General features: G+C 61.9%; 43 protein-coding genes and 1 other RNA gene. 15 read left to right on the top strand and 29 right to left on the bottom strand.

Going from position 1 to position 50,589, the window contains the following annotated elements; all coding sequences use genetic code 11:
* Positions 1-54 precede the first annotated feature (54 nt).
* From infB to rimP, 4 genes are all read right to left on the bottom strand, one after another.
* Positions 55-2,808, bottom strand: a complete 2,754-nt coding sequence (infB, locus tag HX899_RS26395) for a translation initiation factor IF-2 (protein WP_138332085.1) — start codon at positions 2,806-2,808, stop codon at positions 55-57.
* 101 nt (positions 2,809-2,909) lie between these two features.
* Positions 2,910-3,602, bottom strand: a complete 693-nt coding sequence (locus HX899_RS26390) for an RNA-binding protein (protein WP_181293767.1) — start codon at positions 3,600-3,602, stop codon at positions 2,910-2,912.
* Positions 3,599-5,200 carry a transcription termination factor NusA gene (gene nusA / locus HX899_RS26385; protein ID WP_138332086.1) on the bottom strand — a complete coding sequence of 534 codons (1,602 nt, stop codon included), beginning with the start codon at positions 5,198-5,200 and terminating at the stop codon, positions 3,599-3,601. The genes HX899_RS26390 and nusA overlap by 4 nt, the downstream gene beginning before the upstream one ends.
* A gap of 59 nt (positions 5,201-5,259) precedes the next feature.
* Positions 5,260-5,865, bottom strand: a complete 606-nt coding sequence (gene rimP, locus HX899_RS26380) for a ribosome maturation factor RimP (RefSeq protein ID WP_003544329.1) — start codon at positions 5,863-5,865, stop codon at positions 5,260-5,262.
* Between the two features lie 197 nt (positions 5,866-6,062).
* On the opposite strand from rimP, the gene HX899_RS26375 reads away from it, so the two are divergent.
* Both HX899_RS26375 and HX899_RS26370 read left to right on the top strand, forming a co-directional pair.
* Positions 6,063-7,742 carry an MFS transporter gene (locus tag HX899_RS26375; RefSeq protein WP_181293766.1) on the top strand — a complete coding sequence of 560 codons (1,680 nt, stop codon included), beginning with the start codon at positions 6,063-6,065 and terminating at the stop codon, positions 7,740-7,742.
* Positions 7,743-7,765: 23 nt separating this feature from the next.
* Positions 7,766-8,221 carry a GNAT family N-acetyltransferase gene (locus HX899_RS26370; RefSeq protein WP_181293765.1) on the top strand — a complete coding sequence of 152 codons (456 nt, stop codon included), beginning with the start codon at positions 7,766-7,768 and terminating at the stop codon, positions 8,219-8,221.
* A 107-nt stretch (positions 8,222-8,328) separates the two neighbouring features.
* Here the strand turns inward: HX899_RS26370 and HX899_RS26365 are convergent, their stop codons facing one another.
* Positions 8,329-9,600, bottom strand: coding sequence for a lytic murein transglycosylase (locus HX899_RS26365; protein ID WP_181293764.1), 1,272 nt, complete (start codon positions 9,598-9,600; stop codon positions 8,329-8,331).
* Between the two features lie 173 nt (positions 9,601-9,773).
* Positions 9,774-10,379, bottom strand: coding sequence for a recombination mediator RecR (gene recR, locus HX899_RS26360; protein WP_003555792.1), 606 nt, complete (start codon positions 10,377-10,379; stop codon positions 9,774-9,776).
* 57 nt (positions 10,380-10,436) lie between these two features.
* Between recR and HX899_RS26355 the strand changes: the two genes are divergently transcribed.
* Complete coding sequence (locus tag HX899_RS26355) at positions 10,437-11,066, top strand: MOSC domain-containing protein (protein WP_181293763.1); 630 nt, start codon at positions 10,437-10,439, stop codon at positions 11,064-11,066.
* Between the two features lie 30 nt (positions 11,067-11,096).
* On the opposite strand, the gene HX899_RS26350 is transcribed toward HX899_RS26355, so the two are convergent.
* The 3 genes from HX899_RS26350 to ffs all read right to left on the bottom strand — a co-directional run bounded on the left by HX899_RS26350 (position 11,097) and on the right by ffs (position 13,462).
* Positions 11,097-11,420, bottom strand: coding sequence for a YbaB/EbfC family nucleoid-associated protein (locus tag HX899_RS26350; RefSeq protein ID WP_003555794.1), 324 nt, complete (start codon positions 11,418-11,420; stop codon positions 11,097-11,099).
* Between the two features lie 22 nt (positions 11,421-11,442).
* A complete protein-coding gene (locus HX899_RS26345) occupies positions 11,443-13,320 on the bottom strand; it encodes a DNA polymerase III subunit gamma/tau (protein WP_181293762.1) in 1,878 nt (625 codons plus the stop codon).
* A gap of 45 nt (positions 13,321-13,365) precedes the next feature.
* Positions 13,366-13,462: signal recognition particle sRNA small type (ffs, locus tag HX899_RS26340), an RNA gene on the bottom strand.
* Positions 13,463-13,551: 89 nt separating this feature from the next.
* Between ffs and HX899_RS26335 the strand changes: the two genes are divergently transcribed.
* The 5 genes from HX899_RS26335 to HX899_RS26315 all read left to right on the top strand — a co-directional run bounded on the left by HX899_RS26335 (position 13,552) and on the right by HX899_RS26315 (position 16,514).
* Positions 13,552-13,962: an HIT domain-containing protein gene (locus tag HX899_RS26335; RefSeq protein WP_012759659.1), complete on the top strand. Its 411-nt coding sequence runs from the start codon at positions 13,552-13,554 to the stop codon at positions 13,960-13,962.
* Positions 13,959-14,918: an NAD(+) diphosphatase gene (nudC, locus tag HX899_RS26330; protein ID WP_181293761.1), complete on the top strand. Its 960-nt coding sequence runs from the start codon at positions 13,959-13,961 to the stop codon at positions 14,916-14,918. The genes HX899_RS26335 and nudC overlap by 4 nt, the downstream gene beginning before the upstream one ends.
* A 4-nt stretch (positions 14,919-14,922) precedes the next feature.
* Positions 14,923-15,618 (top strand): YafY family protein, encoded by a 696-nt coding sequence (locus HX899_RS26325; protein WP_138332093.1) that lies wholly within the window; start codon positions 14,923-14,925, stop codon positions 15,616-15,618.
* Between the two features lie 71 nt (positions 15,619-15,689).
* The gene (locus HX899_RS26320) at positions 15,690-15,950 is read left to right on the top strand and encodes a hypothetical protein (RefSeq protein WP_138332094.1); all 261 of its coding nucleotides are present in this window, start codon (positions 15,690-15,692) and stop codon (positions 15,948-15,950) included.
* A gap of 195 nt (positions 15,951-16,145) precedes the next feature.
* Positions 16,146-16,514 carry a VOC family protein gene (locus HX899_RS26315; RefSeq protein ID WP_003555800.1) on the top strand — a complete coding sequence of 123 codons (369 nt, stop codon included), beginning with the start codon at positions 16,146-16,148 and terminating at the stop codon, positions 16,512-16,514.
* Positions 16,515-16,538: 24 nt separating this feature from the next.
* Here the strand turns inward: HX899_RS26315 and HX899_RS26310 are convergent, their stop codons facing one another.
* Both HX899_RS26310 and HX899_RS26305 read right to left on the bottom strand, forming a co-directional pair.
* Positions 16,539-17,393 (bottom strand): prephenate dehydratase, encoded by an 855-nt coding sequence (locus HX899_RS26310; RefSeq protein ID WP_003544355.1) that lies wholly within the window; start codon positions 17,391-17,393, stop codon positions 16,539-16,541.
* 10 nt (positions 17,394-17,403) lie between these two features.
* Positions 17,404-18,159, bottom strand: coding sequence for a 3-deoxy-manno-octulosonate cytidylyltransferase (locus tag HX899_RS26305; protein WP_138388510.1), 756 nt, complete (start codon positions 18,157-18,159; stop codon positions 17,404-17,406).
* Between the two features lie 154 nt (positions 18,160-18,313).
* On the opposite strand from HX899_RS26305, the gene HX899_RS26300 reads away from it, so the two are divergent.
* Positions 18,314-18,877 carry a cytochrome c family protein gene (locus HX899_RS26300; RefSeq protein WP_065281772.1) on the top strand — a complete coding sequence of 188 codons (564 nt, stop codon included), beginning with the start codon at positions 18,314-18,316 and terminating at the stop codon, positions 18,875-18,877.
* Between the two features lie 69 nt (positions 18,878-18,946).
* Here the strand turns inward: HX899_RS26300 and HX899_RS26295 are convergent, their stop codons facing one another.
* Positions 18,947-19,894: an AEC family transporter gene (locus tag HX899_RS26295; protein ID WP_138388509.1), complete on the bottom strand. Its 948-nt coding sequence runs from the start codon at positions 19,892-19,894 to the stop codon at positions 18,947-18,949.
* A 421-nt stretch (positions 19,895-20,315) separates the two neighbouring features.
* Here HX899_RS26295 and HX899_RS26290 point away from each other — a divergent pair, with 421 nt between their 5' ends.
* Positions 20,316-21,308 (top strand): adenosine kinase, encoded by a 993-nt coding sequence (locus HX899_RS26290; RefSeq protein ID WP_138332098.1) that lies wholly within the window; start codon positions 20,316-20,318, stop codon positions 21,306-21,308.
* Here HX899_RS26290 and HX899_RS26285 read toward each other — a convergent pair.
* Positions 21,301-21,840 carry an SH3 domain-containing protein gene (locus HX899_RS26285; protein WP_011649962.1) on the bottom strand — a complete coding sequence of 180 codons (540 nt, stop codon included), beginning with the start codon at positions 21,838-21,840 and terminating at the stop codon, positions 21,301-21,303. The genes HX899_RS26290 and HX899_RS26285 overlap by 8 nt on opposite strands.
* Before the next feature lie 185 nt (positions 21,841-22,025).
* Here HX899_RS26285 and HX899_RS26280 point away from each other — a divergent pair, with 185 nt between their 5' ends.
* Entirely contained in the window at positions 22,026-23,027 is a 1,002-nt protein-coding gene (locus tag HX899_RS26280; protein WP_011649963.1) for a D-glycerate dehydrogenase, read from the top strand.
* A 134-nt stretch (positions 23,028-23,161) separates the two neighbouring features.
* Here HX899_RS26280 and HX899_RS26275 read toward each other — a convergent pair whose 3' ends face one another.
* The 3 genes from HX899_RS26275 to recF are packed head-to-tail and all read right to left on the bottom strand — an operon-like array spanning position 23,162 to position 25,577.
* On the bottom strand, positions 23,162-23,635 hold the full coding sequence (locus HX899_RS26275; protein WP_138388508.1) for a GNAT family N-acetyltransferase: 474 nt from the start codon (positions 23,633-23,635) through the stop codon (positions 23,162-23,164).
* Positions 23,632-24,456 carry a molybdopterin-synthase adenylyltransferase MoeB gene (locus tag HX899_RS26270; RefSeq protein ID WP_138332100.1) on the bottom strand — a complete coding sequence of 275 codons (825 nt, stop codon included), beginning with the start codon at positions 24,454-24,456 and terminating at the stop codon, positions 23,632-23,634. The genes HX899_RS26275 and HX899_RS26270 overlap by 4 nt, the downstream gene beginning before the upstream one ends.
* Positions 24,453-25,577 (bottom strand): DNA replication/repair protein RecF, encoded by a 1,125-nt coding sequence (gene recF, locus HX899_RS26265; protein WP_181293760.1) that lies wholly within the window; start codon positions 25,575-25,577, stop codon positions 24,453-24,455. Before recF ends, HX899_RS26270 begins: the two co-directional genes overlap by 4 nt.
* Before the next feature lie 449 nt (positions 25,578-26,026).
* Here recF and HX899_RS26260 point away from each other — a divergent pair, with 449 nt between their 5' ends.
* Positions 26,027-26,392 carry a helix-turn-helix domain-containing protein gene (locus tag HX899_RS26260; RefSeq protein ID WP_017962753.1) on the top strand — a complete coding sequence of 122 codons (366 nt, stop codon included), beginning with the start codon at positions 26,027-26,029 and terminating at the stop codon, positions 26,390-26,392.
* A 159-nt stretch (positions 26,393-26,551) separates the two neighbouring features.
* Here HX899_RS26260 and HX899_RS26255 read toward each other — a convergent pair whose 3' ends face one another.
* The 7 genes from HX899_RS26255 to HX899_RS26225 all read right to left on the bottom strand — a co-directional run bounded on the left by HX899_RS26255 (position 26,552) and on the right by HX899_RS26225 (position 36,335).
* Positions 26,552-26,752 carry a hypothetical protein gene (locus HX899_RS26255; RefSeq protein ID WP_003544370.1) on the bottom strand — a complete coding sequence of 67 codons (201 nt, stop codon included), beginning with the start codon at positions 26,750-26,752 and terminating at the stop codon, positions 26,552-26,554.
* 311 nt (positions 26,753-27,063) lie between these two features.
* A complete protein-coding gene (dnaJ, locus tag HX899_RS26250; protein WP_017995672.1) occupies positions 27,064-28,191 on the bottom strand; it encodes a molecular chaperone DnaJ in 1,128 nt (375 codons plus the stop codon).
* An 86-nt stretch (positions 28,192-28,277) separates the two neighbouring features.
* Positions 28,278-30,194: a molecular chaperone DnaK gene (dnaK, locus tag HX899_RS26245; RefSeq protein WP_062944862.1), complete on the bottom strand. Its 1,917-nt coding sequence runs from the start codon at positions 30,192-30,194 to the stop codon at positions 28,278-28,280.
* Between the two features lie 384 nt (positions 30,195-30,578).
* A complete protein-coding gene (locus HX899_RS26240) occupies positions 30,579-32,915 on the bottom strand; it encodes a transglycosylase domain-containing protein (protein WP_181293759.1) in 2,337 nt (778 codons plus the stop codon).
* A gap of 211 nt (positions 32,916-33,126) precedes the next feature.
* Positions 33,127-33,348 (bottom strand): hypothetical protein, encoded by a 222-nt coding sequence (locus tag HX899_RS26235; RefSeq protein ID WP_138332104.1) that lies wholly within the window; start codon positions 33,346-33,348, stop codon positions 33,127-33,129.
* Between the two features lie 533 nt (positions 33,349-33,881).
* Positions 33,882-34,550 carry an SH3 domain-containing protein gene (locus tag HX899_RS26230; RefSeq protein WP_181293758.1) on the bottom strand — a complete coding sequence of 223 codons (669 nt, stop codon included), beginning with the start codon at positions 34,548-34,550 and terminating at the stop codon, positions 33,882-33,884.
* Positions 34,551-34,946: 396 nt separating this feature from the next.
* On the bottom strand, positions 34,947-36,335 hold the full coding sequence (locus tag HX899_RS26225) for a dipeptidase (protein ID WP_181293757.1): 1,389 nt from the start codon (positions 36,333-36,335) through the stop codon (positions 34,947-34,949).
* 215 nt (positions 36,336-36,550) lie between these two features.
* On the opposite strand from HX899_RS26225, the gene HX899_RS26220 reads away from it, so the two are divergent.
* The gene (locus HX899_RS26220) at positions 36,551-38,935 is read left to right on the top strand and encodes an EAL domain-containing protein (protein WP_181293756.1); all 2,385 of its coding nucleotides are present in this window, start codon (positions 36,551-36,553) and stop codon (positions 38,933-38,935) included.
* A 73-nt stretch (positions 38,936-39,008) separates the two neighbouring features.
* Here the strand turns inward: HX899_RS26220 and HX899_RS26215 are convergent, their stop codons facing one another.
* Complete coding sequence (locus HX899_RS26215; protein WP_003583451.1) at positions 39,009-39,425, bottom strand: MarR family winged helix-turn-helix transcriptional regulator; 417 nt, start codon at positions 39,423-39,425, stop codon at positions 39,009-39,011.
* Positions 39,426-39,969: 544 nt separating this feature from the next.
* Here HX899_RS26215 and polA point away from each other — a divergent pair.
* Together polA and HX899_RS26205 are read left to right on the top strand one after the other, a co-directional pair.
* The gene (gene polA, locus HX899_RS26210) at positions 39,970-42,969 is read left to right on the top strand and encodes a DNA polymerase I (RefSeq protein ID WP_181293755.1); all 3,000 of its coding nucleotides are present in this window, start codon (positions 39,970-39,972) and stop codon (positions 42,967-42,969) included.
* Between the two features lie 275 nt (positions 42,970-43,244).
* Positions 43,245-45,590, top strand: a complete 2,346-nt coding sequence (locus tag HX899_RS26205; RefSeq protein WP_181293754.1) for a DNA translocase FtsK — start codon at positions 43,245-43,247, stop codon at positions 45,588-45,590.
* Between the two features lie 111 nt (positions 45,591-45,701).
* Here the strand turns inward: HX899_RS26205 and phnN are convergent, their stop codons facing one another.
* The 5 genes from phnN to phnE (HX899_RS26180) all read right to left on the bottom strand — a co-directional run bounded on the left by phnN (position 45,702) and on the right by phnE (HX899_RS26180) (position 50,570).
* Positions 45,702-46,298 carry a phosphonate metabolism protein/1,5-bisphosphokinase (PRPP-forming) PhnN gene (phnN, locus tag HX899_RS26200; RefSeq protein WP_138332111.1) on the bottom strand — a complete coding sequence of 199 codons (597 nt, stop codon included), beginning with the start codon at positions 46,296-46,298 and terminating at the stop codon, positions 45,702-45,704.
* The gene (locus tag HX899_RS26195) at positions 46,295-47,434 is read right to left on the bottom strand and encodes an alpha-D-ribose 1-methylphosphonate 5-triphosphate diphosphatase (protein ID WP_138388500.1); all 1,140 of its coding nucleotides are present in this window, start codon (positions 47,432-47,434) and stop codon (positions 46,295-46,297) included. The genes phnN and HX899_RS26195 overlap by 4 nt, the downstream gene beginning before the upstream one ends.
* A gap of 13 nt (positions 47,435-47,447) precedes the next feature.
* A complete protein-coding gene (locus HX899_RS26190; protein WP_181293753.1) occupies positions 47,448-48,143 on the bottom strand; it encodes a DUF1045 domain-containing protein in 696 nt (231 codons plus the stop codon).
* A 121-nt stretch (positions 48,144-48,264) separates the two neighbouring features.
* Positions 48,265-49,617 (bottom strand): phosphonate ABC transporter, permease protein PhnE, encoded by a 1,353-nt coding sequence (gene phnE / locus HX899_RS26185; RefSeq protein ID WP_181293752.1) that lies wholly within the window; start codon positions 49,615-49,617, stop codon positions 48,265-48,267.
* The gene (gene phnE / locus HX899_RS26180; protein ID WP_181293784.1) at positions 49,617-50,570 is read right to left on the bottom strand and encodes a phosphonate ABC transporter, permease protein PhnE; all 954 of its coding nucleotides are present in this window, start codon (positions 50,568-50,570) and stop codon (positions 49,617-49,619) included. Before phnE (HX899_RS26180) ends, phnE (HX899_RS26185) begins: the two co-directional genes overlap by 1 nt.
* Positions 50,571-50,589: the final 19 nt, after the last annotated feature.

The raw sequence follows: 50,589 nt of genomic DNA, 5'->3' as shown, positions 1-50,589 counted from the left end.
GAAAGCCATCCGCCGGCTGGCGGATGGCTTTCGGAAAAGTTCAGGCGCAGCAGCTTAGAGCGTGCGCGTGATATGTTCGACGCGGAAGCACTCGATGACGTCGCCGGCGCGCATGTCCTCGTAGTTTTCGAAGGCCATGCCGCATTCCTGACCCATCGGCACTTCGGACACTTCGTCCTTGAAGCGCTTGAGCGTCTTGAGCTTGCCTTCGTGAACGACGACGTCGTTGCGGATGAGGCGGACGCCGGCACCACGTTCGACCTTGCCTTCGACGACACGGCAGCCTGCGACCTTGCCGACCTTGGTGATGTTGAACACCTCGAGGATCTCGGCATTGCCGATGAAGGTTTCACGCCGCTCTGGAGACAAGAGGCCCGACATCGCTGCCTTCACATCATCCACGAGGTCGTAGATGATGTTGTAGTATCGGATTTCGATGCCTTCGCGCTCGGCGAACTGGCGTGCCTGCGTATTCGCACGGACGTTGAAGCCGATGATGGCCGCGTTCGAGGCTTCGGCGAGCGAGATATCCGACTCGGTGATACCGCCGGCGCCCGAATGGACGATGCGGGCGCGGACTTCGTCGGTGCCCAGCTTCTCCAGCGCACCGGCAATCGCTTCGATCGAGCCCTGCACGTCACCCTTGATGACCAGCGGGAACTCCTTGATGCCGACGCTCTGGCGCTGCATCATCATCTGTTCCAGCGAACCGCGCTGTCCCGACTGGCGGGCAGCCGCCTTGTCGCGGGCCAGACGCTGACGATACTCCGAGATTTCGCGGGCGCGGCTTTCGCTTTCGACGACGGCGAACTTGTCGCCGGCCTGCGGCGTGCCGGAAAGACCGAGAACCTCGACCGGCGTTGCCGGGCCTGCTTCCTTCACATGGTCGCCCTTGTCGGTGACGAGAGCGCGCACGCGGCCCCAGACGTCGCCGGCGACGATGATCTGGCCGGGACGCAGCGTGCCCTTCTGGACGAGCACGGTCGCGACCGAACCACGGCCACGATCGAGCTGGGCTTCGATGACAGTGCCTTCGGCGGTCCGGTTCGCATTGGCCTTGAGATCGAGAATTTCCGCCTGCAGCAGGATCGCCTCAAGCAGCTTGTCGAGGTTCTTGCCGGTCTTGGCCGAAACCTCGACGTCAAGTACTTCGCCGCCCATGGATTCCACGAAGACTTCGTGCTGCAGCAGCTGGTTGCGGACCTTCTGCGGATCAGCCTCGTGCTTGTCGACCTTGTTGATCGCCACGATGATCGGAACACCAGCCGCCTTGGCGTGGTTGATCGATTCGATCGTCTGCGGCATCACGCTGTCGTCGGCTGCGACGACCAGGATCGCGATGTCGGTCGCCTGCGCACCGCGGGCACGCATTGCCGTGAAGGCGGCGTGGCCGGGCGTATCGATGAAGGTGATCTTCTGACCGTTCTGCTCCACCTGATAGGCGCCGATATGCTGGGTGATGCCACCGGCTTCGCCGGAGACCACGTTGGCATGACGGATGGCGTCGAGCAGCGAGGTCTTGCCGTGGTCGACATGGCCCATGATGGTAACGACGGGCGGGCGCGAAACCAGTTCGCCATCGTCGTCGGACACGTTGAAGATGCCGAGTTCGACGTCGGATTCCGACACGCGCCTGACCGTATGGCCGAATTCGCCGGCGATGATTTCGGCAAGGTCGGCGTCGATGACGTCGCCCGGCTTCATCATCTGGCCTTCCTTCATCAGGTATTTGATAACGTCGACGGCGCGTTCGGACATGCGCTGCGACAGTTCCTGAATGGTGATGGTCTCGGGCAGAACCACCTCGCGGGAGATCTTCTCGCGGGTTTCCTGCATCTGACCGCGGCGGAACTTCTCCTGCCGGCGACGCATCGCCGAGAGCGAACGACCGCGGGCATTGTCCTCGCCGTCCACGTTGGCAGTGGTGATCGTCAACTTGCCGCGACGGCGCTCTTCATCCGTCTTCGGACGAGTCGTGACCGGCTTTGCGGGTTCCGGGCGAACGACGCGGCCACGGACCGGACCGCCGCGCGCTGCGCCACGATCGTCTTCTTCCTTTTCGTCGCGGCGGCCGCGAACGGCCCCAGGGACGGCAGCGCCGGCTGCCGGACGGGCAGCAGGTGCTCCAGCCGCATCGGGCCGGCGTGCGGCCGGTGCCGACGATGCGGGCTGCTGCGGCCGTGCGGCGTCGGTGCGTGCTTCGGCCGGAGCCGGTTCTGCGGCTGCCGGTTCAGCAACAGCGGGTGCCTCAGCCTGCCGGACGGCCTCTTCAGCGGCCCGGCGGGCAGCTTCTTCCGCTTCGGCTGCCTTGCGGATAACCTCTTCGGCGGCACGGAGCTTTTCTTCCTCGGCACGGCGGATCGCATCCTGGGCGTCACGCGCCTGGGAGTCGGCAAGCGCGCGGCGGCGGGCGTCCATCTCTTCCGGCGACAGATGGTTCAACACCACCGGGCGCGGACGATCGTTCTGGCGCGGCGGCTGGTGAGACTGCTGCGGCGGACGCTGGTTCGTCTGGTTGTTGTTGCCCTGCTGAACCCGCGGTGCCGGCGTCGGCTGCTGCGGACGCGCCTGCACGGGTGCGGGCGCCGGTTCGGCTGCGCGCACGGGGGCCGGCGGAGCGACGGGTGTGATCGGCTTTTCGTCTTCCGGGCGCATCGGGCGCCGCTTACGGGTCTCGACGACGACCGCCTTGGTGCGACCTCGACCCATATCCTGGCGAACGGTGCCCTGGCTCATCCCAGATGGTTTCAGGGTGAGTGTCTTTTTGCCCGCTACGCTGATTGTCTTGTCGTCGTTACTATCGGTCATTCGTTCCCGTTCCTTCGGACAGGGAGCGATGACTAGATCAGACCCTGTCGTTCAATACTGTCGATCAATGAGGATGGGACCGGCCGATGCCGGTGACCGCCTCATTGTTTTTGCCGGCCAGCGCCGCCCGCTGCCCGGGACTGACCGCCAATACGGTACTGTTCGAGCATCTTTGCGCGCTTCACTACACCTTCACCCGCCTGCCCTGCAAGCACTGCGGCATGGATAAAAGCATTCTGGCCCATCAGGCCTTCCATTTCGCTCTCCGAGAAGAGACGGAAGGAAGGTATCTCCTCCTCGGTCTCCATTCCGAGGTGCCAGGCCTTGCGGGCCTGGTCGATTTTCCGGACGCCGTCGTCCGCTGCGCCAGTCGCGTGGAACACCGCAAGGGCTGCTCCGCTTCTGACCGCGGCATCCACTTTCGAGGAGCCGCTGACGAACTGGCCGGCTTTCCGCGCCATGTTCATCATCTGCATCAATTGCGCCGCGAGCAGCCGATCGACACTCGCGCCGAGATCGGCCGCCGCCTTTACATCCGTCTTCAGCGCGCGGGCGAAGAGCTTCTTCGCCACTGCCCTGTCGACCAGCGACCGGTCGATCTTCACCCAGCATCCGCGTCCCGGAAGCTCGCGCTTCAGGTCGGCGACAACTGTTCCATCGGGAGCGGCGACGAAGCGGATCAGCTCTTCCGGCGATCCGCTTTCGCGCGTCACGATGCACATGCGTCCGTTCACGTCATAACCTGCAAGATCGTCGTCCTCGAGAGGAGCGTCCGGTTCATGCGCGGTCATCATGCTTCTTGTTCGGCTTCGGTGACCTCTTCTTCGGTCCCCTTCGCCAGGTCCTCTTGCGTGATCCAGCCAGCCGAAAGGCGGGCCTGGACGATCATCTGTTCTGCCTCGACGCGCGAGACGTCGAACTTCGAGAACAGGCCCTCGAACTTCTTCGTTTCGCCGTTCTTGCGTTCCGACCAGCCGACGAGATCGTCGGCAGCGCAGCCGGCAAAGTCCTCGATCGACTTGATGCCGTCTTCGCCGAGCGCCACCATCATCTGGGCGGTCATGCCGTTGATTTCACGCAGTTCGTCCTGAACACCGAGCGCCTTGCGCTTCTCGTCCATCTCGGCTTCGAGACGCTCGAGGAATTCGCGGGCGCGCTGCTGGATTTCCTGTGCCGTCTCCTCGTCGAAACCGTCGATCGAAGAGATTTCGTCGAGATCGACATAAGCCAGTTCTTCGACCGCGGCAAAACCTTCCGAAGCCAGAACCTGGCCGACCATCTCGTCGACATCGAGCGAATCCATGAACAGGTTGGTACGCTCGTTGAATTCCTTCTGGCGGCGTTCCGATTCCTCGGCCTCCGTCATGATGTCGATATCCCAGCCGGTCAACTGCGAAGCGAGGCGGACGTTCTGGCCGCGACGGCCGATGGCAAGCGACAGCTGCTCGTCGGGAACGACGACTTCGATACGCTCAGCATCCTCGTCGAGAACGACCTTGGCGACCTCAGCCGGCTGCAGGGCGTTGACGACGAAGGTCGCCGGGTCTTGGCTCCACGGAATGATGTCGATCTTCTCGCCCTGAAGCTCGCCGACGACGGCCTGAACGCGTGAGCCGCGCATACCGACGCAGGCGCCGACCGGATCGATCGAACTGTCGTTCGAGATCACCGCGATCTTGGCACGTGAACCCGGGTCGCGGGCGACCGACTTCACCTGGATGATGCCGTCGTAGATCTCCGGCACTTCCATGGTGAAAAGCTTCACCATGAATTGCGGATGCGTGCGCGACAGGAAGATCTGCGGGCCGCGCTGCTCGCGACGGACATCATAGACGTAGGCACGGACGCGATCGCCATAGCGGACGTTTTCGCGCGGGATCATTTCGTCGCGGCGGATGATGCCTTCGCCACGGCCGAGATCGACGATGACGTTGCCGTATTCGACGCGCTTGACGGTGCCGTTGACGATTTCGCCGGTGCGATCCTTGAATTCGTCGAACTGGCGGTCGCGCTCGGCTTCACGCACCTTCTGCACGATCACCTGCTTGGCCGACTGTGCGGCGATGCGGCCGAAATCCATCGGCGGCAGCGGATCGGCGATGAAATCGCCGAGTGCGGCGTCCGGGTTGCGGTCGCGGGCCAGCTCCAGCGGGATCTGGGTCGAATAATCCTCGGCCTTCTCGACGACTTCGAGCAGGCGCTGCAGGCGGATTTCGCCGGTCTTCGGATTGATGTCGGCCCGGATGTTGGACTCGGTGCCGTAACGGGAGCGTGCCGCCTTCTGGATGGCATCGGCCATTGCGGCCAGCACGATCTCGCGGTCGATGACTTTTTCGCGCGCCACTGCATCTGCGATCTGCAGAAGTTCGAGCCGGTTCGCACTGACTGCCATTGTCTTGTTTCTCCGTCTTTACTCCAGGGGTCCCGTCCCTGGAGCGGTCTGTTGATCGGTTATTCTTCGTCGTCCGCTTCGTTCTGGTTGGCGGCCTGGGCTTTCGCCAGCTTGTCGGCGCGCAACGCGTCGCGGATCAGGTCGTCGGTCAGAATGAGCTTCGCATCGCTAAGCGCCGTGAAGGGAATGGTGACCTTCTGCTCTTCCCCATAGGCGATCTGGTCACGCTCGAGCGTGAAACCATCTGTGCCTGCTTCGACGATCTTGCCGCGGAAGCGCTTGCGATTGTCGATCAAGATCGACGTCTCGCATTTCACAAGGTGGCCCTGCCAGCGGACGAAATCGGATTTCCGCACCATCGGACGGTCGATGCCGGGCGAAGACACTTCCAGATGATACTCTTTATCGACCGGATCTTCCACATCGAGGACGGGAGAAATCGCCATCGAGACTTCTTCGCAATCCTGAACCGTCATCGTGCCGTCGTTGCGTTCGGCCATGACCTGCATCGTCGCACCGTTCTGGTTCATCATGCGGACGCGAATGAGGCGGAAGCCCAGGTCGACGAGAACGGGTTCGATGATATCGGCAAGACGCTGGTCGAGCCCGGTTTCGGTTATCAGCCGCGGCTCACGTTCATTGTCTGCGTTTGTCAGATCCGACAAGCGGTGCGCTCCTCGCAATTTCATGCTTTTTCGGCGATCGCGCTAATAAAAAAGAGCGGGTCCTTGCGGCCCACTCTTCATCAAGCGATCAAGAATTTGAGAGGCATATAGTCGGGTTTTTCCGAAATTGCAAGGTCCGCGACCGATTCGGCCAATTCGCTTGCCGCGCGTGAACAGGCCTATGGCCAGCGCCGGTCTTGCGCATATATTGCCGTTGGCGCGCAATAACAAAAGCGGGAGAAATCGTGGCCTACACTTCGTCGACATTGGCGCCTTTGCGGCACGATACCTACCGCACCATCTGGTTCGCGAGCCTTTCCTCGAATTTCGGCGGCCTGATCCAGGCGGTCGGCGCCGCCTGGATGATGACGACGATCACCGCCTCGGAGGACATGGTCGCGCTGGTGCAGACCTCGACGGCGCTGCCGATCATGCTGTTTTCGCTGATATCGGGTGCGCTGGCCGACAATTATGACCGCCGCCGGGTCATGCTGACGGCGCAGTGCATGATGCTCACGGTCTCGGCGCTGCTGACGGCCTCAGCCCTGCTCGGCTGGATCACGCCCTGGCTGCTGCTCTTCTTCACCTTCCTGATCGGCTGCGGCACCGCGCTCAACAATCCCTCCTGGCAGGCATCGGTCGGCGATATGGTGCCGCGCGCCGATCTGCCGGCAGCGGTCACGCTGAACAGCATGGGTTTCAACATCACCCGCAGCGTCGGCCCGGCGATCGGCGGCGTCATCGTCGCCGCTGCCGGCGCGGCCGCGGCCTTCGCGGTGAATACGCTGAGTTACCTCGCCTTGATCTATGCCCTGCTGCGCTGGCGGCCAGCCGCGCCCGTCTCGACCCTGCCGCGGGAGGCGCTCGGCAGCGCCATCTTCGCCGGCCTGCGTTATGTCTCGATGTCGCCCAATCTCGAAAAGGTCCTCGTCAGGGGACTGCTCTTCGGCATCGGCGCCAGCTCGATCCTGGCGCTGCTGCCTGTCGTCGCCCTCGATCTCGTTGCCGGCGGGCCGCTGACCTATGGTTTCATGCTCGGCGCCTTCGGCATCGGCGCGATTGGCGGTGCGGTGCTGAATGCGAGGCTTCGCCAGGTGCTTTCCAGCGAGATGATCGTCCGCCTCTCCTTTGCCGGCTTCGCGCTGAGTGCTGTCATCGCAGCCGTGAGCCCGAGTGCCGTCCTCACCTCCGCCGGGCTGCTCGTTTCCGGCGCCTGCTGGGTCTCCGCACTTTCGCTGTTCAACACCATCGTCCAGCTTTCGACGCCGCGCTGGGTGGTCGGCCGGGCGCTGTCGCTTTATCAGACCGTCACCTTTGGCGGCATCGCCGGCGGCAGCTGGCTTTGGGGCGTCGCAGCGGATCGCTACGGTGTCGCCGACGCGCTGCTGATGTCATCTGTCGTCATGCTGCTCGGCATCGCCATCGGCCTGCGCTTTTCGATGCCGGCCTTTGCCTCGCTCAACCTCGATCCGCTGAACCGCTTCACCGAACCGGCCCTCAGTCTCGACATCACGCCGCGCAGCGGCCCGATCGTCATCCAGGTCGATTACGAGATCGCCGATGAGGACCTTGCCGAGTTCATGGAATTGATGGGCGAGCGCCGCCGTATCCGCATCCGCGACGGCGCCCGCAACTGGGCGCTGATGCGTGATCTCGAAAATCCCAGCCTTTGGACGGAAACCTACCATACGCCGACCTGGGTCGAATACATAAGGCACAACCAGCGGCGCACGCAGGCCGATGCCGAAAACACCGACAGGCTGCGTGCGCTTCACCGCGGCGAAGGTCCGCTGCATGTCCACCGCATGATCGAACGCCAGGCCATTCCGCCGGGTGACGACGTCTTCCACAAGGCGCCGATCGATCTGCATCATTGAGACCAGGTGTGCAGAGATCAAACATGTACAGATTCAGGCTCGCCCGCCAATCCGATCTTTCTGCCATCGTCCGGCTTCTGGCCGATGACGATCTTGGCGGCAGAAGGGAGATCGTTTCGGATCCTGTAGACGCGCGTTATCTCTCGGCCTTCGCCGCGATCGAGGCGGACGCCAATCAGCTTCTGGCCGTCGCCAATGACGCGACCGATCGGGTCGTCGGCTGCCTGCAGCTGAGTTTTGTTCCCGGTCTTTCGAGGACTGGCATGTGGCGGGGCCAGATCGAAAGCGTGCGTGTCGCAAGCGATCTTCGCGGATCTGGCCTCGGCGCACAATTCATCGAATGGGCGATCGCCCAATGCGCCGAGCGCGGCTGCGGCCTCGTGCAGTTGACATCGGACAAGACGCGAGGGGATGCGATCCGCTTCTACGAGAAGCTCGGTTTCGTCGCCAGCCATGAAGGTTTGAAACGCAATCTCTGAAGCAATTCCAGGAAAAGTGTGAAGCGGTTTTCCGTCCGGAATTGCGTAAAAACAAAAAGTAAGAGCGGTTCTGTGCTTGCATGAAAACTGAACCGCTCTGAAGCCGGTTACTTCAGCTTGCCCTTCATTGTCGCCTCCGGAAAGCATGTCGGCTTCATGCCGTTCTTTGCCTGCCACTGGCCGATCGAACGCCGGGTCTTGTAGCCCGGCAGACCGTCGGAACCGCCGACATCATAGCCCTGCCGTTCCAGCGCCTTCTGCATGGCGGCGACGTCCGAGCGCAGCATCTTGCCGACATCGCCCCATCTGCCCTGGAAGGCGCCGTCATTATAGGCGATCCGGTCGGCAAGATTGCCGATATAGAGCGCATAGAGATCGGAATTATTGTATTCCTTGATGATGTAGAAATTCGGCGTGACGATGAATTCCGGCCCGTCGCGGCCAGCCGGAACCAGCATCATGCCCTCAGCCTTCATCTCGCCGGAGGGAAAGCCCTTGCCGGAGATACGGTCAATGCCGAGCGAGGCCCAGTGCGACAGCGGCTTTGCCAGATCGGGTCCCTCCTGCGCGCAGGAGACCACCTCCGGTATCGACACCTCGAAGCCCCAGTCGCGGTTGCGCTGCCAGCCTTTCTTGACCAGGTAATTGGCGATCGAGGCGAGCGTATCGGGCACCGAGGTCCAGATATTGCGGTGACCGTCGCCATCGAAATCCACGGCATATTTTAGATAGCTCGTCGGCATGAATTGCGGCTGGCCGAGTGCGCCCGCCCACGAACCCTTGAAGTTGGCTGGTGTGACGTCGCCGCCGTCGAGAATATGGAGTGCGGCCACCAGCTCGGTGCGGAACATCTCCTTGCGCGTCGACATGAAGGCCTTGGTCGCCAGCACCTCGATCGCCGAATTCGGGATCTTCGCGGCGCCGAAGCCCGTCTCCCGGCCCCAGATGGCAAGCACGATCGAGCCCGGCACGCCATAGGTCTTTTCGATCCGCTTCAGCGTCGAGCCATATTGGGCGGCAAAGCCGCGTCCCGTTGCGGCAAGCTTCTTCAGCTGGTCCTCGTTGAAATAGGGAGCGGGCGAGGAAAATTCGGCCTGCGTCTGCTTCTGCTCCTTTGGCGGCGGGAAACCGGGCGGAGCGAGATCGGGCAGGTTCCAGTTCAGCGTGATGCCGGAGAAAGCGGCTTGAAAGACCTTCTCCGAAATGCCGTTCGCCTTCGCCTCCGGCCAGAGGTCGGCCTGCACCCATTTTTCGAACTGCACCTCGACATCGGCTTTTGAAGGGGCCGCGTAACAGGAGAGGGGCAGGAGAGCTGCCGCCAATGTGAGTGCGAATATCCGCAGCCGCCGTGGAACACCCCCCTCTGCCCTGCCGGGCATCTCCCCCACAGGTGGGGAGATCGGCTGGGCGCGGAGGTTTCCGCCGATAATCGACGTTTCTGCGCGGCAAACTGACAATGAAGCGGGAAACCAAAGCCACTTGTGATCCCCCCCCTTGCGGAGGAGATGCCCGGCAGGGCAGAGGGGGGTGTGGTGCAACATACGCAAGCCTCTCATATCACCGTCCGCGCCCGAAGTGCCGCCGCAAGCGTGCCCTCGTCGAGATAGTCGAGTTCGCCGCCGACGGGCACGCCATGCGCCAGCCGCGTGATCTTCACGTCGAGCCCCTGCAACTGGTCGGTGATGTAATGCGCCGTCGTCTGTCCCTCGACGGTGGCATTGACCGCGATGATCAGTTCCCGGATGCCGCCTTCGCCGACCCGGTCGATCAGGCCGCGAATGTTGAGATCATCAGGACCGACCCCGTCGAGCGGTGACAGCGTGCCGCCGAGCACGTGATAGGCGGCGTTCATCGCGCCTGCCCGCTCCAGCGCCCAGAGATCCGATACGTCCTCGACGACGATGATGACGGATTGATCGCGTTGCGTGTCGGTGCAGACAATGCAGGGATCGACCGTATCGACATTGCCGCAGCGCGAGCAGATCTTCACTTTGTCATAGGCCTCGCCCATTGCATTCGACAGCGGGCCGAGCAGCTGGTCCTTCTTCTTGATCAGATGCAGTGCCGCCCGGCGCGCCGAGCGCGGCCCGAGGCCCGGCACCTTCGCCAGAAGCTGGATGAGTTTTTCGATTTCGGGTCCGGTGACTCGTTTTGCCATGCGCCGTTCTTAACTGATATGGAACGAAAACGGAATCGCGGAAGGATCGGCCATCCCATGAAAATCCTGGCCTTGTGCACCGGCAATCCGGAAAGACTGCCGGGCAAGAGCTACAAGACCGGCATCTTCAAACACGCCGTCAACGGCGCGGTGATGATCGATGCCGAAGGTCTGGTCGGCGATGCGATCTGCAACCGCAAACACCATGGCGGCGTCGACCAGGCTGTTTATATCGAGGGATCGCTGACACTCGACTGGTGGGCGCAGGAGCTGGGCCGACCCTACGAGGCCGGTACTTTCGGCGAGAACATGGTGATATCAGATCTGGACAATCGCGACGTCGCCGTCGGCGACCGCTTCGCCGCTGGCGATCTCATCCTCGAAGTCACGGCATGCCGTATGCCCTGCGCCACCTTCGCCGCCAGGATGGCCGATCCGAAATTCGTCAAGCGTTACACTGCCGCCGCCCGTCCCGGCATCTATTGCCGCGTCATCCGGGGCGGCGTGGCCGAGCCCGGGATGCCGATGGAATACACGTCTTTTTCGGGAGACAAGATTACGATGCCCGAGCTAATGGAGACCTTCGGCCGAAGGCTTCCGGGCGCAGATCGGGCGCGATATCTCGCGGCCCCAATTCACTACAAGCTTCGGGCCATGCTGGAATCCCAAGCCGACGAAGCGCACTAGATCACTTGACACCTTGATATGAGGGCCGCCTCAAAATGGCAGCTTGAAGCCGGGCGGGATCGGCAGGCCGGCCGTCAGCGCCTTGGTCTTTTCAGCTGCGAGCGCCTCGGCCTTGTCCTTGGCGTCCTTGTGGGCGGCGACGATCAGGTCTTCGAGGATCTCGACATCGTCTTCCTTGAACAGCGACGGGTCGATCTTCAGGCTCTTCAGCTCGCCCTTGCCCGAGATGACGACGGCGACGAGACCGCCGCCCGCCTTGCCTTCGGCCGTGAGCTCGGCGATCTCCGCCTGCATCTGCTCCATCTTGGCCTGCATTTCCTTGACTTTGCCCATCATGCCCATGATGTCGCGCATCGTCTCGCTCCTTGTTGAAACTTTAGAATTCTATGTCGTCGCCCGGCAGGATGTCACCTTCCTCGGATTCGGCGGCGGCCGGCGGCGTCGCCTCGCCCTCCTCCTCCGCTTCGGGCGCCCGCACGCGCACGTCGATGATCTTAGCACCGGGAAAATGCGCAAGGATTGCCGCCACGTCAGGGTCCTGGCGTGCGTCGATCACATGCTGTTCCCGGGTCCTGGCCTCCGCTTCGACAAGCGTCGGCTGGCCTTCGTCGCGGCTGAGGCTGACAATCCAATGGATGCCGGTCCATTCCTTCAGCTTGACGGCAAGCTCGTTGAGCAGCGTCGTCGGCGCACCGGGAGCCAGGCTGACGTCGAGCCGGCCGGCTTCGATCCGGACCGGGCGCAGGAAGGTGCGCACCATCGCCTTCAGCTTCGGATCGCGTTTCTCGGTGGCGAGGTTGACGATATCGTTGACCGAATTGATCGGGACGAGCGGCTTCGGCGCTTCAGTGGGCTTGGTTTCGATCCGCCCGACAGGCGTCGTTTCCGGCTGGCTGCTCGGCACGGCGCGCAGCATCGCCACCGGCGCTGAAGGCTGTGGCTTGCTCGGTGCTGTTTCCGGCGCGCGTGCGGCGACACTGCCCTGATAGGAAACCCGTGTTCCGTTGTTGCCGCCATTGCCGGAAGGTGGGGAAGAGGGCCGCGGGCCGGCATTGTCGCCGGAAAATTCGGCAAGCCGCCGCGCCGCATCCTCGGGCGCCGGCAGATGCGCTGCATGCGCCAGCCGGATCAGCACCATTTCGGCAGCGCCCGCCGTTCGCGAGGAGCCTTCCGTTTCGGGAATACCCTTCAGCAGCATCTGCCAGATGCGCGATAGCGTCGTCACTGCAACGCCCTTGGCAAATTCCGCCGCCTTGGTGCGCTCGACCTCGCTGAGCGAAGGATCGTTTGCCGCATCCGGCACATATTTCAGCCGCGTCACCAGATGGGTGAAATCGGCGAGATCGGTCAGCACCACCACCGGATTGGCGCCGGCTTCGTACTGGTTCTGGAACTCGCCGAGGGCGGCGGCCACATCGCCTTTGACGATGTGCTGGAAGAGATCGACGATCCGGGCACGGTCGGCAAGGCCGAGCATGCCGCGCACGGCTTCCGCCTGCACGACGCCTGCGCCATGAGCGATCGCCTGATCGAGCAGCGACAGGCCGTCGCGCGCCGAGCCTTCGGCAGCACGCGCGATCATCGCCAGCGCGTCGGCTTCCGCCTCGATGCCTTCCTTGGCCGCGATTGTCGTGAACAGCCCGACGAGATCGGAGGCGCTGATGCGGCGCAGGTCGAAGCGCTGGCAGCGCGACAGCACGGTGATCGGCACCTTGCGGATCTCGGTGGTAGCGAAGATGAACTTCACATGCTCCGGCGGCTCTTCCAGCGTCTTCAACAGGCCGTTGAAGGCCTGCGTCGACAGCATGTGCACTTCGTCGATGATATAGACCTTGTAGCGCGCCGAAACCGGCCGGTAGCGCACCTGCTCGATGATCTCGCGAATGTCGTCGATACCGGTGTGCGAAGCGGCATCCATCTCGATCACGTCGACATGGCGGCCTTCCATGATCGCCTGGCAGTGTTCGCCCGGCGTGCGAAGGTCGATCGTCGGCTTGTCGATCTCCGATGTTTTGTAGTTCAGTGCCCGCGCCAGGATGCGCGCCGTCGTCGTCTTGCCGACGCCGCGCACGCCGGTCAGCATGTAGGCTTGGGCGATGCGGCCGGTCTCGAAGGCATTGGTGAGAGTGCGGACCATCGGCTCCTGGCCGACCATCAGGTCCGTGAAATCCTTGGGGCGGTATTTGCGAGCCAGCACTCGGTATCCGGTGCCCGTCGAGGCGGCATCTTTTGATTGTCGCTCGGTGTCGCTCATCGCCCTGCTTGTCGCCCGGACTGTCGGGCACTTCGTGGAGAGAAGGTGGGAGGCTGGCACGATGACCCGTGCCGGGCTCGTTAGGGCTGCTTCCTTCCGGACCTGACCCGGTTGGCGAGTGGCTCGTCCACCACCAACCTCCCGGATGCACATATCGGCAATATCGTCATCAAAAGCAAGCCAACATGCGAAAAAACTGCTAGTCGTAGGAAAAGACAGGAGGAATGCCCTTTGAAAGGTTTCGCGCTCGATCCCCGGCTGGAAAACGACAGCGTCAGCATCATGGTCACCGGTCTCTGCGATCTGAGATTGTCGAGGGACGCCCGCTGGCCCTGGCTCATTCTCGTGCCGCGCCGGGCTGACATCACCGAAATCTTCGAGCTGACGCCGCTCGACCAGGTGCTGCTTGCCTTCGAGACGGAGCTGGTCGCCAAGGCGCTGAAGGAGATCACCGGCGCGACAAAAATCAATGTCGGGGCTCTTGGCAATATCGTCCGCCAGCTTCATGTTCATGTCATTGCCCGCTTCGAAGGCGATGCCAATTGGCCGGGTCCCGTCTGGGGCTTCGGGCGCGCTGAACCCTACGAAGACGGAAAGAGAGACGAATTTATAGCGAAGCTGCGGGAAGCCCTTTCATCATGAGTCATTCGCTTTTCGATTCGGATGTGCCGCATCCGGAACCCAGCAATCTCACGGCCTTTGCCGCCAACGACCTCAACCGCGATTCCGAGCATCGCGACGAACAATCCGTCGAAAAGGCGCTGGCCAAGGAAGGCACCCATATCTTCGCCTTCGCGAGAGATAAGCTGGTGCTGAAGCATGACGGCCAGGTGCTCGACCCGCTCTTTGCCCGCTACGAGCTGCAGGAATTGCAGCCGGATTGGGACGAGACCGTGCTTCTCGGTTACCGCAAGAGCGGCGAGCCGCGCCTTGCCGTTCCCGTTGGCATCGACGTCGACGACCTCACCAGCCAGTACAAGCCTGCCGACGGTCGCACGCTGTTTCGCGAAATGCTGATCGACGAAGTGTTGCTCGGCGAATTCGCCCAGGCCGCGAGCCTCATCCGCTGGAATGGCGACAACCGCTTTTGTGGCCGCTGCGGCTCGGCGATGGAGATCCACATCGGCGGCTACAAACGTGTCTGCGCCGCCTGCGAGCACATGATCTTCCCGCGCACCGACCCCGTCGTCATCATGCTGACGGTCGACGAGCAGCGCGACCTCTGCCTGCTCGGCCGCAGTCCGCATTTCGCGCCCGGCATGTATTCCTGTCTTGCCGGCTTCCTCGAACCCGGCGAGACCATCGAGAACGCCGTGCGCCGGGAAACGCTGGAGGAATCGGGCATCCGCACCGGCCGCATCCGCTATCACGCCTCGCAGCCCTGGCCGATGCCGCATTCACTGATGATCGGCTGTTACGCCGAGGCGAAATCCACCGAAATCAGCCGCGATGAGACCGAGCTGGAAGATTGCCGCTGGTTCACCCGCGAGGAAACGATCGAGATGCTGGAACGCCCGAGCGCGACAGGCAGGGCCTCGCCGCCGAAAGGGGCGATCGCCCACCGCCTGATGCGCGACTGGGTGGAGTGGAAGCGGTAGCGCCATGCCGGTTGCCCGCTCGGAACGGCTGCTGACGCTGCTCCAGACGCTCCGGCGTTACCGGCGGCCGGTGACCGGCACAGTGCTTGCCCAGGAGACCGGCGTCAGCCTGCGCACGCTCTATCGCGATATTGCCAGCCTGCAGGCCCAGGGCGCGATGATCGAAGGCGAAGCCGGCATCGGTTATGTGCTGAAGCCCGGCTTCATGCTGCCGCCGATGATGTTTTCCGAAGAAGAGCTGGAGGCATTGGTGCTCGGCTCGCGCTGGGTGGCCCGCGCCGCCGAGCCGCGCCTTGCCGGTGCCGGTGCCGACGCCCTGGCCAAGATTGCCGCCGTGCTGCCGGCCGATATGCGCGAGATGATCGATTCGGCAGCACTTTTCGTCGGTCCCAAACGCAGGGACGAGGACAAGGCTGACGTTTCGGCCATCCGCAGGGCGATCCGCCTGGAGCGTATCCTCGAACTGCATTATGGCGACGAGCAGGGCCGTATTTCGCGCCGCCGCGTCTGGCCTTTCGGGCTCGGCTATTACGAGCATGTGCGCGTCCTCATGGCCTGGTGCGAACTGCGCCAGGATTTTCGACACTTCCGCACCGACCGCATCATCGACATGGCCTTGCACGAGGCGCGCTACCCACGCCGCCGCACGGTGCTCCTCAAGGAATGGCGCGAGACGCAGGACGTGCCGATGGAGAACTGAACGCTGCTGCCATAAACTGTCAGCAGATGGAGTTATTATCAGTGCCAATCCACCAGGAAGGAGTACTGATCATGGTAACGCCTCCAGCCATTCATTTCACCAACGACCGTTTTGCGGCCGAGTCCTTTGCCGATGTCATTTCGGCCGAGACTTTTGCCGATGTCCGCCAGTCAGCACCGTCAGGCCTGCTGCACCTGGTCATGAACATTTTCCGATTTCGCAGAGGAGACCGCACCGGCCTCGACCTTGAAGCGACACCGGATTACCTGAAGCGCGACCTCGGCTTCATCGACGGACGCGACCCGCGCTGCGAGGAGCGTTTTCCGCTCTAAAGCATATCGCGCAAAAGTGTGCAGCGGTTTTGCGACAACGACATGCGCGACCGCTTTAGGCCGCCCATCCCTATCAACATCCTGCCCGACGAGAACGGGGCGTTGCGATAGCAACGCCCTCGGTAGTCTGCTGCCATAATTTGTCAGCAGACGAGATCTCTGGCGGCGCCATTCTTAAACAACGGGAGAACCGAAATGACCAGCCCCAATCTCATAATTCTCTACGTCAAGGACCCGGGTGAAAGCGCCAGCTTCTACCGGAATCTGCTGAACCGCGAACCGGCTGTGGAAGCGCCGAATTTCGTCGCTTTTCCGCTTGAGGGCGGTTTCACGCTCGGTCTCTGGCGGCGCAGCAAGGTCGAGCCGCAGCCCTCCGCCATCGGCAATCGAGGCGAAGTGGCCTTCATGGTCGAAGGAGAAAATGCCGTCGCCAGACATTATGAAGACTGGCGCCAGCGCGGTCTGCCGATCGCCCAGGAATTGACCGAACTGGATTTCGGCCCGACCTTCGTCGTGCTCGATCCGGATGGGCATCGGCTGCGTGTCTGTGAGCCGGATAAATAATTCAGGCGACTTGCGGGGCTTGCCTTACAGCAGGCCTCGCATCGCATGCCCCTTGTAGACGCCGAGGATGCGGACTTTCTCGGAAAAGAACCGCAGTTCCTCCAACGCCCGACGCACGTTCGGATCGTTCGGATGGCCTTCGATATCGGCGTAAAACTGCGTCGCCACGAATTTTCCGCCGAGTTGGTAGCTTTCCAGCTTGGTCATGTTGATGTTGTTGGTGGCAAAACCGCCGAGCGCCTTGTAGAGCGCGGCCGGAATGTTGCGGACGTTGAAGACGAAGGTGGTGACGACCTTTTCTTCCGCCGAATTCCGCTGCGCCCATTCCTCGTCGCGGGACAGGACGACGAAACGGGTGACGTTGTTTTCCGTATCCTCGACATTTTCGGCGATGATCTCGAGCCCGTAGAGATCGGCGGCAAGGCGGGGCGCCAAGGCGGCCATCGAGCGGTCGCCGGTTTCCTGCACGAGTTTCGCCGCCCCTGCGGTATCGCCGGCGATCACCGGCTTCCAGCCATTGGCGCGAACGATCTTGCGGCACTGGCCGAGCGCGTGGATATGGCTGTGCACCGTGCGGATCTCGTCCTTGGTAACACCGGGCAGCACCATCAGCTGGAAGCGGATCGGCATGAAATATTCACCGATGATGTGCAGCCGCGACTCAGGCAGCAGATGGTGGATATCGGCGACGCGCCCGGCGATCGTGTTCTCGATCGGGATCATCCCGATATCGGCATCGCCGTTGTCGACCGCCGTGAACGCATCCTCGAAGGTCTGGCAGGGCAGCGGTTCCATGGTCGGAAACATGTCGCGGCTGGCCATGTCGGAATTGGCGCCGAATTCGCCCTGGAAGGCGATCCTGTTGGTCTTGATGTTCATGATGGTTCCGTCAGTTCGACTTTGCGGAGAGGATGCGCCGCGCTTTTTCGAGGTCGGCGGGAGTATCGACACCGAGCGGAACCGTGTCAACGATCTCGGCGTCGATGCGCATGCCGGCTTCGAGCGCCCGCAGTTGCTCCAGTGATTCGCGTTTTTCGAGCGTCGAGGGACCGAGCGAGACGAACCGTTCGAGCGCCGCGCGCCGATAGGCATAGAGGCCGATATGATGGTAGAGCGGCCCCTGGCCGTAAGGGGCGGTTGCGCGCGTGAAGTAGAGCGCGTGCAGTCGGGCGACGGAAATCGGTGAGCCGACGATCTTGACGATGTGCGGCGCGGTCTTGTCCTCCTCATTGTCGATTTCGGTTGTCAGCGTGCCGATATCGACCGCCTCGTTCTCGAGCGGGCGCAAGGCTGCACGCACCGTTTCGGGATCGATCGTCGGCAGATCGCCCTGGATGTTGACGATGATTTTCGCCTTGCCCTCCGGATCGACTTTCGTCAGCGCCTCAAAGATTCGATCGGAACCCGATTGGTGGTCCACGCGGGTCATGACGACTTCGAAGCCGGCCGCCGCCACGGCATCGAACACTCGGGTGTCGTCGACGGCGACGACGACGCGGCCGATGGCTGCCTCCCTGGCGCGTAGCGCCACCTGGACGATCATCGGCAGACCGCAAATATCGGCAAGCGGCTTGCCCGGAAGCCGGGTGGAGGCCATGCGCGCCGGGATCAATACGAGCACGCCGCCTAAATTTGAATCACTCATTGTTCGGGCCTTCTATTCCGGGCTGAAAAGTGTCAAAAAGTCTCATGCGCAAGACCATTTAGACAGTTGCAACGAACAGCCAAAAGACATAGGTTCCGCGCGATTTCAAGATGGTCCGGTTTATGATCTGCCGGCTGCAAGGGGAGCATTGCAGATGAATTCATACGTCAATACGGCCGTGGGGGCGCTGCTCGGAACGATTTTCGTTCTGATGTCGGTCTCCATCGCGTCCGAAGGAATCTTCCATTCCGAAGCACCGGAAAAGGAAGGTTTCGCGATCGTTGCCGAAGAGGCGCCCGCTGCTGGCGGCGAGGCTGCGCCTGCCGTTGCCGTTCCAATTGCGCAATTGCTCGCTTCTGCAGATGCCAAGGCCGGCGAGACGGTCTTCAAGAAGTGTCAGGCCTGTCATGACGCCACCAAAGGGGGGCCGAACAAGGTCGGTCCCAACCTCTTTGGTGTCGTAGATCGCCCGGTCGCCTCGCATGCAGGCTTCGCCTATTCCGCTCCCATGAAGGATTTCTCCAAGGGTGGCAGCGAGAAGTGGACCTTCGAATATCTCAACAAGTTCCTGCTGGCGCCGAAAAAGGACGTTCCGGGCACCGCGATGGGCTTCGCCGGTCTGGCGAAGGATCAGGAGCGCGCCAACGTCATCCTCTACCTCCACACGCTCGCCGATTCGCCGGTGCCGCTGCCGGATCCGAACGCTGCGACGCAGTGACGCGGCAGACAATCGCATGACATCGAAGCCCGGCCCGCGAGCCGGGCTTTTCTTTGTGCGGATATCAGCTCAGGCGCCGAGGAAATAGGCCCAGAGCGAGACCGTGATGGCGCCGAGCGCCGTCGTCACGGTGATCGTCGAGGCGGCGAGGCTGTGACCGACGCCGAAGCGATTGGCGATCAGCCAGGCGTTGACGCCTGTCGGGACGGAGGAGGTCAGTACGATCGCTGCCGTCCATTCGGGGCTGAGGCCGAGGAGTCGGCTCGCTGCCCACACGCAGCCGGGCAGCAGCAGCAGCTTCAGGCTCGAGGTGACGCTGGCGATGCCGAGATTGCCGGAGACGCCGTATCTCTCCAGCGCCATGCCGAGCGATATCAGCGCCGCCGGGCCGGCAATGCCGGCGATCTGCCCGACGACCGTTGCCAGCGTCGTCGGCATGGTGAGACCGGAAAGGTGCATGGCCATGCCGGCCGCAAGGCCTATCACCAGCGGGTTGCGCACGAGGTTGACTGCGATCTGGCGAAGCACGAGCACCATGCTGCGATCGCTTTTGCCGGCGATCTTGCGCTCGGCATGCTCCATCAGCACCGTGCCGGCCACCATCATCACGGGCAGATGCACGGCAAGCAGGATCGACAGCGCCACCAGCCCTTCGTCGCCGACGGTCCGCTCGACGAGCGGCAAGCCGATGAAGATATTGTTGGCGAAGGCCGAGGAAACGCCGGCCAGCACGCCGATCCGTTCGTCGCGGTTAAAGAGGCGTGTGGCGGCGATATGGCCGGCCGTCCAGGTGATGGCAACGCCGGAAAAATAGACGATCCAGAGCCGGAAGGGTGAGGCGCCATGAAAATCCGCCTCGGCGATGGTGCGGAAGAGCAGAAGCGGCACGGCGATCTTGAAGACGAATTCGCTGAGCGCTTCGCCGACATTCGACGCCATCAATCCGCTGCGAACGATCACCCAGCCGATGAGAATCAGAATGAAGACGGGAAGGACGTCGAAAATGATGGCTGACATAGGGGAGGCTGCTCTGCGCGGGGGAGTATTCGACGTCTAGCAGCAAACGGCTTGGATTGAAAAGCCAATCGCCGCCCGATCCGGCAGCCTGGGCGTCCGAAAGCAAAAAAAGCGGGCACAGCCCGCTTTTCCGCTCCGGCCTTGCCGGATATCCGGATCACGAAGCTGCCAGTTCATCCGTGGTCAGCATCGCGCCGGTAAGATCGAAGGGATCATCCCTCGTAAGCTCGGCTGCAACTGAAAGCTGCTCATGCCGGTCTTCTTGCGAGTATTTCTAGATACTGAAAATGACAGGGACATGACGAATAGGCGGCACTTTTGCGAAGAAATAGACAGGCCATCCACCATTTATCCTTCCAAACCGCGGAAATTTCGCTAAGACCAAACCCCGGCTATCACAAACTCCGGGACCCCCCATTTCATGACAAGATTCGATGTTCTGACAGTCGGCAACGCAATCGTGGATATCATTGCCCGTTGCGACGACCAGTTCCTCATTGACAACCAGATCACCAAGGCGGCGATGAACCTCATCGATGCCGAACGCGCCGAACTCTTGTATTCGCGCATGGGACCGGCGCTCGAAGCTTCTGGCGGCAGCGCCGGTAACACGGCGGCGGGCGTGGCGAGCCTCGGCGGCAAGGCTGCCTATTTCGGCAATGTCGCCCAAGATCAGCTCGGTGACATCTTCGCGCACGACATCCGCGCCCAGGGCGTCCACTACCAGACCCGGCCGAAGGGAACCTTGCCGCCGACGGCGCGTTCGATGATCTTCGTCACCGAGGACGGCGAGCGTTCGATGAACACCTATCTCGGCGCTTGCGTCGAGCTCGGCCCGGAAGACGTCGAGACCGACGTCGTGGCCGACGCCAAGGTTACCTATTTCGAAGGTTATCTCTGGGATCCGCCGCGCGCCAAGGAAGCGATCCTTGATTGTGCCCGCATCGCCCATGAAAACGGCCGCGAAATGTCGATGACGCTGTCCGACAGCTTCTGCGTCGACCGCTATCGCGGCGAATTCCTCGATCTGATGCGCTCCGGCAAGGTCGATATCGTCTTCGCCAATCGCCAGGAAGCACTGTCGCTCTACGAGACCGATGATTTCGAGGAGGCGCTGAACAGGATCGCCGCCGATTGCAAGATCGCCGCCGTGACGATGAGCGAGGATGGCGCCGTCATCCTGAAGGGCCGTGAGCGTTTTTACGTCGATGCGATCCGGATCAAGGAAGTTGTGGACACGACGGGCGCCGGCGATCTTTTCGCCTCCGGCTTCCTTTATGGCTACACGCAGGGACGTTCTCTGGAGGATTGCGGCAAGCTCGGTTGCCTGGCCGCCGGCATCGTCATCCAGCAGATCGGCCCGCGCCCGATGACCTCGCTTTCCGAGGCCGCCAAACGGGCAGGGCTTATTTGAAGGCTTCGCCGGGATAGGCGCCCCAGATCTCCGACTGAGCCACCCAGCCCGAGGCGCCGTCAGATTCGGCGCGGCACCAGTCACCATTGCATTCGCCGATCGTCAGCATTACGCCGGGTTCGAGCTTGGCGACGATCGAGGCGGAGGGCTGCGCCTCGCGGCGCAGATTGACATAGATGCCCTTGCCCTTGGTCTTCATCCACGGGGCGGCGATCGCCGCGCGCTGACCTGACAGCAGCGACTGGTTGACCCAGCCTTCGGTGCCGTCGGCATCGCGGATGCGGCGCCAATTGTCGTATTCCTGGATGATCTCTACCGGCAGGCCGGATTTCAGGTACATCCACGACACGGCGTAATCCGTTCCCGGACCGATGCGCAGGTTGACGCGCTTGGATTTCAGCGTGACGAAACGCGGCAATGGCAGTCCGCTTGGCCCCTTGGCCGCCTGCGCATGGGCGAACTCGACGCTTCCCATGGATGCAGCCAGAGCGATGGCAAGGGCGAGGCAGGACTTCAGGACTTTGCTGCGCATGGAAGTTTCCGTTTGCTCGAATTCGCGGGCAGGCCCGGCCTGCTCGCGCTCCGGGCTCTGACATTCCCCGGCTGCACCACGAGTTTTGTTTGTCTTCGCGTGCGGGTCTGGTAGAAAATGCCCGGAATGGGAAAATTATCACCCCTCTTGGTTAAAGACCTCTGAACAAGGCACCACAGGCAGCCATGACAGCGAAGAAAAAACCGAAGGTCTACATCACCCGCAAGCTGCCGGATGCCGTCGAAACCCGCATGCGCGAACTCTTCGACGCCGAGCTGAACATCGACGACGCGCCGCGCTCGGTTCCCGAGCTGATCGCTGCGGTCAAGACCGCCGATGTGCTGGTGCCGACCGTCACCGATCGCATCGACGCGGCGCTGATCGAACAGGCGGGACCGCAGATGAAGCTGATTGCGAGCTTCTCCAACGGCACCGATCACATCGACGTCGAGGCGGCGGCGCGCAAGGGCATCACCGTCACCAACACGCCGAACGTCCTGACCGAGGACACCGCCGATATGACCATGGCGCTGATTCTCGCTGTTCCGAGAAGGCTCGGCGAAGGTGCGCGCGTGCTGACCGATAAGCCGGGCGAATGGGCAGGCTGGTCTCCGACCTGGATGCTCGGCCGGCGCATTCACGGCAAGCGGATCGGCATCGTCGGCATGGGCCGCATCGGCACGGCGGTGGCCCGCCGCGCCAAGGCTTTCGGCCTGTCGATCCACTATCACAACCGCAAGCGCGTCAATCCGGCCGTCGAGGACGAGTTGGAGGCGACCTATTGGGAAAGTCTCGACCAGATGCTCGCCCGCGTCGACATCGTTTCGGTCAATTGCCCGTCGACGCCGGCGACCTTCCACCTGATCTCGGCCCGCCGTCTGGCGCTGCTGCAGCCGACGGCCTATCTCGTCAACACCGCGCGCGGCGACGTGGTCGATGAAGCTGCGCTGATCAAATGCCTGAGGGAGGGCCGGATTGCCGGCGCCGGCCTCGACGTCTTCGAGAACGAGCCTGCCGTCAACCCGAGGCTCATCAAGCTCGCCAATGAGGGCAAGGTCGTGCTGCTGCCGCATATGAGTTCGGCGACGATCGAAGGCCGCATCGACATGGGCGACAAGGTCATCATCAATATCCGCACCTTCATCGACGGTCACAGGCCGCCGAATCGGGTACTGCCCGGCCGCTAGAGCAATTCCAGGAAAAGTGCGAAGCGGTTTTCCGTCCGGAATTGCGTAAAAACAAAAGGCTAGAGCGGTCCTGCGCTTCCGTTAAAAGCTGAACCGCTCTAAGCGCATCTCAGGATCGAATCACGCGAGGCGCATCAAGACGCAAGGACCTTGCGCATCTCGATGAACGTCGTCCTGGCAAAGCCGGGATGGGCTTTTTCGGCGGTTCTGGAAAATCCCCAGGCGGCAAAGACGGCGTGGTTGTCGGTGAGTTCGATCCGCGTTTCCAGCCGCAAGGCGGGAAGACCGAGCGCCGCAGCGGTCTCCTCGGCAATTGTCAGCAGCCGTTTGCCGAGGCCCTTGCCCTGCACCTCAGGCAGAACGGCGAGCTTGCCGACATAGAGACAATCGGCCTCCGGCCGCAGGAAGAGGCAGCCGATCAGTTTTTCGCCGTCGATGGCGACATGGCCGATCTCGGTTCCGGCCTTTTCGGCCAGTGATGCCGTCGTCAGCTTGAGCGCCGAAGATGGCGGGTCGATCCTGCCATTCATGGAGGCGAAGGCGGAAAGGATCAGCGCCAGCAGTTCATCCCAGCGCGTGAAAGTTTGATCAAGCGGAACAATCCTCATCCCGCCTGTCTCTGTGTTGTACGGCGTCGTTTGTAGCGGATGGTATCAAACCGAGCCGAGAGCGCGTCATAGAGCAGCAACCGTCCGACCAGCGGTTCGCCGGTGCCGGTGACGAGCTTGATCGCCTCCATCGCCATCATCGTGCCGATGACGCCGGTCAGCGCGCCGATGATGCCGGCCTCGGCGCATGCGGGAATCAACCCGGCCGGCGGCGCTTCCGGAAACAGGTCACGATATCTAGGGTTGGGCGTCCCGTCCTCAGCCGTTTCATAGGGCTTGAGAACCGTCAGCGAGCCGTCGAACCGCCCGACGGCGCCGGTGACGAGCGGAATGCGCGCTTCATCAGCCGCATCGGCGGCGGCATAACGGGTGTCGAAATTGTCGGAGCCATCGATCAGCAGATCGAAGCCTGAGAGCTGACGGCGGGCGGCCTCCTGGGAGAAGCGTTCTTCGAAGCGGATCAGTCGGACATGCGGATTGAGCCTGGCGATGGCGAAAGCAGCGCTCTCGGTCTTCAATTCGCCGATCGTGCCGGAATCATGGATCACCTGGCGCTGCAGGTTCGACAGCGACACCCGGTCGTCGTCGACGATCCCAAGCGTGCCGACGCCGGCTGCGGCCAGATATTGCAGAACCGGCGCACCGAGACCACCGGCGCCGATCACCAGCACGCGGGCGGCTTTCAGTTTCTGCTGGCCGGCGCCGCCGATCTCGGGCAGCAGGATGTGGCGGTGATACCGCGCGATTTCTTCCGGGCTGAGCGGTTCCATGGCGCCGATGTTATCATGACGCCCGACGCCGGGAAAAGCCGCCTCCGTCATTCGAACACCCTTCCGTCGGAAACCGTGAAAAACTGCGCCCTGTCGCCGAGTGCTGAAAACATCGCGCGATCTGTTCCGGTCATGAAGGCCTGGCCGCCGAGCCCGTCGATAAGGTCGAATAGCGCAGCGCGGCGGCCCTCGTCGAGATGCGCTGCGATCTCGTCGAGCAGCAGGACCGGAGCATGGCCGGTGAGATTGCCGACGAGCCGCGCATGCGCAAGCACCAGGCCGACAAGCAGCGCTTTCTGCTCGCCGGTGGAGCAACGCTCCGCCTCCATCGCCTTTTCGCGGTGATGCACGATAAGATCGGCCCGGTGCGGTCCCTCGAGCGTGCGCCCTGCGCCGGCATCGCGGTAGCGGTTCTCCGCCAGCATCGCCGCGTAGTCGTCCTCAAGGTCGACCGAGGGGCGCGAGAACTGGCCGTCCATGAAGCCGGAGAGCTGCAGCGATGCCGAAGGGAAGGGCGAGCTTTCTCGTGTTTCCTCGATCAGCCGGGTCAGCAGGCCGAGCATCTCCTGCCGGGCAAGCGCCATGGCGATGCCGAGGCTTGCCATCTGCTCCTCGATGCCGGCAAGCCAGGAAGGATCGAAGCGGCCTTCGTCCAGCAGTTTGTTGCGGCTGCGCATGGCGCGCTCGAAATCGCTGGCGCGGCGGCCATGGGCGGGATCGAGCGACAGCACCAGCCGGTCGAGAAAGCGGCGCCGGTCGGAAGAGGCGCTGGTAAAGAGGCCGTCCATCGCCGGTGTCAGCCAGAGAAGGCGCAGATGGTCGGTCAGTTCGTCGACAGTCTTTGCCGTCGTGCCATTGATGCGCAGCCTGCGGGCGGTGGTCTCCTCGCCCGTTTCGATGCCGGTGCCGATCTCGACGTCGCCCTCCATGCCGTCGAGCGCGGCGAAGATCGAAAAGCCGCCGGCCGCGCCGACGCGGGTAATGTCGCCATAAGCCGCGCGGCGCAAACCGCGGCCAGGCGAAAGCAGCGAGACGGCCTCCATGAGATTGGTCTTGCCGGCGCCGTTGTCTCCCGTCAGCACGGCATGCCGACCATCAAGTGCAAGGGCCGCCGCCACATAGTTGCGGAAGTCTGTCAGCTTCAGACGGGAAAGAGAAACCTTGTGCGGCATCGAATGTCCGGAATCGTAAAGCGTGACAGCTAAGCCGAAGCAGCGCCGATGGCAAGGCTGGCAGCTTTTGGGCCGTGGATCGCGTACCGCCGCTGCAGCCGGACGTCAGGACGCGGCGGCTGGCGCCACGCAGGACATATATTCCAGATGATCCCGTGACCGAAGTCCTTGTGTCCGACATCCTCCCGATGGAATGGCAGCCACGGGGCTTCGAAATTCGGTTAAAAATACAACCATCCGAGATGGCCTGACATCGCCAAACCGATCCCGTAGACAGTCATTGCCAATGTCTTCCAGCGCCGGATATTCAAGGTTTGCCGCCATCCTCTAAGGCTACTGACGTAACGTAAAGCCCAAAAAAAGTTGGTTGAATTTTGCAACTGCAGGGTTGAGTTATCCGGTGCAGGCGATATGGTAAACGGACCGTTTATGTATAAGAGAGTGATGAAGTGCCAGATCCGGTTGATATTATCGTCGGTCGCAACGTCAGACAGTTTCGCGCCCTTCGCCGTGTTTCTCAGCTCGAGCTTGGCGAAGCACTCGGACTGACTTTCCAGCAAATCCAGAAATACGAAAAGGGGGCGAACCGCGTTTCCGCCAGCAAGCTGCATCAGATCGCGGTTTTTCTCGACGTCGAGATCTCCGCTCTCTTCGAGGGTGCCGGCATGTCGCCATTCGGCAGCCGTGTCGAACTCAGCCCCGACGCCTATGCGCTTGCGCTGAGCTACGACAAGCTGAACTCACCGGCAGGCAAGGAAGCGGTCAAGACCATCGTCACCCTCATGACGGGCGAAGCGGCCGAAACCACCGCCTGATTCCAGCGCAGCAATCACGGTTCCCACGGAAAGCACGACCTATTCAAGGTCTGGATGATTTCCGGACACCTGCGGGTGTGCAGCAATATTGGGGGGATGACCTGCATCAGGACAAAGACCGGAAGCAGACCGCCTGATTGAGGTTCGATGCCGCGCGCTTCAGTGAATCTCGCATTCGTGCAGCGCCATCAGCAGATCGTCCTGCGTCTGGTGGCCGGCATGATAGAGGTCGATCGCGATGCTGGCAATGGAAAGGCCTTGCTGGCTGCGAAGCTTGATGTTGCGCTCAGCGCACCATGTGTAGATGGCGCCGGCGAGAACGTCGACGTCTTCGGACTGAGATGAAAAGGCTGGCGCCATGGCTGATACCCTTGGTTTGTTTGTTCCCGCTAGCGCTAAGGACGCTCTATCACTTTGATTTGGTGCATGACCCCGAAATCGATTCCGGCTCCCGGGGTCATGCACTGACGGCAGAGACTGAATTCATTTGGAAAACTTGCAAGCGGCATCATCTGGCTGCGTTAACGCAAGTCGTCGTCCCGCCCGCTGCCGTATCGATCCGGGACAGATTCGCCGGCATGGACGGCGAATGTCGCAAATCAGGATTCTTAAAACAAAAAAGCCGGAGACGTTTCCGTCCCGGCTTTCGTAATGGGCATGTCGATCGCGGCTCAGCCTTCGAAGAATTCCTTCATGCGGGCAAAGAAGCCCGTCGATTCCGGATTGTTCTCCTTGGAGGAAAGCTGCTCGAATTCCTGAAGCAGTTCACGCTGGCGCTTGGTGAGCTTTTGCGGCGTCTCGATCTGGATCTGGATGTAGAGGTCGCCCGTCTGCACCGAACGCAGCACTGGCATGCCCTTGCCCTTGAGGCGGAACTGTTTGCCGACCTGGGTGCCCTCGGGCACGGTAACGCGCGATTTGGTGCCGTCGAGCGTCGCCACGTCGAAGGTGCCGCCGAGCGCGGCCGTCGTCATCGAGATCGGAACGGCGCAATAGAGATCGGCTCCGTCGCGCTGGTAGAATTCATGCGGTTTGACGGACAGGAAGATATAGAGGTCGCCTGCCGGTCCGCCGCGGGCGCCGGCCTCGCCTTCGCCCTGCAGGCGGATGCGGGTGCCGTCCTCGATGCCGGCGGGAATATTGACCGAGAGTGAACGCTCTTCCGTCACCCGGCCCTGGCCGTGGCACTTCGGGCACGGATCGGGAATGATCTGGCCGCGGCCGTGGCAGGTGGGGCAGGTCCGTTCGATCGAGAAGAAGCCCTGTGCCGCGCGCACGCGCCCCGTTCCTTGGCAGGTGCCGCAGTTCTTCGGCTGCGTGCCGGGCTTGGCGCCTGAACCCGAACAGACGTCGCAGGTGATCGACGTCGGAACGCGGATTTGCGCCGTCTTGCCGGAGAAAGACTCTTCCAGCGTTATTTCCATGTTGTAGCGAAGATCGGCGCCACGTTCGCGGCCGCCCGACGAGCGCTGGCGCGCGCGCCCTCCACCCATCATCTCGCCGAAGATATCCTCGAAAATGTCGGAGAAACCGCCGCCGGCAAATCCGCCGCCACCGCCGCCCATGCCGCCATGCTCGAAGGCCGCATGACCATACCGATCATAGGCCGCCCGCTTCTGCGGGTCCTTGAGCATCTCGTAGGCTTCGTTGATTTCCTTGAACTTCCGCTCGGCGTCCTTGTCATCCGGGTTCTTGTCCGGATGGAATTTCATCGCCAATTTGCGAAAGGCGCTTTTCAGCTCTTTCTCGTCCGCCGTCTTGGCTACACCCAGAGTTTCGTAAAAGTCCGCTTTTGCCATTAAGGATTAAACCCCGGAAATGGATTTTCCGGCTGCCATGGTGAGCAGCCGGATCAGGTGTTGAAGCATAACCACGCCGTCGCGGATTACGCGGACTTCTTGCGGTCGTCGTCCTTGATTTCCTCGTAGTCGGCATCGACGACATTGTCGCCGCCTTCCGCGGAGGCATCACCAGCAGCGCCGCCTTCGGCCTGCTGTGCTTCATAGATCGCCTGGCCGAGCTTCATCGACACTTCCATCAGCGTCTGGGTCTTGGCCTTGATGTCGTCGGCATCGGGCTCGGATGCTTCCGACGCCGTCTTCAGCGCGGCGATCGCATCCGAGATCGCGGTGCGGTCGGCCTCGGAAACCTTGTCGCCATAATCCTTCAGCGACTTTTCCGAGGAATGGATCAGGCTTTCGGCCTGGTTCCGGGCTTCGACCGCCTCGCGGCGCTTCTTGTCCTCGCTGGCATGGGCTTCGGCATCCTTCACCATCTTCTCGATGTCGGCGTCGGAAAGACCGCCGGAAGCCTGGATACGGATCTGCTGTTCCTTGCCGGTGCCTTTGTCCTTGGCCGAAACCTGGACGATGCCGTTGGCGTCAATGTCGAAGGTGACTTCGATCTGCGGCATGCCGCGCGGCGACGGCGGCAGACCGACGAGGTCGAACTGGCCGAGCAGCTTGTTGTCGGCAGCCATTTCACGCTCGCCCTGCGAAACGCGGATGGTCACAGCCTGCTGGTTGTCTTCGGCGGTCGAAAACGTCTGGCTCTTCTTCGTCGGGATCGTCGTGTTGCGTTCGATCAGGCGGGTGAAGACACCACCCAGCGTCTCGATGCCGAGCGACAGCGGCGTCACGTCGAGCAGCAGGACGTCCTTGACGTCGCCCTGCAGAACGCCGGCCTGGATGGCGGCGCCAAGCGCCACCACTTCATCGGGGTTGACGCCCTTGTGCGGCTCCTTGCCGAACAGCTGCTTGACGACTTCCTGTACCTTCGGCATGCGGCTCATGCCGCCGACGAGAACCACTTCGTCGATTTCGGCAGCAGTGACGCCAGCATCCTTGAGCGCTGCCTTGCATGGCGCGATCGTGCGCTGGACGAGATCGTCGACCAGGCTTTCGAGCTTGGCGCGGGTCAGCTTCAGCGTCAGATGCTTCGGGCCGGAGGCGTCGGCCGTGATGAACGGCAGGTTGATTTCGGTCTGCTGCGAGGAGGAAAGCTCGATCTTTGCCTTTTCCGCAGCTTCCTTGAGGCGCTGCAGGGCAAGCTTGTCGTTCTTCAGGTCGATGCCGTTGTCTCTCTTGAACTCGCCGACGAGATATTCGACGAGGCGCATGTCGAAGTCTTCACCGCCGAGGAAGGTATCGCCGTTGGTGGACTTCACTTCGAAGACGCCGTCGCCGATCTCGAGGATCGAAATATCGAAGGTACCACCACCAAGGTCGTAGACGGCAATCGTCTTGCCTTCTTTCTTGTCGAGACCGTAAGCGAGGGCTGCCGCAGTCGGCTCGTTGATGATGCGCAGGACTTCAAGACCGGCTATGCGGCCGGCATCCTTGGTTGCCTGGCGCTGCGCGTCGTTGAAGTAGGCAGGAACGGTGATGACGGCCTTTTCGACCTTTTCGCCGAGATAGGATTCGGCGGTTTCCTTCATCTTCTGAAGGATCATCGCGGAAATCTGTGCGGGCGAGTAGCCCTTGCCATTGGCTTCGACCCAGGCGTCGCCATTGTCGCCCTTGACGATGGTGAAGGGAACGAGGTGCTTGTCCTTCTCGACGGTCGGATCTTCGTAGCGGCGGCCGATCAGGCGCTTGACTGCAAAGAGTGTATTCGTCGGGTTGGTGACTGCCTGGCGCTTGGCCGGCTGGCCGACGAGGCGTTCGCCATCATCGGAAAATGCCACCATGGAAGGGGTCGTACGCGCACCTTCCGCATTCTCGATAACCTTCGCGTCCTTGCCGTCCATGACTGCGACGCAGGAATTCGTCGTTCCAAGGTCGATACCAATTACTTTTGCCATGTCATTCTCTCCTTGAAGCAAGCTGTCGGAACCCCGAGAAGGCATTTCCCTGACAGCCCCTTACGGGATGGGTCTACTTGAGATTACGCAATCGTGATTGCGGTGATGCGGCGTATATAAGGAGCGGTTTTCTGGACTGCAAGGCGAGAAATGCCCCGGAATCCAGCAAAACGAATGTGTTGCGTTCAATTTTTACAGTAGCCGGGAAAGAGGTCGCCGCATGTCCGGAAAGCGGCCGTTTTTTCGGGCATGTCGCGCAAAACTGCGCAGCCGTTTTGCGACAACGACATGCGTAAAACAAAGACCTGAAGCGCGAGGCGCGACTCTGAAAGATCGCGACGCGCTTTAGAGCATCGGGCGTGTGTAGGACATGCAGCAAAGGTCTCACTGGCCCATGATCAGATCGAGCAGCGTCGTGCGCCGCGGCTGGACGGAAGAGGTGGTCTGCGCACCCCCGACATCGCCGGGCGGCACCATGCCCTCATAGCCAGAACCGCCGCCTTCGGCAATGTCTGCGGGCGGAACCGGGCCGTTGCCGGAGGTCGCCCCCTGCTGCCGGACAGGCGCTTGCGGATAACGGTTTGCATTGTCGTTGCCGCCGAAGACGCCGGAAATAATGCCGCCGATCGTCGATGGCGGCGCCTCGGCCGTCATCGGTTGTCCGCTGCCCGACTGCCCATTACCCGGTGCCTCAGCCATCGGCTGACCATTGTTCGGATCGGCGGTCAACTGGCCGTTGCCGAAGAGCGGTGCCGGCGAAAGACCCTTGTGGGCGGCAATCATGAATTCCTTCCAGGCCTTGGCGGGCAAGCCGCCGCCGGTCACCTTCTTCATCGGCTTGCCGTCGTCATTGCCGAACCAGACCCCGGTGGTCAGGTTGCTGGTGAAGCCGACGAAGAGCGCGTCGCGCGAATTCTGCGTGGTGCCGGTCTTTCCCGCCGCCTGCCAGCCGGGGATCTTGGCGCTCTTGCCGGTGCCGTTGTCGATGACGCCCATCATCATCGCATCCATCTGGGCGACGATCTGCTCGGACAGCACGCGCGGCGGGCTGTCATAGGTATTTTCGTAGAGAACCTTGCCCTCGGCCGTCGTCACCCGGCGGATGACGTGCGGCGTCGCCTTGTAGCCGCCATTCATGAAGGCGGCATAGGAGGCGGTGAGTTCCATCAGCGACACCTCGGACGTGCCGAGCGCGATCGAGGCATTCGGCTGCAGCTCGCTTTCGATGCCGAGCCGGTGGGCAAGCTTGATCACCTGATCCGGCCCGTCATACATCACCAGCTGGGCGGCCACCGTGTTCAGCGACTTGGCAAGCGCGGTCGCCAGCGTCACTTCGCCATTGTATTTTTTCTCGTAATTTTCGGGCGTCCAGTCGCCGATCCGGATCGGCGCGTCGTTGAACACCGAATAGGGCGTCAGCCCCTTCTCGAGTGCTGCAGCATAGACGAAAGGCTTGAACGAGGAACCCGGCTGGCGTTTGGCCTTGACGGCGCGGTTGAACTGGCTCGTCGCATAGTCCCTGCCGCCGACGAGCGCCCGGATCGCGCCGGTGCCGTCGATCGAGACGAGGGCCGCCTGCGAGGCGTCGAGCTTGCCGCCCTCCTTGTCGAGCACGTCGACCAGCGATTGCTCGGCCTTCTTTTCCAGCGACTTGTCGATGGTCGTATCGACGATGACGTCTTCCTTGACGTCGCCGATCAGGCTTGGCAGCTGGTCCATTACCATGTCGGCGACATAGTGCCCGGCACCGGACCAGTAGCTCTTGGCCGAAGCCGGGGTCTGCGACATCGCCGTTTTGACCTCGGAATCGGTGATGAAGCCCTGTTCGCGCATCGCCGCGAGCACGAGCTGGGCGCGTGCATTCGCCGCGTCCGCATCGCGGGCCGGTGAAAGCCGCGACGGCGCCTTGAGCAGGCCGGCCAGCACCGCGGCCTCGCCGAGGTTGACGTCACGCGCCGATTTGTTGAAGTAGCGCCGTGAGGCGGCCTCGACGCCATAGGCGTTCGATCCGAAGAACACCCGGTTGAGATACATGGCAAGGATCTGGTCCTTGGTGTATTTCTGCTCCAGCCAGAGCGAGAGCAGCACTTCCTGGACCTTACGTTCCAGCGTCCTTTCCGGGGAGAGGAAGAGGTTCTTGGCAAGCTGCTGCGTCAGCGTCGAGCCACCCTGGACCATGTGGCCAGCCGTGAGATTGGTCACGATCGCCCGGCCGAGGCCGAGCGGATCGACGCCGAAATGTGAATAGAAACGCCGATCCTCGATGGCGATGACGGCTTCCGGAATATAGGGCGACATGTTTTCGAGCGACAGCGCCTCGCCGCCGGTGGCGCCGCGATTGGCGATGACGCTGCCGTCGACGGCGGTGATCTTGACGTTCGGCGGCCGCTCCGGGATTGCCCATGTGCTGGCGCTCGGCATGCGCGACCCATAATAGACCACGAGCCCGGCAACGCCGATGCCGGCCCAGATGAAAAGCACGACGCACCAGTAGACCATGCGGCGCATGAAGCCGAAAAACCCGCCGCCTTCACGCTCCCGCGGCTCGCGCTGCCGCCGGGGGGCGGCGCGCTGCGGCGGGGGTTTCGAGCCGCCGCGGCGCTGAGATCGGCCTCCGGCGATGCGATCGTCGGCATCGAGCGAGAATTCGTCATCGTCGCGTGCCGGCCGGCCGCTGAAGGAGGGTTCTATTCTGTCGCCTGATCTGCCTCTGCCTGCCATCGCGGACCGGTCACACCCCATGTTCGATCGCGAAGCCAACTTCGCATAACGGTGCCCTTCTCCAGCGCCGCGCGTCTTTTCAGACGCGCAAAGGACGCTGGAGCGCTTTGAGTGCCGCCGTGATCATCCGACTGAACTGTAAATGCGGCGATTTAACGGGGTATTAATAATGGAAAGTAAAGCAGATCGCGCCGGGCGACAGCATTGGCCTTCAGAACTGTCGGGCCTCGTAATCGTCGAGCGATTCCGGGTCCTGCTTATATTCCCACTCGCCAAGATGAAAGCGGCGCCAGATCTGGCCGGAAGGGTTGAGGCTCGCCCCATCGGTGAGGCGCACAGGCAGGATGGGGTTGTGTTTATGCCAAACGGTAACATCTGTGGCGGCTGCCCGAGGGCCGAAAAGCCCGAAGAAAGCCAGGTAGTCTTGTGTCATCAGGGTCCAGCCTCGAACGGATCAAAATCAATCCGCAACTTCACAAAACTGCAATAAAGAATCTCGCAAAACAAGTGCCTCGCGATGGCTTCACGTCAAATTGTCGGTGATCGCATTCGAGGTTCGATGCTTCCCCCCGCGGCTCCTGTCTTGCGCTCGCCGGCAAAGCGGCATGCGTCGTGAAAACAAAGGTGGCGTGAGTTACGTACTATACGACGTAGATTACCGCGCCGCGCGTCTTTTCGAGAGACATAAAAGAAGCTGTAACACATTGAATTGCCGCATAGTGTTTCCTCAAATCGGTTCTGCTTCAAGGAATTATGCGGCAGGCGGAACCAATAGGCTTCGCGATTGTTTATGAAGAAGCGGGACAGCCCCTCACGTCCCGCGAATGATCGGCCGTCTCCCCTCAACGCGTGCCGATCGACATCAGGCCCGGTGCATCCCTCCCAAGGGAGCGCCGGGCTTTTTCTTGGGTGTTTTCCCTTGGCTTCAAGCCTCGGAAGAGGACGGCGCTGCGTCCCCTTTCTGTCTCATTGGTCGCAAGAGAGATCGCCGGGGCGGCAATCAAAATTCCTGCGGTCCGGCCTGCGATCATCGCCTCTCCGGTCGTCCCTCTGCCGTTCACCTCTTTGCCGATCGTCCCTTTGCCGATCGTTCCTTTGATTGTTGTCGCGCCAGTCGCGATCGCGGTCGCGCCCATCTCGGTCGCCATCCCGCTCGCGCCAGTTACGGTCGCGATCCCGGTTATCCCGATCGCGGTCGCGATCCCGATTGTCGCGGTCGCGGTAGTAATAGTCCGGGCCGCGGCTCCAGCGGTCACGGTCGCGATAGAAATCACGGTTGCGGTAATAGCGGTCCCAATAATTGTCGACGCTGAAGCGAATCATCGGAATGCCGAGCGGACGGTAATATTGCGGGCCGACATAGACGCGGCGCTGCTGGTAGAGGGCCTGCACATACTGGCCGGAAACCCAGCCCCGGCCGCCGTAGAATTCGACGTCGCACCAGTTGACCTCGGAAAGGCATCCGCGGATCTCGACGGAGGAACCGGCGGGGATGACGGCAACGGCAGGATATCGAGTGCTCGGACCCGCACGCATGTTGACGTTCGCCGTCGAGTAGCCCTCGGCAGCCTGCGCTATGGCGGGAGCCAGCATAAGCATGCCGGCGGCTGCGATTTTAACAAAGAGATTTTTCACGCTTCTCAGTCCTTGTTGGCACGTTTTTCAGGCAGCGCTTGGCCGCGTTTCCTTGGCATATGCCATTGAAACAAAAGACAGAGCGATCGCCCGCAGCTGTCAGGCGTCATCATTCGTCTTATCTTTCAATGGCTTATATGTCGCTCGCGATGAACGCAGCTTGAACGGCGAAATGTCTGTCCGCGCCTTGGAGCCGCGATGGTGCTTCCGGCAAGGCCGGTACTGTTAACGGTTCGTTAACCTTTCGGCGGCAGTCTCACTGCAATACCTGCTTGCTCCTTGACCACGGATGAACTGGCACTGAGGTAAGCGGATGACGAAAGGCCGGGTCGAACCGGCCTTTTTGTTTGTCGCGACTTTGCGTGGCGCAGCTTGATGGAAGCCGCGCCTTTTCCTTCAGGTGGCGAGCGCTCGAAGTATCCGCACCCAGGAGCGAATGCCCTTGTGGTAGGAGACGAGCTCGTATTTCTCGTTCGGCGAGTGGATGCGATCGTCGCTGAGGCCGAAGCCGACGAGCAGCGATTCCATGCCGAGCATCTTCTGGAAATCTCCGACGATCGGGATCGACCCACCCATGCCGATGACGATGGCGGGCTTCGGCCACTCGTCGGAAAGCGCGTTCTTCGCCTTGGTGAGAACAGGCGAATCATAGGAAAGATGAATCGCCGGCGAGCCGCCATGCGGATGGAACTCGACCGAGCAATCGGCGGGAATCTTCGCACTGATATAGCTGCGGAAAGCCTCGCGGATGGCCGCCGGATCCTGCGTGCCGACAAGCCGGAACGAAACCTTGGCCGAAGCCTTGGCGGCGATCACCGTCTTGAAGCCTTCGCCGGTATATCCGCCCCAGATGCCGTTGATTTCGGCGGTCGGCCGCGCCCAGGTGAGTTCCAGCACCGAGCGGCCTTTTTCACCGGATGGAATGGAAAGGCCGACTTCGCCGAGGAAGCTCTCCGCGGTCTTGCCGAGCGTCTCCCATGAGGCCTTGATGTTGTCAGGCGTTTCCTCAACGCCGTCATAGAAGCCGTCAAGCGTAATGCGGCCCGTCTCGTCATGCAGGCCGGCAAGAGCCTCGACGAGAATGTGGATCGGATTGGCGGCCGCGCCGCCGAAGAGACCGGAATGCAGGTCACGGTCGGCGGCCGTCACGATCACTTCCTCGCCGACGAGGCCGCGCAGCGCCGCGGCGATCGCCGGCGTGTCGCGGTCCCACATGCCGGTATCGCAGACCAGCGCATAATCGGCCTTGAGCTCGGCGGTATTGGCTTCGAGGAAGGGCTTCAGGGACGGCGAGCCGGATTCCTCCTCGCCCTCGAAGAGGATGGTGATGCGGCAGGGAAGCGCGCCGTTGATCTCCTTATAGGCGCGGCAAGCCTCGACGAAGGTCATCAACTGGCCCTTGTCGTCGGAGGTGCCGCGGCCGGTCAGGATCTTGCGGCCCTCGCCGACATCCTTGATCGATGGCTCGAACGGGTCGTTTTCCCAGAGCTCGATCGGATCGACCGGCTGAACATCGTAATGGCCGTAGAAGAGAACATGCGGCGCATCGGCGGAAGCGCCGGCATGGTGGGCGACCACCATCGGATGGCCAGGCGTATCGCGCAGCGAGGCCGTAAAGCCGAGCGTCCCGAGATAGGCGACGAGCCATTCGGCGGCCTTCCGGCATTCGGCTTTATAGGCGGGATCGGTGGAAATCGATTGGATGCGCAGAAGCTCGAACAGCTTTTCGAGGCTCGATGGAAGGTTCTGATCCGCGCGCTCAAGCACCTGATTGATATCGGTCATTTTCGACTCCTTTTTTTGAAATTCGGCCGGACGATAGACCAAACCAGAAAAGCAGGCGAGGCGGAAAAACAAAAATCGGCGGCGCGAAAGGCCCGTCGGTCAAAGATCAATATCAGGAAGATTTGCTGGATAATATAGAAGAGATTTCTAATTCAATTTACAGTTATTTAGCACAACCTAAATAGCCTGACCGAATTCAGCTGTGGGAGGGGCAGATGTTTTCGGTCATTACATGTATTCGGGACAACCACGATTGGCGGCTGGTGCTTGCGGCGGCCGCCGTCTGCCTGGTCGGCGCTATAGCGGCTATGCTGCTGCTTTCCCGCGCTCAGGAATGCGATGCCGGGCGGCGCAAGCTCTGGATCGGCGCCTCGGCTTTCGCTTTCGGCACCGGCGTATGGGCAACGCACTTCATCGCAATGCTGGCCTATGACGGCGGCATGCCGATCGGCTACCAACTGGGCCTGACGGCGCTTTCTTTCCTCCTGTCGGTTGCCGGTTCGTGGGCGGCGATCCTCGTCGCTTCGGAAAGCCGCGGCAGGTTTTCTCGCATCCGCGGCGGCGTCCTGATGGCGCTCGGCATCGCCTCCATGCACCTGACCGGCATGCAGGCGATCGAAACGCAGGCGGCAATTCTTTATGATCCCTCCATGACGCTGAGTGCGGTTCTCGCAGGAGCGCTGTTGTCGAGCGCCGCCTTCCACGCATTTTTCCAATTGAAGGGACTGAGGCGGCTCCTCGCCTCGTCAATCAGTTTCGTCCTCGCGATCTGCGCGCTCCATTTCATCTCGATGGCTAGCATCACGCTCGTGCCGGATCCCGGCAAGCAAGTTCCGGCAACGGTGCTCGACGCCAGCCTGCTTGCTGCGATCGTCGTTGTGGCGGCGACGGCGCTCATTCTGATCGCGCTGGCGGTGGTCTTTATCGAAAGCCACCTGACGGATCTGAGGGGGCTCGCGAATGCCTCACAGGAAGGGCTGCTGATCCTGCGGGAAGGCCGGATCATCGATGCCAATGAACGCTTCCAGGGGCTCTCCGGCTGGAAGCTTGCCGGTCTTGCCGGCAAGGCGCCCTCGGCTGTTTTGACTGCTATTCAGGGAACTGGGCAGAACAGACCCAGCGAGACGCTGCTCAACACCAGGGACGGCAGGGAGATCGCCGTCGAAGTGACCGCGAGCAGGATCGTCTATCGCGGGCACAACTGCGAGGTGCTGGCGGTGCGTGATCTCACCGAGCGCAGGCAGGCCGAGGAGATGATCGAGCATCTCGCCCACCACGACGTGCTCACCGATCTGCCGAACAGGTCGCTGTTCGATACCCGCATCCGGCAGGCGCTGCAGATGGCCGAACGAAAGAACAGCGAGGTTGCCCTCTTCTATCTCGACCTCGATCGCTTCAAGGCCGTCAACGATATCTTCGGTCATGCCGAAGGCGACCGTATTCTCCGCAAGGTCGCCTCGATCCTGCGCCGCGTGGCCGATGAGAGCGATACGATCGCCCGCCTCGGCGGCGATGAATTCGCCATCATTCAGCCCGCCGGGCAGCAGCCGGCGGCGGCGCAAAAGCTTGCGGCGGCGATCCTCGACGAATTCGCCGCCGAGATGGACACGGCGCGCGACCCGACCGCCGTCGGCGTCAGCGTCGGCATCGCAATCTATCCCGCGGATGGCGCTGCTGCTGAAGAACTCTGCAACAATGCCGATACTGCACTCTACCGCGTCAAGCATGACGGTCGCGGCAAGGTCTGTTTCTTCGACGCGGACATGGATAAGGCGGCACGGAACCGCCGCCAGATCGAAAGCGAACTGCGCCATGCGATCATCCGTAATCAGATCCATGTCGACTATCAGCCGATCCTCGATGCGCTGAGCGGCGAGATCGGCGGCTACGAGGCCCTGATGCGCTGGAACCGGCCAGGTCACGGCTTGACCGAGCCCGATATCTTCATCCCGATCGCCGAGGAAAGCGGCTCGATCGTCCAACTCGGCGAATGGGTGTTGCAGCAGGCCTGCAGGGAGGCTGTGCGCTGGCCGCTGCCGTTGATGATCGCCGTCAATCTCTCGCCGGTGCAATTCATGCTGCCGAACCTCTGCGAGCGGATCGAGGCGATCCTCGCCGAAACCGGGCTTGCGCCCGGCCGGCTGGAGCTCGAGATCACCGAGGCGGCCCTCATTCGCGATCGCGACCGGGTGATGACGACACTATTGCGGCTGCACAAGCTCGGCGTTCACATCGTCATGGATGATTTCGGCACCGGTTTTTCTTCGCTTTCCAACCTGCGTTCATTCCCTTTCGACAAGATCAAGGTCGACCGCAGTTTCACCGGAGTGCTGGAACATGATGCGGCGGCGCGCTCGATCGTGCGCGCCATCATCGGCCTAGGTCATAGCCTCGGCATGCCTGTCGTGACGGAGGGCGTGGAAACCGAGATGCAGCGCCGGATCGTCGTCGAGGAAGGCTGCACGCAAGTACAGGGCCTTTTACTCGGCAAGCCGGATATCGAGCCGAGCATCAAGCTTGCCGCCCACGAAAACGTCCTGACCGCACAGATCGAAACCGGCGCGCCGTCGCTGCGACGCGCACAGTGTGCTGGCGAGTGATCTTACAGCGCCGCGCGTCTTTTCAGACGCGCAAAGGACGCTGTCGATTCCGATTTAAGGAATTATGCAGTGGTCAGAGCGCCTTGGCGTTTTCCAGAAGCCGGCGGATATATTCGAGTGTCAGCTCGCGCTCGAAAACTCGAAACCCTTTAAACAGCGCAAGGTCGGCCTCGCGCGCGGTCTCGATTGCCTCGGCCTCCATGGCGCGGGCCTTCGGCGTCAGGAAGAGCAGTTGCGCCCGCTTGTCGGATGGATGCGGCCGGCGTTCGATCAACCCGTCTCGGACCATGCGCGAAAGCGTATTGGCCATGGTCGCCTGTTCGATATCGACCCGCTCGAGAAGCTGTTTCTGAGTCAGCCCGTCCTCGGCCCAGAGTTCCAGCAGAATGGGGAACTGGCCCGGAGAAAAACCGAGCCCAACCGCGCGCTGGTGCAGCGAGCGGGCAAACCCTTTCGCCAGCTGGCTGGCAAGGTAGGCTCCCGAATCCATACGGTTAAATCCCATGATTGCAAGTTAGGCTCAAAACCATGCCGGAGACAATGCAGCAAATCGCATACGATGCTCCTAAACATGCAAGCGGCGATCAGAATTTCGAGTGCCTGGTAAAACAAAAGTCGCCATGGCCTGGAGGTTGGCCATGGCGACTTTAAAGTGGGGACAAAGGCCCGGAGAGGGGGATAAGGCCTTTGTCCAAGCCTGACGCGGCGGGGGACAAGCCGGTGATCAGACCCGCGACGCAATCAAGCGCCGGTGACATCGATTTGTGGCTCAGAATGTGGTTTTTCAAGGGAGGGCCGTGGTTACAAATCGGTAACAGTTTGGTGAGCCGGAATCCGTGCCGTACAATTCCTGAGATCGGAATCGATGGAAGGATAAAATTATGCAGCAACGCCAAGTGCTCAGCGTCCTTTGCGCGTCCGAAAAGACGTGCGGCGCTGTGTGACGCTCCGAACGCCATAATCCTTTCCGCGCGCCGAATTTTATGCCGAACTCTATATGGACCTCGTCCCATGCCCGCGCTATCCATGCACGCATGAAAAAAGGCGATCACCTCTTCCTAGTCGATGGTTCCGGATTCATCTTCCGGGCGTTTCATGCATTGCCGCCGCTGACCCGCAAGACCGACGGCCTGCCGATCGGCGCTGTGTCCGGTTTCTGCAACATGCTGTGGAAGCTGCTGAGGGATGCGCGCAATACCGATGTCGGCGTGACGCCGACCCATCTTGCCGTCATCTTCGACTATTCCGCCAGGACGTTTCGCAAGGATCTCTACGACGCCTATAAGGCGAACCGATCTGCGCCGCCGGAAGAGCTCATCCCGCAATTCGGCCTCATCCGCGAGGCGACCCGCGCCTTCAATCTGCCCTGCATCGAGACCGAAGGCTTCGAGGCCGACGACATCATCGCCACCTATGCCCGCCAGGCCGAAGCGACTGGCGCCGATGTCACCATCGTCTCCTCCGACAAAGATCTGATGCAGCTCGTCAGCCCCAATGTCCACATGTATGACAGCATGAAGGACAAGCAGATCGGCATTCCCGATGTCATCGAGAAATGGGGCGTGCCGCCGGAAAAGATGATCGATCTGCAGGCGATGACCGGCGATTCGGTCGACAATGTTCCCGGCATTCCCGGCATTGGCCCGAAAACCGCCGCCCAGCTTCTCGAGGAATACGGCGATCTTGATACGCTGCTCGAACGCGCCGCCGAGATCAAGCAGGTCAAGCGCCGCGAGACGATCCTCGCCAATATCGACATGGCCAGGCTCTCGCGCGACCTCGTGCGGCTGCGCACCGATGTGCCACTCGATCTCGATCTCGACGCGCTGGTGCTGGAGCCGCAGAACGGCCCGAAGCTGATAGGCTTCCTGAAGACGATGGAATTCACCACGCTGACGCGCCGCGTCGCCGAAGCCTGCGCTTGCGATGCCGGCGCCATCGAACCGGCGATCGTCCGCATCGAATGGGGTGAGACGGCCCGCGGCCCGGATCTGGATGCGGCCGAGCCCGAGCCCGTTGCCGGCGGCATCCCCGACGTTTCGGGTGAATCCGTGCCGCTGCCGCCGCGCGCGAAGGCGAAGACCGCCGTCGAAGGCGCCTTTTCGCCCGCCGATCTTGCCAACGCTCGGGCCGAGGCCTTTGCGACGCTGCCCTTCGATCATTCGGCCTATGTCACGATCCGCGACCTGGCAACGCTCGACCGCTGGATCGCCGATGCGCGCGCGACCGGCCTCGTTGCTTTCGATACCGAGACCACGTCGCTGGATGCGATGCAGGCCGAACTCGTCGGCTTTTCGCTGGCGATCGCCGACAATACGGCCGATCCCACCGGCACGAAGATCCGCGCCGCCTATGTGCCGCTTGTCCATAAGAACGGCGTCGGCGATCTGCTCGGCGGCGGCCTTGCCGAAAACCAGATCCCGATGGGCGATGCCCTGCCGCGGTTGAAGGCATTGCTGGAGGACGAAGCGGTTCTCAAGGTCGCCCAGAATCTGAAATACGACTACCTGCTGTTGAAGCGCTATGGCATCGAGACCAGGAGTTTCGACGACACGATGCTGATCTCCTACGTGCTGGACGCCGGCAGCGGCGCGCATGGCATGGACCCGCTCTCGGAAAAATTCCTCGGCCATACCCCGATTCCTTACAAGGACGTGGCGGGCAGCGGCAAGGCGAACGTCACCTTCGATCTGGTCGATATCGACCGCGCCACCCACTATGCCGCCGAAGATGCCGACGTGACGCTGCGCCTCTGGCTGGTGCTGAAGCCCCGGCTGGCGGCGGCGGGATTGACCAGCGTCTATGAACGGCTGGAGCGGCCGCTGTTGCCGGTACTGGCACGCATGGAAGCGCGCGGCATCACCGTCGACCGGCAGATCCTGTCGCGCCTCTCCGGCGAACTGGCCCAGGGTGCAGCAAGGCTCGAGGACGAGATCTACGTACTGGCCGGCGAGCGGTTCAACATCGGCTCGCCGAAGCAGCTGGGCGATATCCTGTTCGGCAAGATGGGCCTTGCCGGCGGCAACAAGACGAAAACGGGGCAATGGTCCACCTCCGCGCAGGTGCTCGAGGATCTGGCCGCCGCCGGTTTGGAGCTGCCGCGCAAGATCGTTGACTGGCGCCAGCTCACCAAGCTGAAATCCACCTATACCGACGCGCTCCCCGGCTATGTCCATCCGGAGACCAAGCGGGTCCACACCTCCTATTCGCTGGCATCGACGACCACGGGGCGCCTGTCCTCCTCCGAGCCGAACCTGCAGAATATTCCGGTTCGCACCGCAGAAGGCCGAAAGATCCGCACCGCCTTCATCTCGACGCCTGGCCACAAGCTGATCTCCGCCGACTACAGCCAGATCGAACTGCGCGTGCTTGCCCATGTCGCCGAGATCCCGCAGCTGACCAAGGCTTTCGAAGATGGCGTCGACATCCACGCCATGACGGCGTCGGAAATGTTCGGCGTGCCGGTAGAAGGCATGCCGGGCGAGGTGCGCCGCCGCGCCAAGGCAATCAATTTCGGCATCATCTACGGCATCTCGGCCTTCGGGCTCGCCAATCAGCTTTCGATCGAGCGTTCGGAAGCCGGCGACTACATCAAGAAGTATTTCGAGCGTTTCCCCGGCATCCGCGACTATATGGAAAGCCGAAAGGCCATGGCGCGCGACAAGGGTTATGTCGAGACGATCTTCGGTCGCCGCATCAACTATCCCGAAATCCGCTCGTCCAATCCCTCCGTGCGCTCCTTTAACGAGCGTGCGGCGATTAACGCGCCGATCCAGGGCTCGGCTGCCGACGTCATCCGCCGGGCAATGATCAAGATAGAGCCGGCGCTTGTTGACGTCGGCCTTGCCGATCGCGTCCGCATGCTGCTGCAGGTGCATGACGAACTCATCTTCGAGGTCGAGGACGAGGATGTCGAAAAGGCGATGCCAACAATCGTCTCGGTCATGGAAAACGCCACCATGCCGGCGTTGGAAATGCGCGTGCCGCTAAGGGTCGATGCCCGCGCCGCCACCAATTGGGACGAGGCGCACTAAAGCATGTCGCGCAAAAGTGTGCAGCGGTTTTGCGACAACGACATGCGTGGAAATAAAGCCTAAAGCGGCAGCAGCGAATCTGAAAGATTGCGACGCGCTTTAGAGCGCCTCCCCAAAAATCGCAAAGATTTTTCTCGCCACCAGAACTCATTGAAAGTGCAGCGATTTACCCAAAGGGGTCGTATCGGAACGATACGGCAGGAAGGAACTTATTAACCTTCCTTTTCTATCCCGGTAGGGTCGTAATTTACAAAGCATGAGTGAGTAGCGGACGCATGCGTTTTCCCAGAACCAATTTGACGGATGCCGGAGATTTTGCCAGCGAGATTGAAACGGACCTTCCGGAGGAGAACCCAGGGGAGAAGCCGGCGGCACCCATCTGGCAGAGCAACTTTTCCCTCGCCCCGAATGTCCGTTTCACCCGCACGCCGGAAACGCTGATCAGCAGGCGGCGCGCGCCGAATGAGTCGGTTCGCGATGATTCGCAGATTGGACAGCAGGCGATACGGATAGAGCCGGTTGCCGTCGATGTGCCGTTCGATATCTATCTGCCGGAGCCGGACGAAATTTCCGCAGCACCGCACAGGGTCGAACTGCAGCAGTCACCTTTGCTTGACGAGCCCGGCGCGCCGGCTTTCCGCGCCAGCGCCGAGCTTTCCTCGATTTCGGATTTCGCCTTCTGGGAAGTCATGGCCTTCGAAGAGGCCGAGCCGGTTCGCGCGCCGCCGTTGATATCGTTCCCGAAGACCGAGACCTCGCCCGAATCGATCACGTCGCTGTTCCGGATCATGGAATGGCGCCCCGGCCGGCCGGCAACCGCTCCCGTCGTCTCCCGCCCGGCCCCGCAGCCCGCCGCGGTCTCCACGAAGGTTGCCGTGCGCCCTGCGGCCGCCCCGTCCCTGGAAAAGCCCAGGCGCATTATTGTCGAGGCACCGGTCATGCTGGCACCTCAGCCTGCGCCAGCCACTCAGGTCACGCCAACCCCTCAAATTGCATCAGCCCCTCAGACAGCACCAGCGCCGCAGCGCACGCCGCCCGTCGCCGCGGTTCTGCCGTCGCCGCGCCTGGCCGCGAGGCCCGAAAGGATCGACGCATCCGGCTATGAATTCCCGCCGCGCGCCCTGCTGCAGGAACCGCCGGAACGCCTCGGCGAGATCATGTCGCAGGAGACGCTGGAGCAGAATGCCGGGCTTCTGGAGAGCGTGCTGGAGGATTTCGGCATCAAGGGCGAGATTATCCATGTCCGTCCCGGCCCTGTCGTCACCCTCTACGAATTCGAGCCGGCGCCGGGCGTGAAATCGTCGCGCGTCATCGGCCTTGCCGATGATATCGCCCGCTCGATGTCGGCGCTTTCGGCCCGTGTTGCCGTCGTCCCCGGCCGCAACGTCATCGGCATCGAATTGCCGAATGTCACGCGTGAAACCGTTTATTTCCGTGAGATGATCGAGAGCCAGGATTTCGAGAAGAGCGGCTACAAGCTGGCGCTCGGCCTCGGCAAGACCATCGGCGGCGAGCCTGTCATTGCCGAGCTCGCCAAGATGCCGCATCTGCTCGTCGCCGGCACCACCGGTTCCGGCAAGTCGGTCGCCATCAACACGATGATCCTGTCGCTGCTCTACCGCATGACGCCGGAACAATGCCGCCTGATCATGGTCGATCCGAAGATGCTTGAGCTTTCCGTCTATGACGGCATCCCGCATCTGCTGACGCCCGTCGTCACCGATCCGAAGAAGGCGGTCATGGCGCTGAAATGGGCCGTGCGCGAAATGGAGGAGCGCTATCGCAAGATGTCGCGCCTCGGTGTCCGCAACATCGACGGTTACAACGACCGCGTCGCCCAGGCCCGCGAAAAGGGCGAGACCATCCATGTCATGGTCCAGGTCGGCTTCGACAAGGGCACCGGCACTCCGATCGAGGAAAGCCAGGCGCTGGACCTGACGCCGATGCCTTATATCGTCGTCATCGTCGACGAGATGGCCGACCTGATGATGGTCGCCGGCAAGGACATCGAAGGGGCGATCCAACGCCTCGCCCAGATGGCCCGCGCCGCCGGCATCCATCTGATCATGGCGACACAGCGTCCGTCGGTCGACGTCATCACCGGCACGATCAAGGCGAACTTCCCGACCCGCATCTCCTTCCAGGTGACCTCGAAGATCGACAGCCGCACCATTCTCGGCGAACAGGGCGCCGAGCAGCTGCTCGGTCAGGGAGATATGCTGCACATGCAGGGCGGCGGGCGGATTTCCCGCGTCCACGGTCCCTTCGTCTCGGATGTCGAAGTGGAAAAGGTTGTTGCCCATCTGAAGACCCAGGGCCGCCCCGAATATCTTGACACCGTCACCGCCGACGAGGAGGAAGAGACGGAAGAGGAAGAAGCCGGCGCCGTCTTCGACAAGAGCGCCATGGCCTCCGAGGATGGCAACGAGCTCTACGAGCAGGCGGTCAAGGTCGTCATGCGCGACAAAAAATGCTCGACCTCCTACATCCAGCGCCGTCTCGGCATCGGCTACAACCGCGCCGCCTCATTGGTGGAACGCATGGAAAAGGAAGGCCTCGTCGGCCCGGCCAATCATGTCGGCAAGCGCGAGATCGTATCGGGACGGGGCGACGGCGAGTAATTCTAGCGAATGCGCGGAAGGGATGCCTCTTGCTCCAACATCCCCTCTCCCCTCGGGGAGAGGGCAGGGTGAGGGGGCTCCTGACACCTCGTGAATGTCTGCAGCCGCTCGTCAGGGCGCCTTGGTCAGCAATCCGTCGAGGATCTCGATCATCTTCTGCTCGGCCTCTTCGAGCGAGCCGCTATTGTCGAGCTCCACCACGTCGTATTCGCCACGCACCGTCAGCGGTCCGCGGGCAAGCCGGGCCATGATATCTTCATGCGTCTCGCGTCCGCGCGCCTCCAGCCGACCGGCGAGCACTTCGGGGCGGGCGGTGACGTTGATGACTTTCAGCCGCGGGAAGGCGGCCTGGAAGCGGTGAAGCGCGGAGCGCGAGCCGTTGGCGACGACGACATGGCCTCTCGACAGCGCTACCGAGACCTCGGCCGGAATGCCGTATTTCAGGCCGTGCGCTTCCCACCAGACGGCGAAGGAGCCTGACTGCTCCATGGAGGCAAAACCTTCGAGGGAGACGGAAAGATGGTCTTCACCGCCGGCGTCACGGTGACGGGTGATGACCCGGCGGACGAAATGCACATTGTCGCGGCCCTTGAAACGCCGGGCCGCGAGGTTCATCAGCGTGTCCTTGCCGGCACCGCTCGGTCCGACGACGACGACCATGATGCCGCGCTCGGCTCCGGCTCCGGGGTGGGGTTCGTGCGGCATCATGCGACACGGCGTCCCTGGCGCCAGACGGAGCGCGTCACCGGCACGCCGTGCGAACGATGGACGCGGACAAGATCGGCGCGCAGCCCCGTTGCGATCCGGCCGCGGTCATCGAGGCTGACGGTACGGGCGGGCGTCGACGTCACCATGGCGATCGCCTTCGGCAGGCTGATGCTCTCCACCTCGTCGGCGAGGATGAAGGGCGCATGCAGCAGGCTGAGCGGTACGTAGTCGGAGGAAAGCACGTCGAGCACGCCCATCTCGGCAAGGTCGCGGGCGGCGATATTGCCGGAATGTGACTTGCCGCGCACGATGTTCGGCGCCCCCATCAGCACGCTCATGCCATGTCCGTGCGAGGCCCGGGCGGCGTCGAAGCTGGTCGGGAACTCGGCCAGGCGCACGCCGTTGTCGATCGCCTCGTCGACATGGGAGAGCGTCGCGTCGTCATGGCTTGCCACGGTGATGCCGCGCTCGGCGCAAACCTTGGCGATGGCGTTGCGGTGCGGCGTCGAATTGCGCGCCGATTCTGCCTGACGCTTGGCGACGAAACGCGCGAAAGCCTCGTCGCTCAGGCCCCGCTTCTTCTGGTAGTAGAAGATATATTGATCCATCGTCTGGAATTGCCGTTGGCCGGGTGCATGATCCATCAGCGAGACGAGCCGCACATGCCGGTCGCTTTCGAAATCGGCGAAATGTTCGAGCACATTGTCGGCCGAGACCTCGCAGCGCAGGTGGATGAGGTGCTCGGCGCGCAGCCTGCCTTCCGTCTCTGCCGACTGAATGGCATCGGCCATCTCGCGCATCTCGCCATGTTCGAAGCCGCCATCCTCGTCCGCCCCCATGCGCAGGCAGTCGAACACCGTGGTGATGCCTGATGTGACGATCTGGGCGTCATGCGCCTGGATGGCGGCGGTCTTGTTCCAGCGGATGCCGGGACGCGGCTGATAATGGCCTTCGAGATGATCGGTGTGCAGCTCGACAAGGCCTGGAATGATGTAGTCGCCTTCAAAATCTTCGCCGGCTACCGAGTTACCCTCGGAGATGTCGGCGATCTTTCCATCGCGGATGAGGATCGAGCCCGAGAGGATGTCGTCCTCGAGAACGATGCGGGCGTTGGAAAACACGGTCTCTTTGCTCATGTCGTCAGGTCTTTCAGCTTTTGGCACCGGCAAGCGGCAGCCAGGAATGAACTTTGAACGGGGCGCCGCGCGTCTCCTCGATGAAGACGGCAAGGCCGGAAATCAAAAGCGGCCGGCCGGTGAAATCGGCAAAACGCTCGGTCAGGATCGCTTTCATCACCTCGGCGCGTGTCTCGGGCACCTGGCCGCTCAGCGTCATGTGAAAGCCGAAATCCTCCATGACGTAAGGATAACCCCAGCGCTGCAGATGAGCGCGCTGGCTGTCGCTGAGCTTCTCCGGGTTGCGCCGCGCCATGTCGGCTTCGGAAAGCGCTACGCGGAACGGTTCGAACGACCTTACCACCTTCGCGGCGAAATCCTGAAGAGGTTGATGAAGAGAACCGGGAACGAGGGCAAAAAAACGGCCGAGTTGCCCAAGCACGAGTTCAGGAATCTCGAAGGCTTGCGTGCGCTGGGCAAAATCCTCGGCAACGGTCATGAGATCTTTCTCGGTGACGGAGGAGGCGAGCGAAAACGGTGCCTTGATCGTGGCGTGAAAGCCGTAGCGGCGGGGGTCGGCGGTGAGCTCGAACTGTTCTGCAGCACCCAGCTGCTCATATTCCGGTGCAGGATAAGTCTCGCCGGTGAAAGCATTGCGGCCGAGCCAGAGCGAGGCCGCGCCGGTCAGGGGATCATCCTTCGGCGGCGAGAAATAGAGAGCGTAGCGCAAGGCTTTTATCCTGGGGATCGTCCAAACGGGGGGAGCGCACTGTGCAGTGATTTGGCGGCGAACCGCAAGCAGGCTCCCGGCTAAAAGATTTCCGTGACAGAATGATGATGGCGTCAGTTCGTCAGTGGCCCTTTTTTCCCATCACGCGCGAACGCAGCGCATTCGAGAGGTTGTCGAAGGCGAAGACCACGAGGAGGATTAGCAGGACCATATAGGCGACTTTGTCCCAGTCCGAATTGGTCTTCATGGATTCGAGCAGCTTGAGGCCAATGCCGCCCGCACCGACGGCGCCGATTACGGTTGCCGAGCGGGTATTCGATTCCCAGAAATAGAGCGATTGCGAGATGAACACCGGCAGGACCTGAGGGATGACGCCATAACGTTGGACGGCCACCGGTGCCGCGCCGACCGATCTCACGCCCTCACGCTGCTTGTCGTCGATGTTCTCAAGCGCTTCGGCATAGACCTTTCCGAGCGCGCCCGTATCGGTGAAGAAGATCGCCGCGATGCCTGGAAGCGGCCCTGGGCCGAAGGCACGGGTGAAGAACAACGCCCAGATCAGCATGTCGATCGAGCGCAGGAAATCAAAGAGCCGCTTTGTGCCCCAGTTCGCAGCGCGGCTGCGCGTGATGTTGCGCGCGGCGATGAAGGCAAGCGGGAAAGCGACCAGCGTGCCGAACAGCGTACCGACAAAGGCCATGACCAGCGTCTGCATCAACTTCGACAGGATGTCGCCATGCTGCCAGCTTGCATTGTTCAGGAAGTTGTCCAACGCCAGCGAGGCATTGGACTGGTTCGGCTCGAGCCGTTCACCGGAGAACATCAGGCCGACGACCTCAGGCAGACTGCGGCCCCAGAAGGGCGAATGCGTATCGAAGAAGAAGTTTGCCCAGCCGAGAAAGCGGCGCTGGACATAGACCTGGTTGGTACGGATTTCCGCCTGTCCCGCGAAGCCGTAATAGACGTTCACCTTGTTGTCGTCCTGCTCCATCTGGGTAGGCGCATCGGACGGCCGGGAGGCACGATCGCGGGTGATGGTCACGGGATAGAGTTTGCCGTCGATATAGACGTCGACGCGGCTCGGCGTCACTTCCATGCGGTTGCCGTCGCTGCCGAAGGTGACGGTGTATCTGCTGCTATCGGCATTGGGCTTCAGCCAGTTGATATCGGCGCCCTCGGGATACTGGCGGCGGCTCGTCCATTGGGGGACGACCTGATCGTTCTGGAAACGCAGGCGCGGCTGCGCGCGCCAGGAATACCAGTCCTGGACATAGATCGCCGCGCGGTCCCAGTTGCCGTTCACGAAGGTGGGGATGACGTTGAAGAAGGCGAAGCAGAAGGCAAGGTAAACGAAGACCGCTGCTGAAATGAGGAGCAGACCCCAGCGCTGCATGAAGCTGCGATGGAAGACGTCCGGATAGGCGGAAAGCAGTCGTTCGCGCTCGGCGGCGTTGATGGTCGGAACAGAGGACATCAGGCTGCTCCCTGTCCGAATTCGAAGGACTGCTTGCCGATCAGCCGGCGGCGCAGCCAGGCAGAGAATTGGTCGACGCAAATGACGGTGATCAGCAGCAGGATGATGATCGCATAGGTCTTGGCAGCATGGTCGCGTCCGATCGACAGGCTGAAGACCTCGCCTATGCCGCCGCCGCCGACGGCGCCGATAATAGTCGAGGCGCGCACGTTGATCTCAGTCCGCAGCAGCGTGTAGGAGACGAAGTTCGGCAACACCTGCGGCAGGATCGCGAAGCGCACGCGCTCCAGCCAGCCGGCGCCGGCGGCGCGCAGGCCTTCATCCGGCTTCATGTCGGCATTCTCGACGACTTCGAAGAACAGCTTCCCAAGTGCGCCGACAGTATGGACCCATACCGCGATGATCGCCGAAATCGGACCGATCGACAGGATCGCGGCGAGAAGACCGGCGACGACGATTTCCGGGAAGGCGCGCATGATTTCCATGATGCGCCGCACGACCCAGCGCGTCACGCCAGCACCGACCAGATTGGTGGAAGCGAAAAAGCAGAGCAAGAACGCGCCGCTCGCACCGAGAATGGTGGAGACGATGGCGATGTTGAGCGTGATCGCGAGCTGGTAGAAGAAATTCGGGATGTAGAAACTATCGGTGATCCAGACGCGGTCGCTTGTATAGTCGTATTTGATCGAACCGTCGGAGAAGGGCGACGGCAGGTCGAACATGGCGCGGAAGATCTCCAGCGGACTGTCCGGCACGAAGCTCTTCATGAAGTCGAAGAAATAGGGAAGGCGCTCGAAGAACTTGCCCGAATTGGCGCTGTTGGCGAAGTCGAGCGAGGCGCCGAGGATGATCAGGAAGACCACGATTGAAACGACGGTATAGATCCGCCGCGTTCGAACCTGGCTCTGATAATGATCGAGGATGGTGCGGGAGCCCTCCTGCAATCCACTCAGAGAGTCCGCGCCGGCCGAG

Source organism: Rhizobium sp. WYCCWR 11146, assembly GCF_013591995.1.
Taxonomy (GTDB): domain Bacteria; phylum Pseudomonadota; class Alphaproteobacteria; order Rhizobiales; family Rhizobiaceae; genus Rhizobium; species Rhizobium indicum.
The sequence above is the reverse complement of the archived record's forward strand: the minus strand, read 5'-3'. Positions and strand labels throughout refer to the sequence as shown.

Coding starts and splice junctions, on each gene's coding strand:
- nudC (WP_181293761.1), top strand. CDS start 13,959: ATGAGTCATTCGCTTTTCGATTCGGATGTGCCGCATCCGGAACCCAGC.
- HX899_RS26225 (WP_181293757.1), bottom strand. CDS start 36,335: ATGACCGATATCAATCAGGTGCTTGAGCGCGCGGATCAGAACCTTCCA.
- HX899_RS26355 (WP_181293763.1), top strand. CDS start 10,437: ATGAAAATCCTGGCCTTGTGCACCGGCAATCCGGAAAGACTGCCGGGC.
- HX899_RS26205 (WP_181293754.1), top strand. CDS start 43,245: ATGCGTTTTCCCAGAACCAATTTGACGGATGCCGGAGATTTTGCCAGC.
- HX899_RS26290 (WP_138332098.1), top strand. CDS start 20,316: ATGACAAGATTCGATGTTCTGACAGTCGGCAACGCAATCGTGGATATC.
- polA (WP_181293755.1), top strand. CDS start 39,970: ATGAAAAAAGGCGATCACCTCTTCCTAGTCGATGGTTCCGGATTCATC.
- HX899_RS26255 (WP_003544370.1), bottom strand. CDS start 26,752: ATGGCGCCAGCCTTTTCATCTCAGTCCGAAGACGTCGACGTTCTCGCC.
- HX899_RS26220 (WP_181293756.1), top strand. CDS start 36,551: ATGTTTTCGGTCATTACATGTATTCGGGACAACCACGATTGGCGGCTG.
- infB (WP_138332085.1), bottom strand. CDS start 2,808: ATGACCGATAGTAACGACGACAAGACAATCAGCGTAGCGGGCAAAAAG.
- HX899_RS26215 (WP_003583451.1), bottom strand. CDS start 39,425: ATGGATTCGGGAGCCTACCTTGCCAGCCAGCTGGCGAAAGGGTTTGCC.
- HX899_RS26325 (WP_138332093.1), top strand. CDS start 14,923: ATGCCGGTTGCCCGCTCGGAACGGCTGCTGACGCTGCTCCAGACGCTC.
- HX899_RS26370 (WP_181293765.1), top strand. CDS start 7,766: ATGTACAGATTCAGGCTCGCCCGCCAATCCGATCTTTCTGCCATCGTC.
- HX899_RS26310 (WP_003544355.1), bottom strand. CDS start 17,393: ATGAACATCAAGACCAACAGGATCGCCTTCCAGGGCGAATTCGGCGCC.
- phnN (WP_138332111.1), bottom strand. CDS start 46,298: ATGATGCCGCACGAACCCCACCCCGGAGCCGGAGCCGAGCGCGGCATC.
- phnE (WP_181293752.1), bottom strand. CDS start 49,617: ATGTCCTCTGTTCCGACCATCAACGCCGCCGAGCGCGAACGACTGCTT.
- nusA (WP_138332086.1), bottom strand. CDS start 5,200: ATGGCAGTCAGTGCGAACCGGCTCGAACTTCTGCAGATCGCAGATGCA.
- HX899_RS26345 (WP_181293762.1), bottom strand. CDS start 13,320: ATGAGCGACACCGAGCGACAATCAAAAGATGCCGCCTCGACGGGCACC.
- HX899_RS26320 (WP_138332094.1), top strand. CDS start 15,690: ATGGTAACGCCTCCAGCCATTCATTTCACCAACGACCGTTTTGCGGCC.
- dnaK (WP_062944862.1), bottom strand. CDS start 30,194: ATGGCAAAAGTAATTGGTATCGACCTTGGAACGACGAATTCCTGCGTC.
- HX899_RS26275 (WP_138388508.1), bottom strand. CDS start 23,635: ATGAGGATTGTTCCGCTTGATCAAACTTTCACGCGCTGGGATGAACTG.
- HX899_RS26285 (WP_011649962.1), bottom strand. CDS start 21,840: ATGCGCAGCAAAGTCCTGAAGTCCTGCCTCGCCCTTGCCATCGCTCTG.
- HX899_RS26390 (WP_181293767.1), bottom strand. CDS start 3,602: ATGATGACCGCGCATGAACCGGACGCTCCTCTCGAGGACGACGATCTT.
- HX899_RS26235 (WP_138332104.1), bottom strand. CDS start 33,348: ATGACACAAGACTACCTGGCTTTCTTCGGGCTTTTCGGCCCTCGGGCA.
- HX899_RS26300 (WP_065281772.1), top strand. CDS start 18,314: ATGAATTCATACGTCAATACGGCCGTGGGGGCGCTGCTCGGAACGATT.
- HX899_RS26270 (WP_138332100.1), bottom strand. CDS start 24,456: ATGACGGAGGCGGCTTTTCCCGGCGTCGGGCGTCATGATAACATCGGC.
- recF (WP_181293760.1), bottom strand. CDS start 25,577: ATGCCGCACAAGGTTTCTCTTTCCCGTCTGAAGCTGACAGACTTCCGC.
- HX899_RS26195 (WP_138388500.1), bottom strand. CDS start 47,434: ATGAGCAAAGAGACCGTGTTTTCCAACGCCCGCATCGTTCTCGAGGAC.
- HX899_RS26315 (WP_003555800.1), top strand. CDS start 16,146: ATGACCAGCCCCAATCTCATAATTCTCTACGTCAAGGACCCGGGTGAA.
- HX899_RS26280 (WP_011649963.1), top strand. CDS start 22,026: ATGACAGCGAAGAAAAAACCGAAGGTCTACATCACCCGCAAGCTGCCG.
- dnaJ (WP_017995672.1), bottom strand. CDS start 28,191: ATGGCAAAAGCGGACTTTTACGAAACTCTGGGTGTAGCCAAGACGGCG.
- HX899_RS26295 (WP_138388509.1), bottom strand. CDS start 19,894: ATGTCAGCCATCATTTTCGACGTCCTTCCCGTCTTCATTCTGATTCTC.
- recR (WP_003555792.1), bottom strand. CDS start 10,379: ATGGCAAAACGAGTCACCGGACCCGAAATCGAAAAACTCATCCAGCTT.
- HX899_RS26305 (WP_138388510.1), bottom strand. CDS start 18,159: ATGAGTGATTCAAATTTAGGCGGCGTGCTCGTATTGATCCCGGCGCGC.
- HX899_RS26365 (WP_181293764.1), bottom strand. CDS start 9,600: ATGCCCGGCAGGGCAGAGGGGGGTGTTCCACGGCGGCTGCGGATATTC.
- HX899_RS26240 (WP_181293759.1), bottom strand. CDS start 32,915: ATGGCAGGCAGAGGCAGATCAGGCGACAGAATAGAACCCTCCTTCAGC.
- HX899_RS26350 (WP_003555794.1), bottom strand. CDS start 11,420: ATGCGCGACATCATGGGCATGATGGGCAAAGTCAAGGAAATGCAGGCC.